The sequence below is a fragment of the Sandarakinorhabdus cyanobacteriorum genome (genome assembly GCF_002251755.1).
In the GTDB taxonomy this organism is placed as follows: domain Bacteria; phylum Pseudomonadota; class Alphaproteobacteria; order Sphingomonadales; family Sphingomonadaceae; genus Sandarakinorhabdus; species Sandarakinorhabdus cyanobacteriorum.
The window spans coordinates 57360-113131 of the sequence record NZ_NOXT01000121.1 but is presented as its reverse complement, the minus strand read 5'-3'; the positions used below and the strand labels follow the sequence as shown (position 1 = coordinate 113131).

The 55772-nt window shown below is 68.0% G+C and carries 54 protein-coding genes (2 of these 54 cut by a window edge); 20 read left to right on the top strand and 34 right to left on the bottom strand.

The annotated features are described in order from the left end of the window. Positions 1 to 1745, bottom strand: partial view of a TonB-dependent receptor gene (locus tag CHU93_RS13465; RefSeq protein ID WP_165768740.1) — the 5' portion only. The gene continues 640 nt to the left of window position 1, outside the view; the window shows 1745 of its 2385 coding nt (coding positions 1–1745); its start codon is at positions 1743 to 1745; its stop codon lies off the left edge, out of view. Positions 1746 to 1891: 146 nt separating this feature from the next. Here CHU93_RS13465 and CHU93_RS13460 point away from each other — a divergent pair, with 146 nt between their 5' ends. Further along, on the top strand, positions 1892 to 2719 hold the full coding sequence (locus CHU93_RS13460; RefSeq protein WP_165768739.1) for a TIGR00266 family protein: 828 nt from the start codon (positions 1892 to 1894) through the stop codon (positions 2717 to 2719). Positions 2720 to 2761: 42 nt separating this feature from the next. On the opposite strand, the gene CHU93_RS13455 is transcribed toward CHU93_RS13460, so the two are convergent. Further along, positions 2762 to 4933, bottom strand: a complete 2172-nt coding sequence (locus tag CHU93_RS13455) for a TonB-dependent receptor family protein (RefSeq protein ID WP_094474675.1) — start codon at positions 4931 to 4933, stop codon at positions 2762 to 2764. Between the two features lie 65 nt (positions 4934 to 4998). Further along, positions 4999 to 5331, bottom strand: a complete 333-nt coding sequence (locus CHU93_RS13450) for a GIY-YIG nuclease family protein (RefSeq protein ID WP_094474674.1) — start codon at positions 5329 to 5331, stop codon at positions 4999 to 5001. A gap of 68 nt (positions 5332 to 5399) precedes the next feature. Between CHU93_RS13450 and CHU93_RS13445 the strand changes: the two genes are divergently transcribed. From CHU93_RS13445 to CHU93_RS13400, 10 genes are all read left to right on the top strand, one after another. Continuing rightward, positions 5400 to 5939, top strand: coding sequence for a DUF2239 family protein (locus tag CHU93_RS13445; RefSeq protein WP_094474673.1), 540 nt, complete (start codon positions 5400 to 5402; stop codon positions 5937 to 5939). A gap of 46 nt (positions 5940 to 5985) precedes the next feature. Continuing rightward, a complete protein-coding gene (locus tag CHU93_RS13440; RefSeq protein WP_094474727.1) occupies positions 5986 to 6576 on the top strand; it encodes a thymidine kinase in 591 nt (196 codons plus the stop codon). A gap of 13 nt (positions 6577 to 6589) precedes the next feature. Next, positions 6590 to 7078: a glutathione peroxidase gene (locus CHU93_RS13435; RefSeq protein ID WP_094474726.1), complete on the top strand. Its 489-nt coding sequence runs from the start codon at positions 6590 to 6592 to the stop codon at positions 7076 to 7078. A 4-nt stretch (positions 7079 to 7082) separates the two neighbouring features. Beyond that, a complete protein-coding gene (aptA, locus tag CHU93_RS13430; protein ID WP_094474672.1) occupies positions 7083 to 8408 on the top strand; it encodes an omega-aminotransferase AptA in 1326 nt (441 codons plus the stop codon). Between the two features lie 132 nt (positions 8409 to 8540). Beyond that, positions 8541 to 10259, top strand: coding sequence for an ATP-binding cassette domain-containing protein (locus tag CHU93_RS13425; protein ID WP_094474671.1), 1719 nt, complete (start codon positions 8541 to 8543; stop codon positions 10257 to 10259). Continuing rightward, entirely contained in the window at positions 10249 to 11325 is a 1077-nt protein-coding gene (locus CHU93_RS13420) for an efflux RND transporter periplasmic adaptor subunit (RefSeq protein ID WP_086115875.1), read from the top strand. The genes CHU93_RS13425 and CHU93_RS13420 overlap by 11 nt, the downstream gene beginning before the upstream one ends. Next, positions 11309 to 12808, top strand: a complete 1500-nt coding sequence (locus tag CHU93_RS13415) for a TolC family protein (RefSeq protein WP_094474670.1) — start codon at positions 11309 to 11311, stop codon at positions 12806 to 12808. Before CHU93_RS13420 ends, CHU93_RS13415 begins: the two co-directional genes overlap by 17 nt. Positions 12809 to 12850: 42 nt before the next feature. Next, entirely contained in the window at positions 12851 to 13192 is a 342-nt protein-coding gene (locus tag CHU93_RS13410) for a hypothetical protein (RefSeq protein ID WP_094474669.1), read from the top strand. Positions 13193 to 13244: 52 nt separating this feature from the next. After that, positions 13245 to 13697, top strand: coding sequence for a copper chaperone PCu(A)C (locus tag CHU93_RS13405; protein WP_094474668.1), 453 nt, complete (start codon positions 13245 to 13247; stop codon positions 13695 to 13697). A gap of 31 nt (positions 13698 to 13728) precedes the next feature. After that, positions 13729 to 13998, top strand: a complete 270-nt coding sequence (locus CHU93_RS13400; RefSeq protein ID WP_243375685.1) for a c-type cytochrome — start codon at positions 13729 to 13731, stop codon at positions 13996 to 13998. A 109-nt stretch (positions 13999 to 14107) separates the two neighbouring features. On the opposite strand, the gene CHU93_RS13395 is transcribed toward CHU93_RS13400, so the two are convergent. The 5 genes from CHU93_RS13395 to CHU93_RS13375 are packed head-to-tail and all read right to left on the bottom strand — an operon-like array spanning position 14108 to position 20334. Continuing rightward, complete coding sequence (locus tag CHU93_RS13395) at positions 14108 to 14773, bottom strand: DUF2490 domain-containing protein (RefSeq protein WP_165768738.1); 666 nt, start codon at positions 14771 to 14773, stop codon at positions 14108 to 14110. A 47-nt stretch (positions 14774 to 14820) separates the two neighbouring features. After that, on the bottom strand, positions 14821 to 15489 hold the full coding sequence (locus CHU93_RS13390; RefSeq protein ID WP_094474666.1) for a DUF2490 domain-containing protein: 669 nt from the start codon (positions 15487 to 15489) through the stop codon (positions 14821 to 14823). Between the two features lie 3 nt (positions 15490 to 15492). Next, positions 15493 to 17655, bottom strand: coding sequence for a xanthine dehydrogenase family protein molybdopterin-binding subunit (locus CHU93_RS13385; protein ID WP_094474665.1), 2163 nt, complete (start codon positions 17653 to 17655; stop codon positions 15493 to 15495). 7 nt (positions 17656 to 17662) lie between these two features. Further along, on the bottom strand, positions 17663 to 19888 hold the full coding sequence (locus CHU93_RS13380) for a xanthine dehydrogenase family protein molybdopterin-binding subunit (RefSeq protein WP_094474664.1): 2226 nt from the start codon (positions 19886 to 19888) through the stop codon (positions 17663 to 17665). Further along, positions 19885 to 20334, bottom strand: a complete 450-nt coding sequence (locus CHU93_RS13375) for a (2Fe-2S)-binding protein (RefSeq protein WP_094474663.1) — start codon at positions 20332 to 20334, stop codon at positions 19885 to 19887. The genes CHU93_RS13380 and CHU93_RS13375 overlap by 4 nt, the downstream gene beginning before the upstream one ends. 109 nt (positions 20335 to 20443) lie before the next feature. Here CHU93_RS13375 and CHU93_RS13370 point away from each other — a divergent pair, with 109 nt between their 5' ends. The 3 genes from CHU93_RS13370 to CHU93_RS13360 all read left to right on the top strand — a co-directional run bounded on the left by CHU93_RS13370 (position 20444) and on the right by CHU93_RS13360 (position 23126). Continuing rightward, positions 20444 to 21157 (top strand): glycosyltransferase family protein, encoded by a 714-nt coding sequence (locus CHU93_RS13370; protein WP_094474662.1) that lies wholly within the window; start codon positions 20444 to 20446, stop codon positions 21155 to 21157. 96 nt (positions 21158 to 21253) lie between these two features. Next, complete coding sequence (locus CHU93_RS13365; RefSeq protein ID WP_094474725.1) at positions 21254 to 22222, top strand: sensor domain-containing diguanylate cyclase; 969 nt, start codon at positions 21254 to 21256, stop codon at positions 22220 to 22222. A 1-nt stretch (position 22223) separates the two neighbouring features. Then, positions 22224 to 23126 (top strand): alpha/beta hydrolase, encoded by a 903-nt coding sequence (locus CHU93_RS13360; RefSeq protein ID WP_243375683.1) that lies wholly within the window; start codon positions 22224 to 22226, stop codon positions 23124 to 23126. Here CHU93_RS13360 and CHU93_RS13355 read toward each other — a convergent pair. The 20 genes from CHU93_RS13355 to CHU93_RS13260 all read right to left on the bottom strand — a co-directional run bounded on the left by CHU93_RS13355 (position 23116) and on the right by CHU93_RS13260 (position 45693). Further along, positions 23116 to 24258 carry a DUF1501 domain-containing protein gene (locus CHU93_RS13355; protein ID WP_094474661.1) on the bottom strand — a complete coding sequence of 381 codons (1143 nt, stop codon included), beginning with the start codon at positions 24256 to 24258 and terminating at the stop codon, positions 23116 to 23118. The two genes, CHU93_RS13360 and CHU93_RS13355, sit on opposite strands and share 11 nt — an antisense overlap. Then, positions 24255 to 25688, bottom strand: coding sequence for a DUF1800 domain-containing protein (locus CHU93_RS13350; protein WP_094474660.1), 1434 nt, complete (start codon positions 25686 to 25688; stop codon positions 24255 to 24257). Before CHU93_RS13350 ends, CHU93_RS13355 begins: the two co-directional genes overlap by 4 nt. Before the next feature lie 103 nt (positions 25689 to 25791). Continuing rightward, positions 25792 to 27318 (bottom strand): cell division protein FtsZ, encoded by a 1527-nt coding sequence (ftsZ, locus tag CHU93_RS13345; protein ID WP_094474659.1) that lies wholly within the window; start codon positions 27316 to 27318, stop codon positions 25792 to 25794. 59 nt (positions 27319 to 27377) lie between these two features. Further along, positions 27378 to 28658: a cell division protein FtsA gene (gene ftsA, locus CHU93_RS13340; protein ID WP_094474658.1), complete on the bottom strand. Its 1281-nt coding sequence runs from the start codon at positions 28656 to 28658 to the stop codon at positions 27378 to 27380. A gap of 13 nt (positions 28659 to 28671) precedes the next feature. Next, on the bottom strand, positions 28672 to 29550 hold the full coding sequence (locus CHU93_RS13335; RefSeq protein WP_094474657.1) for a cell division protein FtsQ/DivIB: 879 nt from the start codon (positions 29548 to 29550) through the stop codon (positions 28672 to 28674). Then, the gene (locus tag CHU93_RS13330; protein WP_094474656.1) at positions 29547 to 30476 is read right to left on the bottom strand and encodes a D-alanine--D-alanine ligase; all 930 of its coding nucleotides are present in this window, start codon (positions 30474 to 30476) and stop codon (positions 29547 to 29549) included. The genes CHU93_RS13335 and CHU93_RS13330 overlap by 4 nt, the downstream gene beginning before the upstream one ends. Continuing rightward, complete coding sequence (gene murB, locus CHU93_RS13325; RefSeq protein WP_207759280.1) at positions 30473 to 31363, bottom strand: UDP-N-acetylmuramate dehydrogenase; 891 nt, start codon at positions 31361 to 31363, stop codon at positions 30473 to 30475. The genes CHU93_RS13330 and murB overlap by 4 nt, the downstream gene beginning before the upstream one ends. Beyond that, positions 31360 to 32811: a UDP-N-acetylmuramate--L-alanine ligase gene (gene murC / locus CHU93_RS13320; protein ID WP_094474655.1), complete on the bottom strand. Its 1452-nt coding sequence runs from the start codon at positions 32809 to 32811 to the stop codon at positions 31360 to 31362. Before murC ends, murB begins: the two co-directional genes overlap by 4 nt. Continuing rightward, positions 32808 to 33932, bottom strand: a complete 1125-nt coding sequence (gene murG / locus CHU93_RS13315) for an undecaprenyldiphospho-muramoylpentapeptide beta-N-acetylglucosaminyltransferase (protein WP_094474654.1) — start codon at positions 33930 to 33932, stop codon at positions 32808 to 32810. Before murG ends, murC begins: the two co-directional genes overlap by 4 nt. After that, entirely contained in the window at positions 33929 to 35140 is a 1212-nt protein-coding gene (locus tag CHU93_RS13310; protein ID WP_086115894.1) for a peptidoglycan glycosyltransferase FtsW, read from the bottom strand. The genes murG and CHU93_RS13310 overlap by 4 nt, the downstream gene beginning before the upstream one ends. 13 nt (positions 35141 to 35153) lie before the next feature. Next, positions 35154 to 36434, bottom strand: coding sequence for a UDP-N-acetylmuramoyl-L-alanine--D-glutamate ligase (murD, locus tag CHU93_RS13305; RefSeq protein ID WP_094474653.1), 1281 nt, complete (start codon positions 36432 to 36434; stop codon positions 35154 to 35156). A gap of 103 nt (positions 36435 to 36537) precedes the next feature. Then, complete coding sequence (gene mraY / locus CHU93_RS13300; protein ID WP_094474652.1) at positions 36538 to 37611, bottom strand: phospho-N-acetylmuramoyl-pentapeptide-transferase; 1074 nt, start codon at positions 37609 to 37611, stop codon at positions 36538 to 36540. Beyond that, positions 37608 to 38993, bottom strand: a complete 1386-nt coding sequence (locus CHU93_RS13295) for a UDP-N-acetylmuramoyl-tripeptide--D-alanyl-D-alanine ligase (RefSeq protein ID WP_094474651.1) — start codon at positions 38991 to 38993, stop codon at positions 37608 to 37610. The genes mraY and CHU93_RS13295 overlap by 4 nt, the downstream gene beginning before the upstream one ends. Then, positions 38990 to 40423 carry a UDP-N-acetylmuramoyl-L-alanyl-D-glutamate--2,6-diaminopimelate ligase gene (locus tag CHU93_RS13290; protein ID WP_094474650.1) on the bottom strand — a complete coding sequence of 478 codons (1434 nt, stop codon included), beginning with the start codon at positions 40421 to 40423 and terminating at the stop codon, positions 38990 to 38992. Before CHU93_RS13290 ends, CHU93_RS13295 begins: the two co-directional genes overlap by 4 nt. A gap of 3 nt (positions 40424 to 40426) precedes the next feature. After that, positions 40427 to 42166, bottom strand: coding sequence for a peptidoglycan D,D-transpeptidase FtsI family protein (locus CHU93_RS13285; RefSeq protein ID WP_094474649.1), 1740 nt, complete (start codon positions 42164 to 42166; stop codon positions 40427 to 40429). After that, positions 42166 to 42675 (bottom strand): hypothetical protein, encoded by a 510-nt coding sequence (locus tag CHU93_RS13280; RefSeq protein WP_094474648.1) that lies wholly within the window; start codon positions 42673 to 42675, stop codon positions 42166 to 42168. The genes CHU93_RS13285 and CHU93_RS13280 overlap by 1 nt, the downstream gene beginning before the upstream one ends. After that, positions 42672 to 43619, bottom strand: coding sequence for a 16S rRNA (cytosine(1402)-N(4))-methyltransferase RsmH (gene rsmH / locus CHU93_RS13275; RefSeq protein ID WP_094474647.1), 948 nt, complete (start codon positions 43617 to 43619; stop codon positions 42672 to 42674). Before rsmH ends, CHU93_RS13280 begins: the two co-directional genes overlap by 4 nt. Continuing rightward, positions 43616 to 44065, bottom strand: a complete 450-nt coding sequence (locus tag CHU93_RS13270; protein WP_133064404.1) for a division/cell wall cluster transcriptional repressor MraZ — start codon at positions 44063 to 44065, stop codon at positions 43616 to 43618. Before CHU93_RS13270 ends, rsmH begins: the two co-directional genes overlap by 4 nt. 409 nt (positions 44066 to 44474) lie before the next feature. Then, positions 44475 to 44696: a hypothetical protein gene (locus CHU93_RS13265; RefSeq protein WP_086115903.1), complete on the bottom strand. Its 222-nt coding sequence runs from the start codon at positions 44694 to 44696 to the stop codon at positions 44475 to 44477. A gap of 22 nt (positions 44697 to 44718) precedes the next feature. Next, positions 44719 to 45693: a cysteine synthase A gene (locus CHU93_RS13260; protein ID WP_086115904.1), complete on the bottom strand. Its 975-nt coding sequence runs from the start codon at positions 45691 to 45693 to the stop codon at positions 44719 to 44721. 80 nt (positions 45694 to 45773) lie between these two features. Between CHU93_RS13260 and CHU93_RS13255 the strand changes: the two genes are divergently transcribed. The 3 genes from CHU93_RS13255 to CHU93_RS13245 all read left to right on the top strand — a co-directional run bounded on the left by CHU93_RS13255 (position 45774) and on the right by CHU93_RS13245 (position 48435). Further along, the gene (locus tag CHU93_RS13255) at positions 45774 to 47183 is read left to right on the top strand and encodes an ABC transporter substrate-binding protein (RefSeq protein ID WP_165768737.1); all 1410 of its coding nucleotides are present in this window, start codon (positions 45774 to 45776) and stop codon (positions 47181 to 47183) included. Positions 47184 to 47248: 65 nt separating this feature from the next. Continuing rightward, positions 47249 to 47773 carry a sigma-70 family RNA polymerase sigma factor gene (locus tag CHU93_RS13250; RefSeq protein WP_094474644.1) on the top strand — a complete coding sequence of 175 codons (525 nt, stop codon included), beginning with the start codon at positions 47249 to 47251 and terminating at the stop codon, positions 47771 to 47773. Positions 47774 to 47775: 2 nt separating this feature from the next. Further along, complete coding sequence (locus CHU93_RS13245; protein ID WP_086115907.1) at positions 47776 to 48435, top strand: NrsF family protein; 660 nt, start codon at positions 47776 to 47778, stop codon at positions 48433 to 48435. Between the two features lie 13 nt (positions 48436 to 48448). On the opposite strand, the gene CHU93_RS13240 is transcribed toward CHU93_RS13245, so the two are convergent. After that, entirely contained in the window at positions 48449 to 48760 is a 312-nt protein-coding gene (locus CHU93_RS13240; protein ID WP_086115908.1) for a hypothetical protein, read from the bottom strand. Between the two features lie 101 nt (positions 48761 to 48861). On the opposite strand from CHU93_RS13240, the gene CHU93_RS13235 reads away from it, so the two are divergent. Further along, a complete protein-coding gene (locus CHU93_RS13235) occupies positions 48862 to 49377 on the top strand; it encodes a glycine zipper domain-containing protein (protein ID WP_165768736.1) in 516 nt (171 codons plus the stop codon). A gap of 17 nt (positions 49378 to 49394) precedes the next feature. Here CHU93_RS13235 and recQ read toward each other — a convergent pair whose 3' ends face one another. Next, positions 49395 to 51167 carry a DNA helicase RecQ gene (gene recQ / locus CHU93_RS13230; RefSeq protein ID WP_094474642.1) on the bottom strand — a complete coding sequence of 591 codons (1773 nt, stop codon included), beginning with the start codon at positions 51165 to 51167 and terminating at the stop codon, positions 49395 to 49397. Between the two features lie 269 nt (positions 51168 to 51436). On the opposite strand from recQ, the gene CHU93_RS13225 reads away from it, so the two are divergent. After that, complete coding sequence (locus CHU93_RS13225) at positions 51437 to 52462, top strand: esterase-like activity of phytase family protein (RefSeq protein ID WP_165768735.1); 1026 nt, start codon at positions 51437 to 51439, stop codon at positions 52460 to 52462. Here the strand turns inward: CHU93_RS13225 and CHU93_RS13220 are convergent. The 3 genes from CHU93_RS13220 to rpmB all read right to left on the bottom strand — a co-directional run bounded on the left by CHU93_RS13220 (position 52431) and on the right by rpmB (position 53877). Beyond that, a complete protein-coding gene (locus CHU93_RS13220) occupies positions 52431 to 52883 on the bottom strand; it encodes a RidA family protein (RefSeq protein WP_086115911.1) in 453 nt (150 codons plus the stop codon). The genes CHU93_RS13225 and CHU93_RS13220 overlap by 32 nt on opposite strands. Then, entirely contained in the window at positions 52880 to 53488 is a 609-nt protein-coding gene (locus CHU93_RS13215; RefSeq protein WP_094474640.1) for a GNAT family N-acetyltransferase, read from the bottom strand. Before CHU93_RS13215 ends, CHU93_RS13220 begins: the two co-directional genes overlap by 4 nt. Positions 53489 to 53586: 98 nt before the next feature. Next, positions 53587 to 53877, bottom strand: a complete 291-nt coding sequence (gene rpmB / locus CHU93_RS13210; protein WP_086115913.1) for a 50S ribosomal protein L28 — start codon at positions 53875 to 53877, stop codon at positions 53587 to 53589. 140 nt (positions 53878 to 54017) lie between these two features. On the opposite strand from rpmB, the gene CHU93_RS13205 reads away from it, so the two are divergent. Then, positions 54018 to 54344, top strand: a complete 327-nt coding sequence (locus tag CHU93_RS13205) for a YciI family protein (protein WP_243375681.1) — start codon at positions 54018 to 54020, stop codon at positions 54342 to 54344. Positions 54345 to 54751: 407 nt separating this feature from the next. Here the strand turns inward: CHU93_RS13205 and ptsP are convergent, their stop codons facing one another. After that, positions 54752 to 55772, bottom strand: partial view of a phosphoenolpyruvate--protein phosphotransferase gene (ptsP, locus tag CHU93_RS13200; RefSeq protein ID WP_094474639.1) — the 3' portion only. The gene runs 1241 nt beyond the window's last position; 1021 of the gene's 2262 nt are visible here — the last part of the coding sequence; the start codon falls outside the window, past its right edge; it ends in the stop codon at positions 54752 to 54754.

Sequence of the window (55772 nt, the reverse complement as noted above, 5' to 3'; positions counted from 1 at the left end):
GCGACGAACAAGATGTCGTCCAGCGCGGTGGTGCGGAACAGCCCGGCGCGCAGGAAGATCGATGTGGCCGGCTCCAGGCGCACGCCGGCTTCAATGGTGCGGGCGATCACCTGGTGCAGCGGCGGATCGCCGGCCAGCGCATTGGGCAGGCGGCAGGGGCTTTCCGGATCGGCGCAGCCCAGTTCGATGGCCGAAGGCGCCCGGCTGGTTTGCGCCACGGCTGCATCGATGCTGATGGCGCGGGCGGCCTGCCAGCGCAGCGACAGCGCCGGGTTCAATCGGTGATAGTCATGATTGCCGGTCAGGCTGCCGGTGGCCGGGCCGGGGTTGATGCGATCCAGATTGCGGATCTGGGTGGCGTCGAGCCGGGCCGAGGCGTTGACGGTGAGGCTGGGTGTGGCAGTGAGTTCGGCCAGCAGATAGGCCGATTGGCTCCGGGTGCGGGCGGACAGGTCAACCCGCGCGTCCGTATCCTCGCCCGGGTCGAAATCCTGGGTGCCATCGGCGAACACGCCGGTGCCGATGACGCCGCGCGCTGGCGTGAGATGGCCAAACTCGCTGGATTGGCCAAAGCTGGCGCGGCTGGTGGTGAAGGCTAGGCCGGCAGTGAGGCGCGCGGCCTTCAGTTCCAGCGCCAACTCCAGCGTTCCACCCCATTCGAACTGGCGGCTGGCGCTGCGGTTCAAGAGGCCGTTGCAGGCCTCCTGCGGCTCCTCGTTGTCCGCTGCCTCCGCGATGCAGGCGGCCGAAGGAAAGGGTGTGTTCGCCGGGGTTTCGCCGGGTTCATACACGTCGTCGCTGCCCAGCACCTCGTCATTTGCATCGCCGTTCAGCGTGCGGCTCGTCAGCCGCCGCCAGAAGGCATTGGCCTTGAGGCTGAGCCGGTCAGCCAGGCGATGTTCGGCCGCCGCATTGAGCAGCAGGGTGCGGTTCCAGACCGTGTCGGGGTGGGTGTAGACGCTGGCGCGGCGGGCGTTGAGCAGCCGTTCTTCCTGCAGGCCATTGCCATTCAGGCGCGTGTCGGCCGCCAGCGCCGACAGGCTGATGCGGCTGTTTCCCTGTTGCCAGCCCGCCTTGGCGAGGCCGCTCCACGCCCGGCTGGGGGAATGATCGCGCCAGCCGGTTTCGGCGAAATGATTGCCGGCCACATACCAGTCGATGGCGCCGCTGTGGCCGCCGGCCTCGGCCTCCAGCGTGCGGCGTTCAAAGCGGCCATAGCCGGCCTCGGCCCGGAAACCCGGATCGCTGCGGCCATCCTTGGTGCGGATGACCAGCGCGCCGCCCAGCGCGTTGCGGCCAAACAGCGGGTTGGAGCCGGGCACCAGGTTCAGCGCGCGGATGGCGGCCTTGGGGATGAGATCCCAGCTGACGACATCGCCGAACGGCTGGTTCACGCGCACCCCATCCACCCACACCACCAGCCCCTGCGGCGTGCCGAGCAGCGGCGAGGCGGTGAAGCCGCGGAAGTTCACATCGGCCTGCAGCGGGTTGCCGGTGATGTCGTTCAGATACACGCCAGCGCCGCGCCGGCGCAGCCAGTCGCTGGCATCGATGGCGCGGGCGGCGGCGATATCCTCATCCGTGGCGCCCACGGCGGGCGCGGCCAGCACGGCTTCGCCGACATCATGGAGCGGGGTGGCCACCACCACCAGTTCGGGATCGGCCGGGCCGGCGCCATCGGCCAGGGCCGGGGCAGCCAGCAGCGCGGCGCAGCCGATCAGCCAGCGAAATCGCCGGTGGCGCATGATTCCATCCCCACATATCCCATTGTTGGGGAAAGGATATTCGGGCGCGTGCGGCAGCGCGATTATACTTTCGGCCGATCCCCGTCTTGGCATTACAATACAGCGCACCCATAATGGCAGCAGCACGCACGCGAAGGAGAATGGGAATGGCCAATCCGTGGCAGCACAGCCGGTCGGGCAGCATCGCCGACGATATTGATTTCGAGATCAAGGGCCAGGAACTGCAGTTCGTGGAGATCGAGCTGGATCCGGGCGAAAGCGCCGTGGCCGAGGCCGGTGCCATGGTGTGGAAGGATGCCGCCGTGGGGATGACCACGGTGTTCGGCGATGGTTCGGGCGATCAGGGCGGCGGCTTCATGGGCAAGCTGCTGGGCGCCGGCAAGCGGCTGGTGACGGGGGAAAGCCTGTTCACCACCGTGTTCACCCACAATGGCGGCGGCAAGGCGCGCGTGGCCTTTGCCAGCCCGACGCCGGGCGCGATCCTGCCGATCAAGCTGGACAGCGTGGGCGGCACGCTGATCTGCCAGAAGGATGCGTTTCTGGCTGCCGCGCGCGGGGTGAGCATCGGCGTCGAATTCCAACGCCGCATCATGACCGGGCTGTTCGGCGGCGAAGGCTTCATCATGCAGCGGCTGGATGGCGATGGCTGGGTGTTCGTGCAGATGGGCGGCACCGTGGTGGAGCGCACCCTTGCGCCGGGTGAGCAGCTGCACGTCGATACCGGCTGCCTGGCGGCCTATACCCCCAGTGTCGATTTCGATCTGGTCGGTGCCGGCGGGGTAAAATCCATGTTGTTCGGCGGCGAAGGCGCGTTTTTCGCGCGATTGACTGGGCCGGGCAAGGTGTGGATCCAGTCGCTGCCGTTCAGCCGGCTCGCCGGCCGCATGATGCAGGCGGCCATGGGCCGCGGCCAGAGCCGGGGCGAAGGCAGTATCCTGGGCGAACTGGGCGATTTCATCGGCAACAACCGCTGATGCCGGGCGGGGGCGGCGCGCGCCGCCCCTGTTCAGGCCTGATCAGCCCTTCCAGCCGATCGAGACGAAGATGTTGCGGGGCAGGCCGGGATCAAAGCCGCCGCCGGCCCCCGGCCGCACGCGGGCGGCATAGCGTTCATCCAGCAGATTGTTGATGCCGGCGCCGACGGCAAAGCCGCCGCCGATCGGCCAATCGACGCTGGCATCGACCACCCGATAGGCGGGCAGGGCGAAATCGGCGACATTGTTGTCCGCCCCCTGCTGATCGCCGACCGATGTGAAGGTGAGGGCGGCGCGGCGGCCGCCCTTGCCGATATGGGCCAGGGTGGCGCGCAGCAGATGGCCCGGCGCATATTGCGGGGTGAAGCCCGATGCCGCCCCGCGCGTGAAACTGGCATCCAGAAGTTGCAGATTGGCCGACAGCCTGAGCGTGTCGCGCCCCTGGGCCAGGCCATCCGGCCCGATCAGATCCAGCCGCACCGCCAGATCAACGCCCTGGTTGCGCATGGCGCCCACATTCTGCCGCCGCGCGCCGCCCGCACCCACCGCGCCAAAGCGGCCGATGGCCGGCAGCGGCCCGGCCAGGAAGCCGACCTGATCCTCGAAGGTGACGCGGAACAGGCTGGCATCGATGCGCAGCGGCTTGGCCACCTGGGCCTGCACGCCGGCTTCCATGGTGAAGCTGTAGCTGGCCTCGAAGGTACCGGCGGCATCGATGCCGGCCTGGAAGGTGACGCCATCATTGTAGAGCAGCGGTTTGAAGCCGCGGCTGGCATTGGCGACAAGGCGCAGATCGGGGCTGGCATCCCAGGTGGCGCCGATGCCCCACAGCGCAATCGTGCTGATGTTGCGCAGATTGCCCAGCGTGCCGTTGGCGGTGCCGGGCCCGCCGCCCGTGGCGCTGCCGACGCCCAGATCGAGGGATTCGACCACGCGCTGGCGCAGCCGTTCCAGCCGGAAACCGGGTACGATCTGCACAGCGCCCAGGCCCAGTTTCAATTCGCCAAACAGGGCGGCGGCATCGCCGGTGCGGGTGGCGCGGGCCAGCGCGCCGGCGGTGCCGGCAAAATCGGCGTTGCTGGCGCCCTTGTCGACAAACACCGGCGCGCTGGACGTGTGGCCCAGTGCGCCGATGGTCAGGCTGTGCTGGGCCTGGCCGCCGAAATCATGGCGCAGGCGCACATCGATGCCAGCGGTGTCAAAGGCTTGCAGCTGGCGGATCAGCACGTTGGCGGTGGGGGTGACAGCGCCGAAGCCGCCACCGGCCTGACGCCAGCTTTCGCGCTCGAACCGGCTGTAGAAGGCGCGGGCCGTCAGCTGCGTCGTGTCATCCAGCTGCCAATCGAGGCCCAGCGATGGCGCGATGCGCTGCAGGCGGATGCGATCGAACGGGGTGGAGCCGTCGCGCCGGTCAGCGTCCATGCGGGCGCGGGAGAGGCCGCCGGGTTCGCCGAAATCGCCCTGATAATAATCCAGCGACAGGGTGAGGGTGAGATCATCGCCCAGCACATGCCCGCGCAGGCGGCCGGTCAGCTGCTCATGATCGCTGTTGACCCGGCGCGGGCCGTCACCGGCGGCATAATAGACCAGCGCATCGGCGGCGAGGCGGCCGTTGGAGATGTTCAGGCTGGCGGCGCCTTGCCGCCCCTCCCAACTGCCCAGGGTGAGGCGGGCGCTGCCTTCCACCCCGGCGGTGCGGCGCGGGCCCTTCATCACATAGTTGATCGCGCCGCCCGGCTGCGGGCCATAGAGCAGGCCGGCGGCACCCCGGATGAATTCCACCCGCTCCACCGCTTCGAGCGGTGGGATGAAATAGGCGGCCGGGTAGCTGTACATGTCGGGCACGGCCGGCACGGCATCCTGCAGGGTGAGGATGTTCCAGCTTTCGTGCGGCTCACCCAGGCCGCGATAGGACAGCGAGGCCCAGGAGCCGTTCGACACTTCAGAGACCAGGATGCCGGGGATATCGGCCAGCGCGACGCGCAGGTTGCGGCTGGCCACCGGCGGCAGATCGCCCAGCACGGCGACATCGCCCAGCTTGCCGGCAAAGATCAGCGTGCCGGCCAGATCGGGCAGGCGATCCGCATCGCGCCTTGCGGTGACGATGATGGTGGCCGCCGCACCGGCATCGCCATCGGGCGCCGCGGTTTCAGCCAGCGCCGGGGCGGCGGTGTACAACAGCAGACCGGCCAGCAGGCGGACGGGGCGGGACATGGCGACTCCTTCAAAGCTTGCGGAGCCGTAATGTTGCTATTGAGAATGATTGTCAACAGCGGAAATCAGATCGGCTTGGCGCCGTGCTGATCGGCCCAGTGGCGCACCCGGTCGCGCAAGGCGCTGTGGCTGGCAGGGGCGCTGTCAGGCTCGGCAAAGGTCTCGACAATCTCGAACCGGAAGGTGGCTTCGCCATGCCGGGCCCAGGCCTTTTGCAGGCTGGGCTGGGTGTGGCCGCCCTGGCGCAGGGAGAACCAGTGGCGATTCTGGATGGTGGCCAGATCGGGCGCGCTGCCCACCCAGGCCTCGCCACTGGCGGTGCAGCGGATCAGGTAGATGCCGGGCGTGGCCTTTCGTTCCTTGTACGCCGCGATCGCGGCCTTGCGATCCTGGGTCATTGCGCTGCTCCACGTTGCTCTTTGGCTGGGCCTTGACCCGTTTAATTTACCCGGATAAAAATAACGGCATGGCGCTCACCCTGTCAACCCGTTGTTCCGCCTTTGCCGATGGCCGCAGTGTGGCGCAGGGGGTGCTGGCCGATGTGTTGCCGGTGCTGGCGGCATGGCCGGCGGATCAGGCGGCGCCGCTGTTGTTTGACGATGCCAGCGGTGAGCAGCTGGATGTTGACCCGCGCCAACCGCCGCCCGCCGATCTGCCGCCTTCTCGTGGCCGCGGCCGGCCGAAGCTGGGGGTGACGGCGCGGGAGGTGACATTGCTGCCGCGCCAGTGGGACTGGCTGGCGCGCCAGCGTGGCGGCGCGTCGGCGGCGCTGCGCCGGCTGGTGGACGAGGCGCGCCGGCAGGATGCGGGCCGCGCCGCCCGCCGCGCCGCGCAGGAACGTTGCTATCGCTTCCTCACCGCCGTGGCCGGCGATCTGCCGGGCTATGAGGAGGTGATCCGCGCCCTGTTTGCCGGCGACACGGCGACCATGGCGGCGCGCCTGGCTGGCTGGCCGGCGGATGTCGCCGATCATGCGCTGGCCCTGGCCACTCCCGATCCGGATTGAGCGCCGGCGTTGACGCCGCCGCCGGCCCCGGCGCATGGAAGGCGCGATGGCCAAGCTCTATTTCTATTATGCGTCGATGAACGCCGGCAAATCGACGGTGTTGCTGCAATCCAGCTTCAACTATCGCGAGCGGGGCATGAACACGCTGCTGTTCACCGCCGCGCTGGATGACCGGGCCGGGGTGGGCACCATTGCCTCGCGCATCGGCTTGAGCGCGCCGGCGCAGCTGTTCGAGCCGGGGCTGGACCTGTTTGCCGCCATCGCTGCGGCCCATGCCACAGAGACGGTGCATTGCGTGTTGGTCGACGAGGCGCAGTTCCTGACGCAGACCCAGGTATGGCAGCTGGCGCGGGTGGCGGACGAACTGGGCATTCCGGTGCTGTGTTATGGCCTGCGCACCGATTTCCTGGGCCATTTGTTTGAAGGCAGCGCCAGCCTGCTGGCCATTGCCGATGTGCTCAGCGAGATGAAGGCGGTGTGCAGTTGTGGCCGCAAGGCGACGATGAATTTGCGCATTGACGGCCAGGGCCGTGCCGTCACCTCTGGCCAGCAGACCGAAATTGGTGGCAATGATCGTTATGTCGCCCTGTGCCGCCGGCATTTCACCGCCGCGCTGGGTGGGCAGTATCAGCCGTGAAGGGGGCGAAGCCATGACCAGCGTCTATGAATTCAGCGCGAAGACCATCGATGGCCGTGAGGTTTCGATGAAGGATTTCGAGGGCAAGGTGCTGCTGATCGTCAACACCGCGTCGAAATGCGGCTTCACCCCGCAATATGAGGGGTTGGAGGCGCTCCACAAGAAATACGGCCCCAAGGGCTTTGCCGTGCTGGGGTTCCCCTGCAACCAGTTCGGCGCGCAGGAGCCGGGCAATGCGGAGGAAATCGCCAATTTCTGCAAGCTGACCTATGACGTGGATTTCCCGCTGTTTGCCAAGGTGGATGTGAACGGCGACAAGGCGCACCCGCTGTTCCAGATGCTGAAGAAGGCGGCGCCGGGCCTGTTGGGCAGCGAGGCGATCAAGTGGAACTTCACCAAGTTCCTGGTGGACGCGCACGGCCAGGTGCAGGAGCGCTTTGCGCCGGCCACCAAGCCCGAGGCGCTGGGCAACCAGATCGAGAAGCTGCTGGCGAAAGCCTGACATCATGGCCGCCACCGCGCCCAATGATCTTTCGAACTGGTGGATGCCGTTCAGCGACAACCGCTATTTCAAGGCCAACCCGCGCCTGCTCGCAGCGGCGAAGGACATGCATTACACCACCGCCGATGGCCGCCGCGTGCTGGATGGCACTGCCGGCCTGTGGTGCGTGAATGCCGGCCATGGCCGCGAGCCGATCGTGCGGGCGATCCAGGAGCAGGCCGCGACGCTGGATTTCGCGCCGACCTTCCAGCTCGGCCATCCCCTGGCCTTCCAGCTGGCGGCGCGGGTGGCCGGGATCATGCCGGATGGGCTCGATCGGGTGTTCTTCACCAACTCCGGATCGGAAAGCGTTGATACCGCATTGAAGATCGCGCTGGCCTATTGGCGGGCGCGGGGGCAGGGCCAGCGCACACGGCTGATCGGGCGGGAGCGCGGTTATCACGGGGTGGGCTTTGGCGGCATTTCGGTGGGCGGCATCGTCACCAACCGCCGCGCCTTTGGGCCCGGCCTGACCGGCGTTGACCATCTGCCGCACACGCATGACCCGGCGCGCAACGCCTTCAGCCGCGGCCAGCCTGCCCATGGCGCCGATCTGGCGGATCGGCTGGAGGCGATCATTGCCCTGCACGGCGCCGACACGATCGCGGCGGTGATCGTCGAGCCGCTGGCCGGATCGACGGGCGTGCTGGTGCCGCCGGTTGGCTATCTGGAGCGGCTGCGGGCGATCACGGCGCACCACGGCATATTGCTGATCTTTGACGAGGTGATTTCCGGCTGTGGCCGGCTGGGCGCCGCCACCGCGGCGGAGCGGTTCGGGGTGACGCCCGATCTCATCTGCCTGGCCAAGGGGCTGACCAACGCCGCCGTGCCGATGGGTGCGGTGGCCGTGAGCCGCCACGTGCATGATGCCATTGTCGATGCGCCCGGTGATGCGCCGGGGATCGAACTGTTCCACGGTTATACCTATTCCGCCCATGCGCTGGCCTGTGCGGCCGGCATTGCCACGCTCGATCTTTATGCCAGCGAAGGCCTGTTTGCCCGGGCGCGCGGGCTGGAGGATGTGTGGGCGGATGCGCTGCACGGGCTGAAGGGCCTGCCGCACGTGATCGATATTCGCAATTTCGGCCTGGTGGCCGGGATCGAGCTCAGCCCTCGCCCCGATGCGCCGGGCGCGCGCGGGCAGGATATTTTCCGCAGCATGTTCGATGCCGGTCTGCTGATCCGGGTGACGGGCGACATCATCGCGCTGTCACCGCCGCTGATCATCAGCACGGACCAGATTGGCGAGATGGTTGACCGGCTGGCGCAGGGCTTGCGGCAGTTGGCCTGACCCGGCCGGTACAGCGCCGGTTCAGGCAGGCCTTGCATTACGGCGATGTAATCTTTTTCGCCGACAAGCCTTGGCAAACAGGGGCTCGCCCCCTAAATGCCGGCTGTGCCGCGCGGGTGCGACAGGAGTTTCATGGCCGCCAAGGACCTTACCCAGATGGATCTCAACCGGCTCGTGTGGCGCTGGTTGGGTGATATTGTCTGGCCGGAACGCAATTATTTCTGGCTGGCCATCATCTATGGCCTGGGCATTGCCCTGTTGGGCCTGGCGGTGCCGGTTTCGGTGCAGCTGTTGATCAACAGCATCGCCAGCACGGCGTTGCCGGTGCCGCTGTTCACCCTGTCGGCGCTGCTGTTCGGGCTGCTGATCGTGTCGGGCCTGTTGTCGGTGCTGCGCATCCATCTGATGGAATTGTATCGCCGCCGCTTCATGGCGCGGCTGGTGGCCGATCTGACCATGCGGGTGATCAATGCCGCCGATCCGTTTTTCCACGACACGCGCCGCTTTGACCTGTTCAACCGCTATTTCGAGCTGGTGAACATGCAGAAGGCGATCCCGTCGCTGCTGATCGGCGGGTTCACCATCATCTTGGGCATGATTGTCGGCTTTGTGGTGACCAGTTTCTATCACCCCTTCTTTCTGGCCTTCAATCTGGTGCTGATCGCGCTGCTCGCCGCCGTGTGGGCACTGTGGTCGAAGGGGGCGATGAAGACCTCCATCAACCTCAGCCACGAAAAGTACAACGCGGCGCATTTTCTGGAGACGATTGGCGCCTCCAACGGCTTCTACAAATCGGCCCGGCACATCGATTATGCCCTGAAGGGGGCGGAGGCGGTGACGGCCAATTATGTGAACGCCCACGCGGCCCACTTCCGCTACCAGTTCCCGCAGACCATCGCGCTCTATTTCCTCTATGCCGCCGCGAGTGCCGGGCTGCTGGCGCTGGGCGGCTGGCTGGTGATCCAGGAAGAACTGTCGATCGGCCAGCTGGTGGCCGCCGAGCTGATCCTGTCGGGCGTGTTTGCCGGCATGAACAGCCTCTATTCCTATCTCGACGATCTTTATGATGCCGTCGCCTCGGTGGAGGAATTGTCGCTGCTTTATGGGCTGCAGCAGGAACCGCCGGTGCCGGCCGGCGTGGCGCCGCCGCGTTCGGGCGCGCTGACCTTCACCCATGTCAAGACATCGGTGCTGTCGGGCGAGGCGGAGATCAACCTGGAAATCCCCGAGGCGAGCCGGCTGATCTGCCAGGGCGTGCCCGGCATGGAGCGGGCCTTTGCCGACCTGATGAAGCGGCTGAACCGCCCCAGCGCCGGCATGGTGACGATTAGCGGCGTCGATCTGGCGATGATGGACCCGCTGGCGCTGCGCAGCCAGGTGATGGTGCTGGACCGTGCGGCCATCGTCGAATCAACGATCAGCGATTATCTGACGCTGGCCAACCCCAATCGCAATGCCGCCGATCATCTGGAGGCGCTGCGGCTGGTGGGGCTGGAAGACCGGGTGGCCATGCTGCCCGACGGGATGCAGACCCGCCTGTCGTCCACGGGCGCGCCATTCACCGTGGCCAAGATGATGCAGCTGAAGCTGGCCGCATCCATCCTGTCGGAACCGCGCATCCTGGTGATGTCGCCGCTGTTCGACACGGTGCCGCTGGCGCGCCTGAACGCCGTGTTTGCCCGCTTGCGCAGCAGCCGCACCACCATGCTCTATTTCACCAACCGACCGGAAGCGGTGACGCTGGATGGCTGGATGTGGCTGGGCCTGACGCAGCAGCGGATCACCGACGTGCGGGCGGAGTTTGATGCGCTGCGCGATGCGGCCGGCCGGGAGATGACCGATGGCGATTGAGCCGCAGGCCACCGCCGCCGCATTCCAGACCCTGGCGCGGTTGCGCCCGCCGCGCATCATGCGGGTGGTGGGCTGGATGGTGATGATCGGCATCGCCCTGTTCCTGCTGTTCATCACGCTGGTGCCCTGGGTGCAGACGGCACAGGGCAACGGCAGCGTGATCGCCTTCGACCCGCGCGACCGGCAGCAGAACATCACCGCGCTGGTGCCCGGCCGGCTGGACCGCTGGTTTGTCACCGATGGCGCCCGCGTGAAGGCTGGCGAGCCGATTGCCCGGGTGATCGACATCGATCCCGATTATCTGCAGCGCCTGCAGGCCGAACGCGCGCAGAAGCTGGCGGAAATCGCCGCCACCGAAGCGGCCATGGCCACCGCGATGCGCGATGTGAAGCGCATGGCGACCCTGTATGGCGAAGGGCTGGCCGCCCGCCGCGACATGGAGCTGGCGCAAATCAAGGTGGCGGAATTCCGCGCCAAGATCGCCTCCTCCCGGGCGGAGATCAACAAGATCGACGTGAACCTGCGCCGCCAATCCGAACAGATGATCCGCGCGCCGCGCGATGGCCGCATCATGCGCGTGGCCAGCATCGATGTCGCCACCATCGTCAAGCAGGGTGATCTGCTGGCCACCTTCGTGCCCGAACAGTCGCGCCGGGTGGTGGAGCTGTATGTTGATGGCCGCGATGTGCCGTTGATCCATGTGGGCCGGCGTGTGCGCCTGGAGTTCGAAGGCTGGCCGGCGATCCAGTTTTCCGGCTGGCCGTCGGTGGCCAAGGGCTATTTCGATGGCCAGGTGGCGGCGGTGGATCTGAATGCATCGCCCAACGGCCTGTTTCGCCTGCTGGTGACGGAAAGCCCGGATCGCGATCCCTGGCCCGATGAACGTTCGGTGCGGCTGGGGGCCAAGGTGCGCGGCTGGGTGCAGATGAACACGGTGCCGATCTGGTTCGAACTGTGGCGCCTGCTGAATGATTTCCCGCTGCAGTTCACGCGCCCCGGTGCCAGCCCGGCCGAAACCGGCCAGTTGAAGGCCGACGCCAAGGCAGACGATGCCAAGGCCAAGTAAGTCCGCCCTGCTGCTGGCGCCGATGCTTGCCCTGGTGCTGGTGGTGCCGGCCGCCGGGCAGGCCCCGCGCGGCAAGCCGGGATCCAGCCCGGCGCTGGAGGCGGATGCACGCGATGCGGCGCGGCCGCTGCCAGAGGCGACAGCGCCGCTGGCCCTGCCCGAGTTGCTGGCCAACAGCCGTTTTCACGCGCCGCAGCTGCTGGAGGCGCTGGCCCGGGTGCGCGGTGCCGAGGGCCGGCTGCTGACCACCGAAGGCGCGTTCGACACGTTGTTCAGCGCCGAGATCGATGCCCGGCCGACCGGCTTTTTCGACGGGGCCGATGCCGGCGTGCGGCTGATGCAGCCGCTCGCCGCCAATGGCGGCAATATCTATGCCGGCTATGACATTGCCCGCGGGCGCTTTCCCAGCTCGCAAACCAGCAACAACACCGCGTTGTATGGCCGGGTGACGGTGGGCACGTTGTTTTCGCTGCTGCGCGACCGCGACATTGATGAGCGCCGCTTCAACCGCACGCTGGCGGCCGGCGAGGTGGAATTGGCCGACAATGACCGGTTGCTGGTGGCAATCGGCGTGCAGGCGCGCGCCGTGGCGGCATGGAACAACTGGGTGATCGCCGGACAACGCGTGGCGGTGTTCAAGGGCCTGTTGCAACTGGCGCTGGATCGCCAGGCCGGCTTCAAGCGCCAGGTGGCCGAAGGGCTGCGTCCCGCCATCCTGTTGACCGAGAATGAGCAGAATATCCTGCGCCGCCAGACCCTGGTGGTGCAGGCCGAACAGGCGTTGCAGCAGGCGGCGGTCAACCTGTCGCTGTTCTGGCGCGATGCGGACGGCAATCCGGTGGTGCCGACGGCCGATCGGCTGCCGCGCGCGCTGCCGCAGCCGTTGCCGGTGGCCGAGGATGTGATGGCGGCGCTGGAAAACCGGCCGGACCTGAAGGTGGTGGACGTGCGCATTGGCCTGGCTCGGCAGCGGCTGGCGCTGGATCGCAACAATTTCCTGCCCAGGCTGGATCTGAAGGCCGAGGTGAACCAGTATCTGGGCGAAGCCGGGCTGGCAGGCCGGGCCTATACCGGCACCGAATCGAAACTGGGCCTGAACCTGACCGTGCCGATCCAGCAGCGCGCGGCGCGCGGCCGCCTGAACCAGACCCAGGCCGATATCGAAGGCTTCCAGCAGCGCCGCCGCTTCATCGAGGATCAGATCCGTGTCGAGATCGGCAGTCTTTCGGTGGCAGCGCGGCAGGCGCGGCGGCTGTTGGGCATCGCCATCGATGAGCAGGACCGCGCGCTCGCCATGGCCAGTGCCGAGCGCCGCCGTTTCCAGGAAGGGGCATCGGATTTCTTCCTCGTCAATATTCGCGAGGAGGCGGCCGCCGATGCCCAGGTGCGCCGGCTGGATGCCGCCTTCCGGCAGATTGTCGCCCATGCCGATCTGGCTGCTGCCACGGCCGATCTGAAGGCCCTGGGCCTTGTCGGCGGCTGAACCGGGCTTGCGGGCGCCATGCCGTGGTGGCAGGACAGGGGCATGACGGCGCGACGGCCTGGCCTGTTCTTCGTCGCTGCCTGTGTGGCGGCGCTGGCCCTGCGCCTGATCCTGCCGGCCGGCTGGATGCCGGTGGCCAGCGGCGACGGCATGGTGATCAGCCTGTGCAGTGGCACGGCGGCGGCTGATCCGGCATCGCCGGCTGGCAGCCCCGACCAGCCTTGTGGTTTCGCCTTGGCCCTGGAGCCCCTGTTGCTGACGGCGGCGCTGTTGCTGCCTTTGCTGGCCCTGCCCGCGATGCCGGTGCGAGTTGTGCTGCGCCAGCGCATGCAGGCCCATCGGCACCGCCCGCGCCCGCCAGGCCAGGGGCCGCCCGCCCGCTGATTGCCGCTGCCGGCCCAGGCCGGTCCCATGTTGCAATCAGGAGCATGATTTCATGAAGACCCTGGCATTTGCGGCCCTGTTGGGCCTGCCAGCCATGGCCGCCGCCCATGATTATGGCGTTGGCCCCATCCACATCGATCATCCGGTGATCCGCGTGGCCAGCCCGGCATCGAAAACCGGTGCCGGCTATATGGTCATTCGCAACCGCGGCGGCGTGGCCGATCGGTTGGTGGCCGTGGTGACCGATGCCGCCAACCGTTCTGATCTGCATGGCACCGTGGCGCAGGGCCAGGTGATGCAGATGCGCAGCGCGGCGGGCGGGGTGGCACTGCCGCCGGGCGGCAGCGTGGCCTTTGCGCCCGGTGGCCTGCACGTGATGTTCATCGGCCTGAAGGCGCCGGTGCCGGCCGGCCGGATGATCAAGGCCCGGCTGACCTTTGCGCGTGCCGGCTCGGTGGACGTGATGTTCAAGGCCGAGACCGCCGCCAGCGTCCACCAGCATTGATGACCACAAGAGGAGAACCACGATGATGACGATGAGGATGCTTGCCACCCTGGCTGCCCTGGCTGCAGCCGCGCCAGCCGCCGCGCAGGATGCCAAAGCCGGCGAGAAGGCCTTTGTGCAGTGCAAGGCCTGCCACAGTGTGGTGGCCGGCCAGAACCGCATCGGCCCGTCGCTGGCGGGTGTGGCCGGCCGGCGTATAGCCAGCGTGCCGGGGTTCAACTATTCGGCGGCGCTGAAAAAGCGCACCGGCACCTGGACCGATGCCAACATGAACGCCTGGCTCACCCGGCCGTCGGCCTGAACGCCGGGCACCCGCATGGCCTTTGCCGGCATTGGCGACGCCAAGCGCCGGGCCGACATGATCGCCTATCTGAAAACGCTGAAGTGAGCCGGGCCGCCGGCTGGGCCGATCAGCCCAGCCGGCGGTTCAGCGTGATGCTGATCACATGGTTGCCGGGGTTGCGGCCCGGCCGGTTGGCATATTGGTGCATGTAGCCGGCCTCCAGATTGAGGTGCGGGCTGAGCGGTTGCAGCCAACCGACGAAACTGCGCTGCTGATCGAACCCGCGCCGCGCGCCCCAATCGGTGCTGTTGAAGGCAAGGAAGCTTTCGCTGATCAGCAAGGGCCCTGCCGTGCCCTTGCCGTTGAGTGGCAGTTGCAGCCGCCACATCATCCGCAGGCGCCAGCCCAGATCCTGGGCATTTTCAACCATGCGCTCTTCCAGCCGCCAGCGGGTGATGAGGGCGTGGCCGTTGCTGTTGCGGACCACCGGCGCCATGATCTGCTGCCACAGCCGATGTTCGTCACTGCTGATGCCGGGTGCCGGATTGTTGTGCTGGAAATGATAGCCGGCGTGCAGATCAATGTCGTGCTTCAGCCGCACGCCGACGGCGCCGCGCGCCACGAACTGGCCGAGCCGGCTCGCATCGCTGGTGAATCGCGGCTGGAGTTCGGCCCACAGCAGCAATTTGCCGTCCACCGGCCCCTGGAGCAGCAGGGTGTTCCAGCTTTGCACATCCTGCGCTGCGGCGGGCATGGCGAGCAGGGTGATGGCAAGCGAGGCGAGACGCGTCATGCCCGCGCCATGCCGGTGCGATATGACATGATTGTGACGGTGCCGCTTCATCCCAGGCGGCGGTTGAGCGTGAGGCTGAGCACGTGGTTGCCGGGGTTGCGGCCGGGGCGGTTGAGATAGACGTGCATGTAGCCGGCTTCCAGCGAGAGATGGGAGGAGAGGGGCTGCAGCCAGCCGACAAAGCTGCGGTGCTGGTCAAGCCCGGCGCGTTGGCCCCAGTCGGTGGTGTTCAGGTTGACGAAGTTTTCCGCCATCAGCAGCGGCCCGGCGCTGCCCTTGCCATTGAGCGGCAGTTGCAGCCGCAATTGCGCGCGCAGGCGCAGGCCGGTGTCGCGGCCATCATCGAACCAGCGCTGTTCCAGGCGCCAGCGGTTGATGAGCGTGACGCCATTGGCCCGGCGCAGGAGCGGTGCCTGCACCTGTTGCCAGAGGCGATGTTCGCCGCGTTCGATGCCGGGCGCCGGCAGGTTCAGCTGATATTGGTAGCCAACATAGAGATCGGCATCGCTTCGGGTGCGCAGACCGATGCCAACCCGGCCAAAGACCACGCTGGTACGCGACAGATCATCGGCAAAGCGGGTCGAGGCTTCGACCGACAGCAGCATGCGGCCGTGCACCAGCCCCTGCGCCTGCACGACGTTCCAGCTTTGCACATCCTGTGCCGCTGCCGGCAGCGCCAGCAAGGGCACTGCCAGGCAGGCCGCAATCAGGCGCACCGATCAGGCCTTGAGCACGGAAAAATCGAACGGCAATGTGCGCAGGCGCTTGCCGGTCGCCTGGAAGATGGCGTTGGCCAATGCCGGAGCGACGGCCGGATAGGCCGGCTCGCCCAGCCCTGTCACCGGATAATCCGGCGTGAGGAAGCTGACCTCGATCGGCGGTGCCTCGTCCATGCGCAGCAGCGGCAGATCGCCGAAATTGCGCTGTTCGATGGCGCCGTCGGCGAAGGTGACGGCATGGTTGCGGCAGGCGTTCAGCGCATCGAGCACGCTGCCCTGCACCTGGTTGATGGCGCCGACTGGGTTGACGATCTGGCGGCCAACATCGCCGGCCACCCAGATTTTCTTCACCGTCACCGCACCATCCTTCGACACGCTGGCTTCGATGACATTGGCGAAATAGCCAAGATGGCTGAAGTGGAAGCCGATGCCGAGGCCAGAGCGCGCCGGCAGTTTGCGGCCCCAGCCGGCCATGGCAGCGGCCTTGTCGAGCACGGCGCGCATGCGGCCGGTGTTGTAGCTGGCGCGGCTATTGGGATCGCCGATGATGCGGGCCGGGCCGAGAAAATCGCGGCGGAACTGCAGCGGATCGGCACCGGCGGCGTGGGCCAGTTCATCGATGAAGCCCTGGGTCACAAAGCCGAAGGCGTTGTTGCCGGGCGCGCGCAGGAAGCCGGTCGTGTGGATCAGCGGCAGGATGGTGGCCCCCAGCCGGAAATGATCGACCATACCGGCCGGAAAATCATTGGGCGCGATGCCGGCGGCGCGGGCGAACTTGCCGTCGCGGCCATAGCTGATGAAATGATTGTCCCAAGCGACCACGCGGCCGGCGGTGTCCAGTCCGGCTTCGAGATGGTGCCAGCCGCCGGGGCGCAGGAAATCCTGGGTGACGTCGTCCTCCCGCGTCCAGGTCAGCTTGACCGGGCGGCCGGCCATCCGGGCGATCATGGCGGCTTCGACCATATAATCATTCTGCAGCCGCCGGCCAAAGCCGCCGCCCACCCGCATCATGTGGATACTGATATTCTCCAGCGGCACACCCAATGTCTTGGCCACCGCCTGGCGGCCGGGCTCCGGGTTCTGGGTGGGGGCCCAGATCTCCACCCTGTCGCCGGTCACCCGCGCCGTGCAGTTGATCGGCTCCAGCGGCAGGTGCGGGATGAAGGGATATTCATAGGTGGCGCTGATCCGCTTGGCGGCGCCGGCCATGGCGGTGGTAACATCACCCGTGCTGTGGATGGGCAGGGCCGGCGGCTTGGCCTTGGCTTCGGCGGCCATTTTTGCCCAGGCGGCGCTGGACTGGAAGGCGGCGGGGCTTTCCTCCCACTCCACCTTCAGGGCGCTGCGGGCGCGGCTCGCATGCCAGGTCGTGTCCGCCAGGATGGCGACACCGCCCAATAGCCCTTCATATTCGGGGCTGGCCGGCACGATGAAGGCGTCGCGCACGCCCGGCATTGCCTTGATGGCATCGATATTGGCGGATTTCACCGCGGCGCGTTGCACGCCGGATTTGTGGAAGGCGGCGTGCAGCATGCCGGGCAGCACGGCATCAATGCCATAATCCTGTTTGCCGCTGACAATGGCGCGGTTGTTCACGCCGGGCTGGAAGCTGCCGATCAGGCGGAAATTCTTCGGATCCTTCACCGCCACCTTGGCCGCATCGGGGGCGGGCAGGGCGCTGGCGGCAGCGGCGAACTGGCCATAGGGGGCGCGGCGCTGGCCGTGGATCACCTGGCCCTTGTCGGTCTGCAACTCGGCCAGTGGCACGCCCCAGGCGGTGGCGGCCGCCTGCAGGATCATCGCCCGCGCCGCCGCCCCCACCCGGCGCATATTCTCATAATGGGTCGGCATGGCCTGGCTGCCACCGGCCACCTGCCGGCCATAGAGCTTGGCGTCGGCCATGGTGGGCACGATCTCCACGGCGGCCCAGTCGGCGTCCAGCTCCTCGGCGATCACCATCGGCAGGCTGGTGCGGATGCCCTGGCCCACTTCGGGATTGCTGGCCATGATGCGGATGCGGCCCGTGGGCGGGATCACCACCCAGGCGTTGAGCTGGCCGGCTTCGGCCGCACCGACAGGCTGTGGCGACAGGCCGAGATAGAGGCCGCCGCCGATGGCCGCGCTGGCAAACAGGAAGCTGCGGCGGGAAAGCTCGATGGTCATCGCGGCCTCATGCCTTCAATTGGCTGGTGTCGAATGGCAATTGGCGCAGGCGCTTGCCAGTGGCCTGGAAGATGGCGCCGGCCAGCGCCGGAGCGAGGCTGGGATAGGCCGGCTCGCCAAGGCCGGTGGTGGGGAAATCGGTCGAAATGAATTTCACCTCCACGGCCGGGGCATCGTTCATGCGCGCCAGGCTGTAATCGCCGAAATTCACCTGTTCCACCGCGCCATCGGCAAAGCTGATGCGCTGGCCCAGCGCTGCACCAAGCGCATCAATTACGCTGCCCTGCACCTGGTTCTCCGCACCCGACAGGTTGATGATCTGCTGGCCGACATCGGCCGCCACCCAGATCTTGTGCACCTTCACATCGCCGGCGTCGTTCACGCTGGCTTCCACCACATTGGCGAAATAGCCGAGGTGGCTGAAGTGGAAGGCGATGCCGAGGCCGGTGCGCGGGCCCAGCTTGCGGCCCCAGCGTGCCATCACGGCGGCTTCGTCCACCACCCGGCGCATGCGCCCGGTGTGATAGGGGGTGCCGCTGTTTTCGGCGCCTTCCGCCCCGCCTTCGGCAGCCATCGGGATGGCGCGCGGCGGCCCCAAGAGGGCACGGCGATATTCCAGCGTGTCGCGCCCGGCGGCATGGGCGCACTCATCGATGAAGCCCTGCGTCACAAAGGCAAAGGCGTTGTTGATCGGCGCGCGCAGCCAGCCCAGCGTGGAGGCGATGGGCAGCACCGAGACATCGGCGCGATAATCCTTGATGACGCCGGCCGGGAACAGCGACTGGTCGATGCTGGCCGGCGGATCGAAATTGCCGCCGCGGCCAAAGCTGATGAAATGATCATGCCAGGCGATGATGTCGCCCTTGGCGTCCAGCCCGGCCGCCAGCCGGTGCCAGCCGCCGGGGCGCAGCCAATCATGGGCGAAATCCTGGGCACGATCCCAGGTCAGCTTCACCGGCACGCCGGCGGCCTTGGCAATCACCGCCGCTTCCACCGCCACATCGTTCATCAGGCGCCGGCCAAAACCACCGCCGGAGCGCATCAGGTGCAGCGTGACATCGGCCGGCTTGATGCCCAGCGCCACCGCCACCATGCGGCGGGCGTCCTCAGGCGTCTGGGTGGAAAGCCACAGGGTGCATTTGCCGTCCGTCACCTGCGCGGTGCAGTTCATCGGCTCCAGCGCGGCATGGGCGATGAAGGGATAGGCATAATCGGCGGTCACCTGGCGGGCCGCGCCAGCCAATTTGGCCGGGGCATCGCCATGGTTGATGAAGCCGGGCTTTTGCGGGCCATCCTTGAGCGCCTTGGCCGCCGCCGCTTCCCAGGCAAGGGTGGACTGGAAGGCGGCATCCCCGCCTTCCCATTCGCAGGCCAGCGCATCGCGGCCGCGCAGTGCCGCCCAGGTGCTGGTGGCGATCACGGCGATGCCTTGCGGCAGCACCTCGATCCCCGGCAGCGGCACGTCAATCTCGGCCTTGAGGTCGCGGCGTTCGGCAATGTCGATCACCGCCTTCACGCCGGGCACGGCCAGCGCGGCGGCCTTGTTGGCGCGTTTGAGCTTGCCGCCGAACACCGGCGATTTGGCAAAGGCGGCATAGGCCATGCCGGGCACCCGGGCATCGATGCCGAACAGCGGCTGGCCGCTGACCAGCTTGCCATTGTCCACGCCGGGCACGCGGCGGCCGAGGATGCGGAACTGGCCTGGGTCTTTCAGCGTGACGGTCTTGGGATCGGGGGCCTTCAGCTGGGCGGCGGCGCTGGCCATGTCGGCATAGCGGGCGCTGCGCCCCGAGGGCTTGTGGCGCAGCATGGCGCTGCCGGTGCTGATCTCGGCAGCCGGCACGCCCCAGGCGGTGGCGGCAGCCTGAACCAGCATGGCCCGCGCCGCCGCGCCCAGCCGGCGCATGCGTTCAAACTGGGTGGGGGTGGCCATCGATCCGCCGGCAAGCTGCATGCCATAGACGGCGCGATCGCCGGGGGCCGGCACCACCGTCACCTGCGCCCAATCGACATCCAGTTCCTCGGCAATCATCATCGGGAAGCTGGTGCGCACGCCCTGGCCCACTTCGGGCTGGTGGGCGGTGATGCGGATGGCGCCATCAGCGGCGATCTGCACAAAGGCCGACAACTGGCCGGGAAGGGCGGCACGGGCGCTGCCCAGCTGCCAGCCCAGCGAGAGCCCGCCGCCGGCGACAACGCCGGCCTTGAGCACAGCGCGGCGCGACAGGCTCATGCCGCGGCCGCCTGTTTGATGGCGGCGCGGATGCGGGTGTAGGTGGCGCAGCGGCACAGATTGCCGCTCATCGCGGCATCAATGTCGGCGTCGGTCGGCTTGGGCGTGGACCGCAGCAGGGCTTCGGCTGCGAGCAATTGCCCGGCCTGGCAATAGCCGCATTGGGGCACATCCAGCGCCACCCAGGCATCCTGCAGCTTGCGGCCCCAGGCGCTGGCCGACAGGCCTTCGATGGTGGTGATCTTGGCCGTGCCCACGGCCGAAACCGGGGTCTGGCAGCCGCGCACCGGTTCGCCATCGAGCTGCACCGTGCAGGCGCCGCAGAAGCCGGCGCCACAGCCGAACTTGGTGCCGGTCAGGCCCAGAATATCGCGAAGTGCCCACAGCAGGGGCATGTCGGGATCGGCATTCACCTCGACCGCTTTGCCGTTGATGTTCAGCTTCATGGCTTGCCCCTCCTGCGATGCCCCAGCATAAACATGCCAAGCCGGCGCCGCAATGCGACGGGAGGGACGAATTGACCAACCTCCCAACGCTGGCCTTCCAGCCTCCATCATGATCGCCACGCCGATGTATGGCGGGCAATGTTCCGGCCTCTATGTGCAGGGCCTGCTCCTCATGCTGCAGCGTTGCCAGCAACTGGGCATCGGCGTGGGTTGGAGCCAGATCACCAACGAGGCGTTGATCACCCGCGCCCGCAACGAGCTGGTGCGATTGTTCCTGGCCAGCGATGCCGAGCTGCTGCTGTTCATCGATGCCGATCAGGGCTTTGATGGCGAGGCGATCATGGCGTTGCTGGCCGGTGGGCATGATGTTGTGTGCGGCGTGGTCCCCAGGAAGGAGATCAACTGGCCGGCAGTGGGCCGGGCGGCGGCAGCGGGTGAAATACTTGGCCTGGCCGATCATGCCGGCAGTTTTGCCTTGACCCCGGTAGCACCGGGGCCGGCGGTGCCGGATGCGCAGGGCTTTGTGGAGGTGCGCCATGGCGGCACCGGGGTGATGGCCATCCGCCGCCGGGTGTTTGAAACCCTGGCGCCGCATGTGCCGCGCTATCGCGCCTCGCCCCAGCCCGATGCGCCGCTGGTGCATGAATTTTTCGCCACCAGCATCGATGAGCAGGGCGTGTTGCTGCCCGAAGATTATCATTTCTGCGCGCTTTGGCGGCGGCATGGCGGCCAGGTGTTTGCTCAGACGCTGGCGCGCTTCGGCCATGTTGGAAGCCATGTCTATTCCGGCGATATCCGCAAGAGCGGAGCAAACCTGAGCTGAAGGCGGCAAGGCCGACATTTGGTTACAGTGGTTTGCGGCCATGCTATGTCGTTTTTCGCGCAGGCCGTTGCTGCGTCGTGTTGTTGGGAGCTTGGCGTGCTGGCACCACCCCTGCCTGAGGATGAACTGCTGCGGCTGCAGGTGCTGCATGCGCTATGTATCCTCGACAGCGGGCCGGAGGAGCGGTTTGACCGGTTGACCCGGATGGCGCGCCGGGTGTTTTCGGTGCCGATCGCGCTCGTCAGCCTGCTTGATCTCAACCGGCAATGGTTCAAATCCTGTCAGGGCCTGGGCGTCAACGAAACCGGGCGCGATGTTTCCTTCTGTGGCCATGCGATCCTAGGCGATGAGATTTTCGTGATCCCGGACGCAACGGGGGACAATCGCTTTGCCGACAATCCGCTGGTGACCGGCGATCCCCACATCCGCTTTTATGCCGGATGTCCGTTGCGCGTGTCGCGCGGCGCCAAGGTTGGCACCTTGTGCATCATCGACCAGCAGCCGCGCGGGTTCGGCAGCGAGGATGCGCAGGCCCTGCGCGATCTGGCGGCCATGGTGGAAGACGAGCTTTCGGCCTATCAGGCGGCGATGACCGATCCGCTGACCCGCATCTGGAACCGTCGCGGGTTTTTGACGATGGCGCGGGACAGCCTGGCGCTGTGCGAAGCGCAGGGGCAGGGCGGCACGCTGGTGTGCCTCGACCTGGATGGCTTCAAGCAGATCAACGACCGCCATGGCCATGCGGCCGGTGATGCCGTGCTGGAACGCATCGCGTTCGGCATGAGCAAGTGTTTCCGGTCAACCGATGTGTTTGCCCGCATCGGCGGCGATGAGTTTGTGGCCTGGATGCCTGGTAGCGACGCGGTGGAGGCCCGCGGGGCGACAGCGCGGCTGACCGACTGGCTGCAAGGGCAGGAACTGGCATTGGGGCTGCCGTACCGCTCCGGCTTCAGCGCCGGTTATGTTGATCATCCTGCCGGCAGTGGCGCCGATATCCAGGCGCTGTTGAGCGAGGCCGATGCCGCCATGTATGCCATGAAGTCAGCGCGCCGCAGCGCCGGTTGACATGTTGCTCGCTGGGCCGGCCATGGCCTATGCCCGGCCGATGATGTCGCGCCGCGCCCTGCTCTCGCTTTCTGCCCTCTCGGCCATGGCCGCGGCCTGTTCGCCGCTGGGGGCCTTGAATGGCCTCAACCGGCTGACGCCCGGCGATGGCGGTGTGAAGCAGATCGTTGATGGCGCCGCCTTTGGCCCCGATCCGCGCCAGACGCTGGAAATCTGGGCCCCCAAGGGTGCGACGGGGCCGCTGCCGGTGCTGGTGTTTTTCTATGGTGGCAGTTGGAACAGTGGTCTGCGCGATGGTTATGGCTTTGCCGCGCGGGCGCTGGCGGCCCGCGGATTCCTGGTGGTGGTGCCGGATTATCGGCTGGTGCCGCAGGTGCGTTGGCCGGGTTTTGTCGAAGATGGCGCGGCGGCGCTGAAATGGGTGGCGGCCAACATCGCGGCGCATGGCGGCGATCCGGCCCGCGTGGCGGTGATGGGCCATTCCGCCGGCGCCCATATCGCCCTGCTGCTGGCGCTTGACCGGCGCTGGGGCGTGGCTGATTGGATCAAGGCGGCGGTGGGCCTGGCTGGGCCTTATGATTTCCTGCCCTTTGTGGCCGGTGGGGCGGCCGATGCCGCGCTGGGCAATGCGCCCGATCTGAACGACACCCAGCCGATCCATTTTGCCCGCGGCGATGCCCCGCCGCTGTTGTTGCTGCATGGGCTTGAGGATACGACCGTCCTGCCGCGCAACAGCACGCGATTGGCCAATGCGGTCAATGATCTGGGCGGCCGGGCCGAGGTGAAACTCTATTCTGGCATCGGGCATGTCGGCATCTTGCTCGGGCTTTCAAAGCCGTTTCGCGGCAAGGCGCCGGTGCTCGCCGATGCCAGCAATTTCCTGCTGAAATATCTTACGCTCTGACGAGACCCGCCATCGCCGCTGCGGGTGCGGTGGCAAACACGCTGCGCACCACCCGATCGGGATCAAGGCCAAACAGCCCGGCGACGCTGCCGGCCAGCACGGCGTTGAGGCTGGTGATGGGCAACAGGTCGCGATCCTCGAACAGGCGGGTGAGGCCGGGCCAGTCGCCATGGACGCGGCCGCCGGCCACGCGCCCGCCGGCCAGCAGCACCGCCGATGCGGTGCCATGATCGGTGCCATTGGTGCCATTGACAGCAACGGTGCGGCCGAATTCCGTGGCGCAGATCACCAGCGTGTCGGCCCAGGCCGGGCCCAGGCCGGATTTCAGCGTGGCGATCATCGTGTCGAGCTGGCGCAGTTGTGCGGCCAGCCGCACGGCCTGGCCGGCATGCGTGTCCCACCCGCCGTGATCGAGCACGGCGATGCGTGGGCCGGCTGGCTGGGCGAGCAGGCGCGCGGCGGTGGCGGCCAGTGCGACCGGTCCGCCCGGCCCATCCTGGTTGCCGGCCATCATTTCGGTCGCCATCGCTTCGCCCCACAGGCGGTGGAGGAGAGGGTCACCTTCATACAGCGCTGCCACCCGCATCTTCAGACTGGCGCTGGCATCGGGCAGGCGGCTGGGGGCAAAGCTGGTGGTGGGGGCTGCGCCTTGCAGCAGGGTCGGCAGCGCGGCCGAGATCGCCACGGGCGGCGGCGCCGGCGGCAACAGCGGCAGCAGCCGGTTGAGCCAGCCATCCTTCAGGGCATAGGCAGCATTGCCACCGGTTTCGAGGATGTTCTGGGCATCGAAATGGCTGCGTTCGCGATAGGGGCTGGCGACCGCATGGACGACAGCGGCTTCCTTCGCGGCGAACAGGCCAGCGAATCCCGCCAGCGCCGGGTGGGCGGTGAAGTCGGCGGTGAGCGGCAGCGGTGCGCCAAGTTGTTCGGGCGGGCGGGCCAGCGCGCCGCGCAGCTGCAACAGGCGCGGTTCGTTGGCGGGGCTGATGGCGGCCAGCCCGTCCATGGCGCCGCGCAGGATGATGAACACCAACCGGGATTGTGTGGTGGCTGCCGCCAGCGCCAGGCCGGGATGCAGCGCCAGGCCACCGATCATGCCGGCGCGGGCGATGAGGGAACGGCGATCGATCATCGGCGCAGAAACTCCGGCGAGACCAGCAACAGCGCCATGCCTTCGGCCGGGCTTTCGGCGCGGGCGATGGCGGTGGCGGTGGTGGCGGACAGCACGCCGGGCAGCACGCGGGCGGCGAGGGCGCGCGGATCGGCCGCTGGGGCCAGACTGGCCAACCGGCCAGCCACCTCCACCCGGCGCAGCAGCGCATCGGGCGCGGCCCAGCGGCTGGCGGCATCGGGCCAGCCGGCCGGTGATCCCGGTCGCCAGATCGGCTGGCCCAACTCGTTGAGCATTGGCGCGATGCGGGCGTTGCCGGGGGCATCATTGAGGCCGAGCGCCCGCATGGCCGAAACCGTCCAGTCCCACGGGTTCTTGAACTTGGCGAGCGGCGTGGCCCAGGCTTCGGGCGCGGTGATCAGCGCCTGATAGACGGGCAGCAGCGCACCGCCATTGGCCAGATAGGTGGCAGCAAGCCGGCCCACGAGGTGCGGCGGGGGATCATCGTTGATGAAGTGGCGCGCCAGCTTGGTGGCAAGGTGACGGGCGGTCTGCGGGTGAAGCGCGAGATCGTCGAGGATGGCGCGGGCCTGGGCTTCGCCATCCTGGGCATAGGTCTTGCCGGCCACGGTCACCCGCCCCGGTTCGTGCCAGGCCGGCTGGAAGATGAATTGGCCGGGCGGCGCATCCAGCCCCAAGGGCCGCCGCACGAAGCCGCCGATTGACCAGCCGGTGAGGGCGCGCGCCAGACCGGCGACATCGGCCTGCGTATAATGGCCGGCGCCCAGCGTGTGCAGTTCCAGGATTTCCCGCGCCAGATTTTCGTTGAGCCCGGGCTGGCGGGGGGCGTTGCGGCGGCGCGCCACCTCGGCCAGCAGGCTGCCCGGGCCCACCGATTGCGCCTGATCCAGATAGAACATCATGGCCGGATGGCGGGTGACGGCCAGCAGCAGATCGCTGAACCGGCCAGCGATGTGGGGGCGGATGGCTTCGAATTCGTGCGGGCCGCCCATGGTGGCGGTGGCCAGCTTGTCGGTCGAAATGGCGAAATGGTTGGACCAGAAATGCACCAGCCGCTCGGCAAAGGGGGCGTGACTGGCCAGCGCCAGGGCCAGCCGGGCGCGCACCTGGCCGGCATAGGCGGCACGGAAGGCTTCGCGCCTGGCCTTCTGCTGGGCTTCGGCCAGCGCCTGGGCCTCGGCACCTTTGGGGGGTTCGGGATCGCCGGGCTGGCGCGGAATGCCGCCGATGCCAACCTGGCGCAGTTGGCGCAGATTGTCCCGATATTGCGCCGTCATCGCCGCGGCATCGGGCAGGGCGGCGATGATCGCCGGGCGCGGTTCAAAGGCGCTGAACTGGGCGATCAGCCAGGCCCGGGGATCAGCTGGCGCCGTCGCATCGGGGCGGGCGCCGAGGCCGAAGCGGTTGAGGGCGATGGCAGCGATGCTCATGCAGGCTCAACGTGCCAGTCTGGGCATTTCCCCCGTCCAGCGCCTCAAACGAAACGGGCCCGGCTGCTGCCAGCCGGGCCCGTGATCTTCGCCGGACGGCGTCTTAGCGGTTGACCTGACGGCGCATGAAGCCCGGCACGTCATCATCGCTGGCAGCAGGCGCGACCGGCGTCGGCGCCAGATTCTGCGGCGGCTCGGGCGTGCGCGGCTTGCGGCTCATGCCCATCATGCGTTCGAACAGGGTGAGCGGGCGTTCCGGCGCGGCTGCGACCGGTTCCGGCACCGGATCGGCGGCGGGGCCAGCCACCGGCGCGGGTGCGGCCGGCGGCACGACCGGGGTGAAGGTGAAATTGGCGGGAGCGGGCTCATCCACCTGCTCCGCATCGGCCAGATCGATGGCGTCATCCTCTTCGGCTTCGGCGACGGGCTCAGGCGTCTGTTCCACGGTGTCGAGCACGCGGGCGATGGCCGATTCCGCCACCGGCAGGTCGAGCGCCAGGGCAACCGGTGCCACCGGGGCGGCCGCCACGGCGGGTTCCGGCGTGGTTTCGACCGGTGCGGGTTCACCACCACCCGATGGCGGCGGGGCAGAGAAGATGCTGGGCTGGGCCAGGAAGGCGGCGCCGTTGGTCTTCTTGGCCGGCGCGGTGACCGGCATCGGTTTGGCGGCGGCGTCGATGCCGGTGGCCACCACGCTCACCCGCATCACGCCATCCAGATCGCGGTTGAAGGCGCTGCCAACGATGATGTTGGCATCGGTATCGACCATGTCGCGGATGTAGGAGGCGGCTTCGTCGACTTCCATCAGCTTCAGGTCGTCGCCGCCGGTGATGTTGATGATCACGCCCTTGGCGCCGCGCATGGAGACTTCGTCGAGCAGCGGGTTGGCGATGGCCTTTTGCGCCGCTTCGATGGCGCGGCCGTCGCCGGTGGCTTCGCCGGTGCCCATCATGGCCTTGCCCATCTCGCTCATCACGGTGCGGATGTCGGCAAAGTCGAGGTTGATCAGGCCGGGCATGATCATCAGATCGGTGATGCCACGCACGCCCTGGTGCAGCACCTGATCGGCCATCGCGAACGCATCCTTGAAGGTGGTGTTGGCGTTGGCGATCAGGAAGAGATTCTGGTTCGGGATGATGATCAGCGTGTCGACATGCTTCTGCAGCTCGGCAATGCCTTCCTCGGCCGCCTTCATGCGCTTGCTGCCTTCAAAGCTGAACGGCTTGGTGACGACACCAACGGTCAGGATGCCCTTTTCGCGGGCGGCGCGGGCCACGACCGGGGCGGCGCCGGTGCCGGTGCCGCCGCCCATGCCGGCGGCGATGAAGCACATGTGGGCGCCATCCAGCGCGGTTTCGAGCTGATCAAGCGTTTCCTCGGCAGCGGCGCGGCCGATCTCCGGACGGGCGCCGGCGCCCAGGCCTTGGGTGATTTTCATGCCGAGCTGGATGCGGGTGGCTGCCTTGCTCATCGCCAGCTGCTGGGCATCGGTGTTGGCGACGATGAACTCGACGCCCATCAATTCCGCCTCGATCATGTTGGCCACGGCATTGCAGCCGGCGCCGCCCACGCCCACCACGGCAATGCGCGGCTTGAGTTCGGTCAGTTCCGGCTTGGCGAATTCCAGCATGTCGTGTCTCCCGAGATTGTGGGCATACTAGATGATGCGCGAATCGGGGGAAAGAGTCTTCACAGACTTCCCCACAGTTTTTCGATGACGCCGGTCAAGCCCCGCTTTGGCGCAGCGCTCTCGCTCGACTGCGGCTGGTGCCAGACATCGCCATTGTCGGCCCCGGCAAACAGCACCAGGCCAGCGAGCGCGGCAAAGGCCGGGCCTTCCTGGGCCACCGGCAGGCCCGCCAGGCCGCGCGGCCGGCCGATGCGGACATTGCAGCGCAAATACGTGCCGGCATATTCGCCGATGGACCGCAGATCGGCACCGCCGCCGGTGAGGACAACCCGCCGCGCCTGCGGGCCGACAAAGCCCAGCGCCGACAGCGCGGCGGCGATTTCGCCGAACAGCATGTCGAGCCGGGTGCGGATGACGCCAACCAGCTGGGCGCGCGGCACCTTGATCGGCTCCACGCTGCCATCGTCCACCATCGGCGGGATGATCACCGGATCGGTCTGGTCGCGGGTGGTGGCGACGGCGGCACCGTCGAAGGTTTTCAGCCGTTCCGCATGGCTGCGGCGGGTGGCGAAGGCGGCGGCGATATCATCGGTGATGTCGGCACTGCCCATTGGCACGGTGGCGACACCCACCGGAATGCCGAAGCGATAGACGGCGATGCTGGTGATGCCGGCGCCAATGTCGATCAGGGCGACGCCGATGTCGCGTTCTTCGGCATCGAGCACGGCCAGGCCGGCGGCGAGCGGGGTTGCCACCAGGGACGAGACGCCCAGATGCGCCTGGCCGACGGCACGGCCGAAGTTGAGGATCGCCGGCGTGTCGGCGGCGACGACATGGATATCCATGCCCAGCCGATCGGCATGCAAGCCGAGCGGGCTTTCGACGCCGGGCAGGCCATCGAGGACATAGAGCGCCGGCAGCGCATGGATGATGCTGCGGCCCTTGGGATCAATGGCGGCGCGGCCGGCCTGGCGCAGGGTCACCATGTCGGTCGGGGTGATGCTGGCGCCGGCGATGTCGATCTCGGTCGAGGCCATGCTGCTTGACAGATTGCCCGCGGCAAAGCTGGCCACGACGCTTTCAACCTGGATGCCAGCGGCGCGTTCGGCCTGGTCCATGGCGCCGCGGATAGCCATTTCGGTCTTGTCGAAATCGGTGACGGTGGCGCGCCTGAGGCCGGTGCAGGGCTTTTGCCCGCTGCCGATCACGCGCGGCTCGCCTTCACCGCCAACCAGCGCAATCAGCGCCGCGACCTTCGACGTGCCAACGTCGAGCACGGCAACCGTGCGTTCCGCCTGGCTGCGGCCGAGCGCGGTGGGGAGTGGGATGCGGGGGGGCATGGCGGCGTGTCCCTCAGATGGCCTGGGCCTGGGCCGCGGCGCGGCGGGCCTTTTCGGCGGCGGCCAGGCTTTCCGCGACAGCCGGGCCGGCCACGATCATGCGGCCGGGCAGGCGCATGTCGAACCGGGTGAAACGGCCGCCGAGCAGCCGGTCGGGCCCCTTGGCATCAAGCCGGGCAAAGCTGGCCAACGCAGCGCGGGCCTGGCCCGGCTGATCGGGCAGGGCCAGCACCTCGCCGCTCTTGAAGCGCAGATCCCAGCGGCGACCACCGACCAGCGTGGCGGCGAACATGTCGCGGCCCAGCGGGGTGGCGGCAATCAGCTCCAGCGCGTCGCGCACGCGGGCATTGGCGCCGGGGCCGACCAGGATGGGCAGATCATTCCAGCGTTCCAGCCGGTCGCGGGCCAGCACCCGGCCGCTGATGTCGATGGCTGCCAGTTGGCCGTGCAGCTGCCAGAGCGCCACCGGCTTGCGTTCGGTCACCTCGATCACCAGCGTGTCGGGCAGGCGGCGTTGCACGCTGGCATCGGCAATCCACGGCAGGGCGCGCAGCCTGGTGCGCACATCATCAAGATCGGTGTCGAGCATGGCGTTGCTGGGGCCGTTGAGAACGGCATTGTAGATGGCGAGGCGGTTCTGCTCGCGCGCGCCGGTCAATTCAACGTGACGCACTTCCCAGCCGCGCGCCGCGGTCCATTCCACGAAACCGGCCCAGATGCGCTGGGGCACGCCCATCAGGATCATGACGGCGAGCGCCACCGCACACAGGCCGCCCAGGCCGAGCAGCAGCTGTCGGCGGGTGACGGGCGGGCGGGCATTGGCGGGGCTTGTCGCCTTGCTGCGCGCACGCTTGGGCGGCGGAGCGCCGCGCTTCAGCACCGCTGCGGTCATGCGGCCCTCCCATGATCGGCGATCGCCGTGTCGATCAGGCGCTGCACCAGCTGTTCATAGCTGATGCCGCGATATTTTGCCTGTTCCGGCACCAGGCTCAATGGCGTCATCCCCGGCTGGGTGTTCACCTCCAGCAGGAACAGCCCGGCCAGGCCCTGATCCGGATCCCAGCGGAAATCGCTGCGGCTGGTGCCGCGGCAACCCAGCGCCCGGTGCGCGGCCAGCGCATGGGCGAGGGCTGCGGCCTCCACGTCGGCGGGCAGTTGGGCGGGGCACTCGTGCACGGTCACCCCATCGGTGTATTTCGCATCATAGTCATAGAAACCCGAAACCGGTTTCAATTCCGTCACCGCCAGCGCCTCATCGCCCAGCACTGCGACAGTGAGTTCCTTACCGGCGATGAAGGGTTCGGCGAGCAGGGTCGGGAATTCGGCCCAGGGGCCCGGCACGTCACGGCGGATGGGCTGGCCATGGTTGCTGTTGTTCGTGACAATGGCGACGCCAACGCTGGAGCCTTCGTTGACCGGTTTGAGCACATAGGGGCGGGGCAGGGGATCGGCTTCGAAGAGGGTTTCGCTGGCGACGATGCGGCCCTGCGGCATCGGGATGCCGGCCGGCACCAGGATCTTCTTGGTCAATTCCTTGTCGATGGCGATGGCCGAGGTGGTGAGGCCGCTGTGGGTATAGGGGATGCCGAGCAGGTCCATAACGCCCTGCACGCTGCCATCTTCGCCGGGGGTGCCGTGCAGGGCATTGAACACCACGTCGGGCGCGGCGCTGAGCAGTTGCTGGGCAAGGTTGCGGCCCATGTCGATCTCGATCACGTCATGGCCAAGGCTGCGGCAGGCATCGGCAATACCGCGCCCGGAGGTGAGCGACACCTCGCGCTCGGCGGACCAGCCGCCCATGAGGACTGCGACCTTCATGGCTTCACCCGCCCCACCCGCTGGATCTCCCACTCGAGGCTCACGCCCTGCTCACGCAGCACATGGGCGCGCACCAGTTCGCCCAGCGCCTCGATGTCGGCGGCGCGGGCGCCGTGGCTGTTGATCAGGAAATTCGAATGCTTTTCGCTGACTTCCGCGCCACCGACGCGAAGGCCCCGGCAGCCGGCGTTGTGGACCAGTTCCCACGCCTTCAGGCCCGGCGGGTTCTTGAAGGTGGAGCCGCCGGTGCGGGTGCGCAGCGGCTGGCTGGCCTCGCGGGCGGCGGCGATGCGGTCCATCTCGGCCTGGATGGCCGCCTTGTCGCCGGGCTGGCCCTTCAGCCGCGCGGCGATGACGATCTCGCCATCGGCCAGGTTGGAATGGCGATAGCTGTAGCCGAGCGCCGCAGCGGGGCGCGTTTCGATGAAGCCAGCGCGGGTGACGATGGTCACGTCCACCAGCGCATCGGCCACCTCGCGGCCATAGGCGCCGCCGTTCATGCGCACAAAGCCGCCCACCGTGCCGGGAATGCCGCGCAGGAATTCCAGCCCGGCAATGCCGGCATCGCGCGCCGCGCTGCTGACGGCGATGCCGCTGGCGCCGCCGCCGCAGACAAGTGTCTCACCCTCGGCGCGGACCTTGCCGAACACCTTGCCCAGCCGCACCACCACGCCCGGCACGCCCCCATCGCGCACGATCAGATTGCTGCCCAGACCCAGCGCCATCACCGGCACGGCCGGATCGAGCGCGGCCAGAAAGGCGCACAGATCCTCCACGTCCGCCGGCTCGAACAGCCAGTCGGCCGCACCGCCGGCCTTGAACCAGACCAGCGGGGCCAGCGGCGCTGCTGCCGTCAGCTTGCCGCGCGGGGTGGGCAGCAGGCTCATCCCGCCTTCACCCGCGCAATCGCATCGGCCAGGCCGGCCGCCCATTTGGTGATATCGCCTGCGCCCAGGCAGATCACCTGGTCGCCGGGCTGCACCACGCCGGCCAGTTTCACGGCCAGATTGTCGGCGCCGGTGACCGTCTCGGCGCTGGGGTGGCCGGCGGCGACCAGGCCGGCGGCCAGCGCGGCGGCGTCAACGCCCGGGATCGGGGCTTCGCCGGCGGCATAGACCGGCGCGACATAGACCATGTCGGCATCGTTGAAGCCGGCGCAGAATTCGCCCATCAGATCGCGCAGGCGGGTGAAACGGTGTGGCTGGACGACGGCGATGACGCGGTCCTGGGCGCCTTCCCGCGCCGCAGCGAGCACGGCCTTGATCTCGACCGGGTGGTGACCATAATCGTCGATGATGGTGGCACCGGCCACCTCACCCACCTTGGTGAAGCGGCGCTTGACCCCGCCGAAGCGGGCGAGGCCGGCGCGCAGGCCATCATCGTCCACGCCCAGTTCCAGCGCGACGGCAATGGCGGCGAGCGCGTTCTGCACATTGTGGCGGCCGGGCATCGGCAGCACCAGATCATCGATGCGGCGTTGGCCATCCCGGGTGCGCACCAGCACGGCAAAGCGGTTGCCGCCCGGCACTGGTGTCACATCGGCCCCACGCACATCGGCGGTGGCGGCAAAGCCATAGGTGATGATGCGGCGATCCGACACGCGCGGGATCAGCGCCTGCACCTCCGGGTGATCGATGCACAGGATGGCAGCGCCATAGAAGGGCACGGCGTGCACGAACTGGCGAAAGCCTTCGCGCACCTTTTCGAAATCGCCCCAGTGATCGAGATGCTCGGGATCGATGTTGGTGACGATCCCGAACGTGCCGGTGAGGCGCAAGAAGCTGCCATCGCTTTCGTCGGCTTCCACCACCATCCAGTCTGACGCGCCGAGGCGGGCGTTGGAGCCGATCGAGTTGATGATGCCGCCGTTGATCACCGTGGGATCAAGCCCGCCGGCATCGAGCAGCGTGGCGACCATCGAGGTGGTGGTGGTCTTGCCGTGGGTGCCGGCGACCGCGACGCAGCTTTTCAGGCGCATCAGTTCGGCCAGCATTTCGGCGCGGCGGACCACCGGGATGCGCTTGGCCCGGGCGGCCATCACTTCCGGATTGTCGGCTTTGATCGCGGTGGAAATCACCAGCACGGCGGCGTTGGCGACATTTTCCGGCTTTTGGCCGATGAAGACGGTGATGCCCTTCTTGCGCAGGCCTTCCACCACATAGGATTCCGCCGCATCCGAACCCTGCACGGCAAAGCCCAGATTGGCCATCACCTCGGCAATGCCCGACATGCCGATGCCGCCGATGCCGACAAAATGGATGACGCCGATATCGGTGCGGAAACCGGGGCGGAAGGCGAGGGGGGCGGCGCCAAGGGCAGTGTTGGGTGGGCTCATGCGATCAATCCGGTGGCGATGACAAGATTGGCCAGGCGCTTGGCGGCCTCCGGATGGCCGGCGGCGCGCGCCGCGCTGGCGGCTGTGCCGAGCCCCTGCCGGTCGGCCAGCCACGCCGTCAAGGCCTGCGCCAATCGTTCCGGCGTGAAATCCGGTTGGCGGATCATCTGGGCGCCGCCGGCGGCGACCAGTGCGGCGGCATTGTCGGCCTGGTGATCATCGGTGGCAATCGGCAGCGGCACCAGGATGGAGGGGCGGCCCATCACCGCCAGTTCGGCCACGGTCGACGCGCCCGACCGGGCGATGACGATATGGCTGGAGGCCATTTCGGCGGGCAGATCGGGGAAATAGGCGGCGATCACCGGCTCGATCCCGGCGGCGCGATAGGCGGCCAGCATGGCATCGCGGTCTTCGTCGCGGCCCTGGTGGGTGATGTCCAGGAGCCCGCGCACCTCTGCCGGCAGCAGGGCAATGGCGGCCGGCACCACGCTGTTGAGGATGGCGGCGCCCTGGCTGCCGCCGGTGACCAGCAGCTTCAGGCGCGGGGCCTCGGCATCATAAGGCAGATCGGCGGCTGCCAGCACTTCGGGTCGGACGGGGTTGCCAATGAAATGCACGCGGCGCTCAAAGGATTTTTCGAGCCGGCGCACCCGGGGGAAGCTGGTGGCAATGGCCCGCACGCGGCCCGCCAGATAGCGGTTGGTGCGGCCGAGCACGGCGTTCTGTTCGTGGATCAGGCTGGGCAGATAAAGCGACAGGGCCGCCAACAGGCCGGGCAGGGCCGGATAGCCGCCAAAGCCGATCACCGCGCGCGGGCGGATCTGCTTGAACAGGGCGCGTGCCGTCTGGCGGCCGCGCCAGATGCTCAGGGTCACCTGCGGCAGCGCCTTCCAGCCGCTGCGCCCGGTGGAGGCGGCATCGACCTTGGTCACCGGGACGCCGGGAAACAGGCCGGGGAAGCGCAGGCCGCGCTCATCTGTCACCAGATGCACCTCGTGGCCACGCGCCATCAGTTCCAGCGCCAGGCAATGCGCCGGCACCATGTGGCCGCCGGTGCCGCCGGCGCACAGCACATAGGTGCCGCCGGGCTGTGGGGTGCGGGGGCGCGGGTTGTCGGTCATGCGGCCAGAGCGCCCTTGGCCCAGGGCCGCCCCTTCAGGAAGGGATTGCAGCGGGTGAGGGCGAGCAGCATGCCGGCGCCCAGCGAGATGGCGAGGAAGCTGGAACCGCCATGGCTGATGAAGGGCAGGGTCATGCCCTTGGAGGGCAGCAGCGCCAGATTGACCATCATGTTGATGGTGGCCTGCAGGCCGAACTGGATGGCCAGACCCGATGTGGCGAGGAAGATGAAGGGATCATCCTCCTCCATCGCCAGCAGCAGGGCACGCACCACCAGCGCCAGGAACAGCCCAGCAAGCAGGGCGCAGGCAATCAGGCCAAACTCCTCGCCGAGCACGCTGAAGATATAATCGGTCTGGGCTTCGGGCAGGCGGAACTTCATGCGGCCTTCGCCCGGCCCGGTGCCCATCAGGCCACCGGCGCGGAAACAATCCAGCGCCTTGTCGATCTGGAACGTGTCGCCGGAACCGGTGATGAACTTGTCGATGCGGGCGGCGAAGTGATCGAGGGTGAAATAGGCGGCAACCAACCCGATCACGCCGGTGACAGCCAGTGCGCCGATGATGGTGAGCGACAGGCCGGCCAGCGTGGCCTGGGACAGCCACACCACCGAGATCAGTGCCGATTGGCCGACATCGGGCTGGGCGATCAGGCAGATCAACGCCATGGCCAACACCGCCGCGCTGATCTGCATCGTGGGCAGGCTGCCGTCCTCCAGCTTCAGGCTGAGCAGCCAGGCGGTGGCGATGATGAAGCAGGGCTTGAAGAATTCCGATGGCTGGAACTGGAAGCCCGGCAGCTGGATCCAGCGTGCCGCGCCGTTGGCGCCGCCGCCGATGAACGGCACCAGGATGAGGGAGAGCAGACAGATCAATGTGCCCACCACCGCCAGCCGTTTCAGGTTGCGGATGCTGAGCATCGAGGTGCCGAGCATGACCGGCAGCCCCAGCGCCACCCACATCAGTTGGCGGTAGAGGAAATAAAGATCGTCCATCCGGAAATTGCCGCCCGAAAGCCGCCGGGCCGCCGCCGGTGAAGCAGCGGCCACCGCAGTGATGCCGGCCGCGATCAGCGCCAGGATCAGCAGCAGCAGGGTCTTGTCGATCGTCCAGAACCAGCGGCCGAAGCGGCTGCGGTCCCCGCGCGAGAAGGCGGCGCCAGCGCCGGCGGGATAGCTGCGCTTGTCGAGGCGGCGTGCTGCAAGGCCCATCAGTCCATCCCCCTCACAAGGCTGCCACGGCCTCGCGGAAGGCCGCGCCGCGCTGTTCGAAATCGCGATATTGATCAAAGCTGGCCGCAGCCGGGCTGAACAGCACGACATCTCCGGTCTGCGCCGTGGCCAGGATGCCCGTGATGGCGGCATCAAGCGTGCCGGCTTCGGTGACCGGCAAGTGCGGGCGCAACTGCGCGGCGAATTGCGGCGCCGCCTCGCCGATCAGCCATGCATCTACCACCTGGCCCAGATTGGGCAGCACCGCCGACAGATCGGCCTGGCCATTGGTGTCGAGCTTGGGCCGGCCGCCGGCAATCCAGTGGATGCGTTGGTAGGCCGCGAGCGCTGGGGCGGTGGAATCGGGGTTGGTCGCCTTGCTGTCGTTCACCCACAACAGGCCGCGCTTTTCGCCGACCGGTTCCATGCGATGGGCGAGGGCCTGATAGCTGGCGAGCCCGCGCGCGATGGTGGCATCGTCCAGCCCCAGCCGCCGCGCGGCGGCGACGGCGGCGCGGGCGTTTTCGAGATTGTGCGGCCCCTGCAGCGAGGGCCAGTCGGCCTGGGCGCCGGGCAGGGCGACGTCCTCGATCGTGATCAGGCCGGCTGGGCCCGTGGCAACATGATAATGCGCCTGGGCCGCGCGGCCGACGATGGCGGTGGCGCCGGGTGTCTGCATGGCAAAGAGCCGCGCCTTGGCTGCGGCATAGCCGGCCATGGTGCCGTGCCGTTCGAGATGATCGGGCGTGATGTTGGTGAGGATGGCCACATCGCAGGCGAGGCTGTGGGTGATGTCCAGCTGATAGCTCGACAGTTCCAGCACCCAGACGCCGCCGGCTGGCAACGGATCCTGCGCCAGGATCGGCAGGCCGATGTTGCCGCCCATCGCAGCGGGGATGCCGGCGGTGACGAGCAGATGGTGCAGCAGTGCGGTGGTGGTTGATTTGCCGTTGGTGCCGGTGATGCCCACCACCCGTGTGGGCGGCAGGTGCGGCAGGGCGCGCGCGAACAATTCGGTGTCACCCATCACCGGCACGCCGGCCCTGGCGGCAGCGGCGAAGATCGGGGCGCTGTGTGGCACGCCGGGCGAGACGATGATGCCAGCCAGGCCCGACAGGTCGGCATGCACAAGATCGACCAACGTGCCATCAAAGGCGGTGCGGGCCGCCTCGCCGTCATCCCAGGCCCAGACATCCCCGCCCGACGCCGTGATGGCAGCCGCAACCGCCCGGCCGGTGCGGGCGAGGCCCAGCACACCCCAGCGTTTTGCGGCAAAGGCGGGTGCGGTGATCAAGGCTGCGACGCTCCACCCCCCCGCACGCCACTGATACGCCGCGGCGCGCGCGGTGTGGGGTTTTGGAGGATGAGGGGTGGAGCGCCGCGTACGAGCATGGCCATCACCGCAGTTTCAGCGTGGCCAGGCCCGCAAGGGCGAGCAGGATGGCGATGATCCAGAAGCGGATCACCACGGTGGATTCTTTCCAGCCTTTCTTTTCATAATGATGGTGCAGCGGGGCCATGCGGAACACGCGGCGGCCGGTGGTCTTGAAGCTGACGACCTGGATGATGACGGACAGGGTTTCCAGCACGAACAGGCCGCCGATCACCAGCAGCACCAGCTCGTGATTGGTGATGACCGCGATGGTGCCGAGCGCGCCGCCGAGCGCAAGGCTGCCGGTGTCGCCCATGAACACCTGGGCCGGCGGCGCGTTGAACCACAGGAAGCCCAGACAGGCACCGATCAGCGCGGCGCAGAACACCGCCAGTTCGCCCGAACCGGCGACATGATGGATGCCGAGATAATCGGAAAAGCGGATATTCCCTACCAGATAGGCGATGATGGCAAAGGCCCCGGCGGCGATGATCACCGGCATGGTGGCAAGGCCATCCAGCCCGTCGGTCAGGTTCACCGCATTGCCAAACCCGGTCACGATGAAGGCGGCAAAGCCGATGTAGAACCAGCCCAGATCAAGTCCATAATCCTTGACCAGCGGCAGGTAGAGTTTGAAGCCGGTGTGGGTGGCGATATAGGTGCAGGCAAGGCCGGCGATCAGGAACTCGAGGCAAAGGCGGACCTTGCCGGAAACGCCCTTGTGGCTCTGCTTCGTCACCTTGTCATAATCGTCCATGAAGCCGATGGCGCCGAAACCAAGGGTGACGGCGAGGGCCGCCCACACGAAGCCGTTGGTGATGTCCATCCACAGCAGGGTGGAAATCGTGAAGCCGATCAGGATGAGCAGGCCGCCCATTGTTGGGGTGCCGCGCTTGGTGAGCAGGTGCCATTCCGGCCCGTCTTCCCGGATCGGCTGGCCCTTGCCCTGCTTCATGCGCAGCATGTCGATGAAGCGCGGGCCGATCAGCAGTGCGATGGCCAGGCTGGTCATCAGTGCCGCGATGGCGCGGAAGCTGATATAGCGGAACAGGTTGAACAGGCCTTCATAGCCCGCCAGATCAGCCAGCAGCTTGATCATGCCATATGCTCCCCGGCGGCCAGCGCGGCGACCACGCGGCCCAGCCCGATTGAATTGGATCCCTTGGCCAGCAGCACGTCGTCGGCCGCAAGGCTGCGGCCGATCTCGGCCATCGCCGCATCGGCCGTGGCGACATGGCGCACGTCGGTCTGGCGGCCCAGCGCCTCGGCCAATGGCTTCATTTCGGCGCCGACCAGCACGGCCAGCGCCACCTGCGCATCGATGATGTGCGGCGCGATGCCGGCGTGGAATTCTGCCGACAGCGTGCCCAGTTCCTTCATGCTGCCCAACAACGCGATGCGGCGGCCGGCGCGGGCCGGCACCACGTCGCGCAACACGGCAAGGCTGGCAGCCATGCTGGCAGGATTGGCGTTGTAGGCTTCGTCGATCACGATGGCCTGGCCGTTCCCGGCCGGCACCCGCAGCCGCCGGCCCCGGCCCGGCAGGCCGTTCAGTTCGGCCAGCGCCAGCCCGGCCAGCGCGAGATCGCCGCCGGCTGCCTGCACTCCGGCCAGCACGGCCAGCGCGTTGTTCACCCAATGGCGGCCAGCCATGCCGATCTTGAAGGTCAGGCGGTCATCCCCAATGCGGGCGGTCACGCACGAGCAATCGGGGTGGAGGGCCACCTGTTCGGCCATCACGTCGGCCCCGGCCGTCTGCCCGAAGCGGACCACGCGGGCCCCCGCTGCCACCGCCGCATCGGCCAGCAGGCCGGCATGGGGATTATCGTGCGGGATGATGGCAGTGCCGCCAGCCGGCAGGCCGGCAAAGATTTCGGCCTTGGCGCGGGCAATGTCGGCCTCGGTGGCGAAGAATTCGCGGTGGGCCGATGCCACCCAGGTGACGATGGCGATGTGCGGGCGCACCAGCTGGGTGAGGGCGGCCAGTTCGCCGCTGTGGTTCATGCCCATTTCGAACACGCCAAAGCGGCTGGCCGCCGGCATACGTGCGAGGGACAGCGGCACGCCGGTGTGGTTGTTGTAGCTCTTGACCGAGGCGTGCACGGCATCAGGCGCAAAACGGGTGAGCGCCGCCTTCAGCGCCTCCTTCACGCCGGTCTTGCCAACACTGCCGGTCACGCCAATGCGAAGCGCGTTGCTGCGGTCGCGCGCGGCGCCGCCCAGCGCGTTCAAGGCGGCCATCGTGTCCGCCACGCGCACGGCAGGGCCGTCAACGGCTTCGCTGACCAGCAGGCCGGCCGCGCCGCGTTCGCGCGCCATGCCGAGATAGCGATGCCCGTCGGTCGCCTCGCCCTTCAGCGCGATGAACAGGTCGCCGGGCTCCACCTCGCGGCTGTCGAAGGTGACGCCGGTGGCGGCGAACTCACCGATGGCGGTGCCGGCGCAGGCGGCGGCGATCTCGGCGCTGGTCCACAGGCTCATGCCGCGCACTCCCGCGCAACGGCGACATCATCGAACGGCAGGGTGCGGCCGGCGATGATCTGGCCTTGCTCATGGCCCTTGCCCGCGATGAGCACGATATCGCCCGCCCCGGCCGTGGCCATGGCGGCGGCAATCGCCTCGCGCCGGCCGGGCACGATGCTGGCGCCCGGCGCACCGGCGGCGACGGCAGCGCGGATGGCGGCCGGATCCTCGCTGCGCGGATTGTCATCGGTGATGAAAACCTGATCGGCGTGGGCGGTGGCGGCTTCTCCCATCAACGGGCGCTTGCCGGCGTCGCGGTCGCCGCCGGCGCCGATGACGATGATCAGCTTGCCCGTCACGTGCGGGCGCAGCGCCGCGCAGGCCGCGACGATGGCATCGGGCGTGTGGGCATAATCGACATAGACGGCGGCGCCGCTGCGGGTGATGACGGCGCGCTCCAGCCGGCCGCGCACGCCCGACACGCGGGCAAGGGCGGCAAGCGTGGCCGCAACCGCGCCGCCGGTGGCAATCACCAGGCCGGCCGCCACCAGGGCATTGGCCGCCTGATAGGCGCCGATCAGCGGCAGGGCGATCTTGTGGCGGCTGCCGGCCGCTTCCACCACCAGGTCCTGCCCCAGCGCGGTTGGGGTGCGGCTGATCAGCTTCAGCGTCTCGCCGGCGGTGCCAACGGTGAGCAGAGCGAGGCCACGGGCGCGGGCCAGCGCGATCATCCGGGCCGACCAGTCACCATCGTCGGCCCAGATCACCGCGCTGCCATTGGCGTCCAACACCTCGGTGATCAGCCGGGTTTTCGCGGTGAAATATGCCTCCATTGTGCCATGGTAATCGAGGTGATCGCGCGACAGGTTGGTGAAGGCCGCGGCCCGCACGGCCAGGCCTTCGGTGCGATACTGGTCAAGCCCGTGGCTGGAGGCTTCGAAGGCGGCATGGCTGATGCCTTCGCGCGCCAGGCCGGCCATGGTGGCGAGGAAGGTGACGACATCGGGCGTCGTCAGGCCGCCAGTGCCATCGGCCGGGGCAACACGCTCGTAACCGGTGGTCACGCCCAGCGTGCCGATGCTGGCCGAACGCTGGCCGGCGAGTTGCCACAGCTGGCGAGTCAGTTCGGCGGTGCTGGTCTTGCCGTTGGTGCCGGTGATGGCCACCGTTGTCGCCGGGAAGGGCGCGAAGAAGCGGGCGGCCAGGGCGGCAAAGGCACGGCGCGGATTGGCATCGGCAATGTGCAGCGCGCCGTCCACCACCGCTTCAGGGCGGGCAACCACGGCCACGGCCCCGGCGGCGATGGCAGCCGGAATATAATCCTCGCCATTCACCCGGGCGCCCTGGAAGGCCCCGAACACGGTGCCGGGGGCAACCTTGCGGTTGTCCAGCGCAAAGCCAGTGACCACCGCATCGCCACCACCTGGAATGAGCGCCCCCAGCCGCACGGCTTATTCCTTCACGTCGGCACCGCCGGGCAGCAGCCCGGCCAGATTCACGTCGCGGTTGTAATCGGGCAGCACGCCGAGCGGCGGGGCGATGCGTTCGATGATGCGGTGGATTGCCGGGGCCACCACCATGCCGGCGGTGCGGAAGCCATAGGTCGCCTTGCTGCCGCGCGGATCGTCGATCATCGCCACCACGACATAGCGCGGCGCGTCCACCGGGAAGACGGCGGCGAAGTTCACCACATTCTGGCCGCGGACATAGCGGCCGCCTTCGATCTTTTCGGCGGTGCCGGTCTTGCCGCCGACGCGATAGCCGGGAACATCGGCCTTGCGGCCGGTGCCATTGGTCACCACCAGACGCAGCAGGCGGCGCATTTCGGCGCTGGTCTTTTCCGAAAAGACGCGGGTGCCGGCCGGCACGGCAGCGGCGTCGCGCTTCAGGATGGTGGGCGGCCGGTAAAAGCCGCCATTGACCAGCGTGGCATAGCCATTGGCGAGATGCAGCGGCGACACGGTGAGGCCATGGCCATAGCTGATGGTCATTGTCGCCAACTGGCCCCAGTTTGAGAGTGGGGGGAATTGCGGCTTGGTCTTTTCCTTCAGCTCAAACTCGGCCGGTTTCAGGAAGCCCAGCTTGTCGAGATATTCGCGCTGGCGCTCGCGGCCCACCTCCAGCGCCATGCGGGCAGTGCCGATGTTGCTGGAATAGATGAAGATTTCCGGCACGGTGAGCCAGCGGTTCTTGGCGTGATCGTCACGGATGCGGAAACCGGCCACTTCCAGCGGGCGGGTGGCGTCATATTGCTTCTGCAGGTTGGTCAACACGCCGGTTTCCAGCGCGGTGGCAATGGTGAAGGCCTTGAAGGTGGAACCCAGCTCATAGCCGCCCAGCGTCACCCGGTTGAAGCGGCTGCCATCATCATTGGCGGTGGTGTACACGGTGCCATCGGCGCGCTTGCCCGGCACATTGGGGTTGAAATCCGGCAGGCTGACCATGGCCAGCACTTCGCCGCTGTTCACGTCCATCACCACGCCGGCAGCACCCTTGGCGTTCTGATCGGCCACCAGCGCAGCCAGCTCGTGGCTCATCGCCTGCTGGACCCGCACGTCGAGGCTGAGCATCAGCGGGGTGGCGCGTTTCACCGGATCGGCAAGATCGGCATCAAAGGCCTTTTCCACGCCAATGAGGCCATGGCCCTTGTCGTCGGTGTAGCCCAGTGCCTGGGCGGCAAGCGCGTAATTGGGGTAGAGCCGTTCGGCCTCGCGGGCCAGTTCGATGGCGGGTTCGCCCAGTTCGTTGATGCGGCGGGCCTGGCCGGGCAGCACGCGGCGGGCCAGATAGCGGAAGCTCTTGCCCGAGGTGAGATCAGCCAGGATCTCTTCGCGGGTGCGCTCGGGCAGGATGGTGGCCAACCGGGTTGCCAGCACCTCGGGGTCCGACGTCAGCCGGCGCGGCATCACGGTGATGGCATAGGCTTCAAAGGTGCGGGCCAGTTCGACGCCGTTGCGATCCAATATGTCGCCACGCGGCGGCGCCGCGCTGATCGTCGGGCCGCTGCTTTTGGGAATGCCCTGCACCACGGCCAGATCAATGAGCCGCACGAGGATGACCAGCGCCAGCACCGGAAACAGCATGATGATGAAGGCCAGGCGTTGCCGGGCCTGGCTGCGCGCCGTCACCCGCTCTCCGGCGGCGGCCGGAATGGCGCGGATCAACGGATCATTGCCGGGGATGGTTGCCATCAGTTGGCCCCTTCGTGCGGCTCGGTCGGATCAGCCGCTTCTTCCTGTGGCAGGGGTTCGGGCTGGGTCACCGCCGGCAGGGCGGCGCTGGCCGTCGCTGCCGGGGTGCCAAAGCTCGTCTTCAGCACGCGTGCGCCGGTTTCGCTGGCCGGCGGCGGTGCTTCGGCCGCCAGCGGCGCATCGACCGCCACTGCCATCTGCACGCGGGGCAGGGCATCCGGGCGTGCGGCAAAGGCCGCCAGCTGCACAGGCGATCGCAGGATCTGGCTGCTTTGCGGGGCGGCCATCTGGAACACGGCGTCGTTCCAGCGCTGCATCTCGGGCATGCCGGCGCGCGTGCGCAGTTCGGCTTCCAGCTCGCGGATGCGCACCTTGTTGTCCACCAGTTCGATGTTCAGCCGGGTGACGGCGCGGCGTTCGGCTGCGGCGCGGGTGGTGATCACCTGGGCAGACGCAACGATCACCGTGGTGGCGGTGATCCACAGCATGGCCGACAGATATTGCCTCATGCCCGTCCCTCCACGGTGGTTGGCCAGGCCGGCGCGGCGGTGCGCACGGCGCTGCGCAAGGTGGCGCTGCGCGCCCGCGGGTTGCGGGCGATTTCGGCATCCGATGGCCGCACGGCCTTGGCTGGTTTTTCAAAGCTGGGGGCCGGGCCGCGCGCGGCATAGGGCTGGTGGCGCGATGCGGCCGGCGCGCTGCCCGACCGGTCACGCAGGAAGGCCTTCACCCGCCGGTCTTCGGCCGAATGGAAACTCACAACGGCCAGCCGGCCGCCCGGCTTCAACAGGCGTTCGGCGGCGGCCAGCCCGGCATCCAGCTGGCCCAGTTCGTCGTTCACGTGAATGCGCAGGGCCTGGAAACTGCGGGTGGCCGGATCCTTGCCCGGCTCGCCGCGCCCCAGCACACGGCGGATCAGGCCGGCCAGTTCGCTGGTGCGGCTGAACGGCCGATCAGCAACGATGGCACGCGCAATGCGGCGCGAGGCGCGCTCATCACCCAGATGATAGAGGACATCGGCGATTTCAGTTTCGCTGGCGCTGTTGATGAAATCGGCCGCGCTCATGCCTTCCTGCGCCATCCGCATGTCGAGCGGGCCATCGGCCTGGAAGGAAAAGCCGCGTTCTGCCCGATCGATCTGCATCGACGACACGCCGATGTCAAAGGCGATGGCATCCACGGCGGCCACGCCATGATCGGCAAGGCCAGCTCCCAGCTCGGCAAAGGGCCGACGGATCAGGGTGACATCATCCAGCCCGGCCAGATCGGCATTGAGCGCATGGGCATCCGGGTCCCGGTCAAAGCCATAGGCATGGGCCAACCCAGCCGCCCGTGCCGCCCGCAGATAGCCGCCGGCGCCCAGCGTGGCATCGACATAGATGTCGCCGGCCGCCAGGTTCAGCGCGGCCATCACCTCATCGAGGAGGACGGGCACATGCGGCGCCGCGCTCATGCCGGGCGCTCCAGCGGCAGGCCGCGCGCTTCCAGATTGAGCAGGATTGCCTTGCGGTGCTGCGGTTTCAGGTTGGGCTGGGCCAGAAAGGTCCAAGGATCCCAAAGCTCGAAATAGTTGAAGCCGGCAATGAACCAGACATGGTTGCCCAGATCGCCATAGCTGCGCAGAAGCGGATTGAGCACGAAGCGGCCCGCTTCATCGATCGAGATTTCCTCCATATATCCGGCGAGCTCAGCGTTCTCGTCGTAGACGTCGTTGGAGGTATCCATGCCATGCTTGGCTTGGAACCTGTCCCGCATGCGCAGCGCTTCGCCCTTGTCATAGGCGATCAGGCACGGCCGGTTGTTGTGGCCGGGACCCATCAGCACCTCACGGGCACTGCCGCGTGCAGCGAGCGTTGAACGCAGGCTGGCCGGGATCGACAGCCGGGACTTGGAGTCCACGACATTCAATCCATGACCAAAGAACAAGGCTTCCGACACCGCATCCCCCCGCTCAGGGAAGCCGGTGGAAGTGGCATTGCGCAGGCTGGTCGCCGGGTCGTTCCGATCAACCTTTGCCCGCAAATGCCCCTGTTACCCGAATTCCGCTGTGGAAAACTGGTGTAACATGGGAATTCGTGGGTCTCAATGGGAACTCGTGGGACAGGATGCCCTTATATGGGGATATCCATGGGCAATTCGGGCCGATTTGGCCGATGTTCATGGCTTGTTCTGGCGAAAAAACCGCCTGTGGATAAGTCTGTGGGAGGAATTTGCCGGGATGGCCTGGGATTTTGCCCCACCAGGCCAGCCCAACGGGGGGTCAGCGTGGGAAAGCGTGGGCGCGCCGGCCTCGAGTCGCGGCGTCTGCTCACGGTTCGGCCGGGCGGCTGGCGGGGCCGGGTGCCACGCCGAGCACGGCCAGGGATTCACCGTTACCCGGGCCTTCATCCTTGCCGGCCGGGCGCAGGCCGGCGGCCGTCATCAGCACCACCAGAAACACCGCGGCAAGGCCGGTCAGCCCCCAGCGCAAGCGCTCGCCGCGCGGCGGCGCGGTGCGGCGTTCGGCCGGGTCTGACGAGGGATCAACCATCCCTTCATCATACGGCGCTGAGTCAGGCCGGAGCAAGGCCCTTGGCTGCCAACCAATCGGGATTGTAAATGGTTGAAAGATAACGCAAACCGCTGTCGCACAGGATGGTTGCGATGATATGGCCCGGCCCCATCAGCCGTGCCAGCCGCACCGCGCCCGCCACATTGATGCCGGATGACAGGCCCAGGCACAGGCCCTCTTCGGCGTTCAGGCGGCGCACCCAGTTGAGGCCCTCGGCGTCGGGCACGCGGAACTGGGCATCGACGCTCAGCCCATCCAGATTGCCGGTGATGCGGGACTGGCCGATGCCCTCCGACACGCTGGATCCTTCGGCGCGCAGTTCGCCACAGGCGAAATAATTGTACAGCGCCGCGCCTTCGGGATCGGTCAGCGCGATGGTGATGTCGGGCCGCTCGGCACGCAGGCCCAGCGCCACGCCGGCCAGCGTGCCGCCGGTGCCCACCGCACAGGTGAAACCATCGATGCGGCCACCCGTCTGCCGCCAGATCTCAGGCGCGGTGGTGCGGATATGGGCAAGCCGGTTGGCGACATTGTCGAACTGGTTGGCCCAGATGGCGCCGGGCGTTTCCTCGGCGATGCGCCGCGAGGTGTGCACATAATGGCCGGGGTTGGCATAGGGGGCGGCCGGCACCAGCACCAGTTCGGCGCCCAGAGCGCGCAGCGTGTCCTGCTTTTCGCGGCTCTGGGTTTCCGGCATCACGATGATCGTCTTGTATCCGCGGGCTGCGCCTACCACGGCAAGGCCGATACCGGTGTTGCCGGCGGTCCCTTCAACGATGATCCCGCCGGGCTTGAGCAGACCGCGGCTTTCGGCATCTTCGATGATGCCAAGGGCGGCGCGATCCTTCACGCTGCCACCGGGGTTGAGGAATTCGGCCTTGCCCAGGATGGTGCAGCCGGTTTCGGCACTGGGGCCTTTCAGGGTGACGAGCGGGGTGTTGCCAATCAGGCTGATGATGTCGCGGGCGGTGTCCATGCCGCTTCATACCCCGTCGCCATGGCCGCCCACAAGCAAGCTTGGTTGAACCTGCCCCAAGCCCCGTTACTATGTCGGCGATGTTGCGTGTTGCCGTTCCCCTGCTGTTGCTGCTGCTGGCCGGCTGCTCGTCCGGCCCGCCGGGCGGCACGCTGGCCGTCGCGGTGGCCGGCGATGGACCGGACGCCGCCGCGATGGCCGATCATCTGGCGGCCGAGGCCAGCGAAGCCACGCTGATCACCCGGGGAGCGGGCGGCGAACTGGCGCCAGGCCTCGCCACCAGCTGGCGTTTTCTTGATTCCGGCAGTGACCTCATCCTGCGGCTGGCCCCGGTGCGGTGGCCGGCCAAGAGCGGGCAGGGTCGTGAGCTGGCGGCCCGCGATGTCGTGCTCAGCCTGGCGCGCACACCGCGCCGGCATCGCCCGGCCCTGGCGGCCGCCGGCTTGTCGGCGCGTGGCACCACCCGGGCGCCGATTGCCCGTGTGGTGGAATTGTTGCCGCGACCGGCAACGCCGCACCTGCTGGATTGGCTGGCTGAACCGGCGCTGGCCGTGCGGGATCGCCGCGGTCGCCCGTTTCCCGGCCCCTATGCCGCCACCCGCAATGGCGCTGGCTGGCAGCTGGAGCGGCGCAGCGATGCCGAGCAACCGGCGGCGCGTGCGGCCCGCATCAGCCTAGCGCCCCTGCCGGTGGCGACGGCCGTTCGCGAGTTTGCCGAAGGGCGAAGGAAGCTGGTGCTGGGTGCCGGGCTGGCCGGCCTGGGTGCGGTGCGGGCCAGTGGCCAGGGGCGGGCCATCCGCATCGAGCCTGTGGACGGTGTGATCGGGCTGGCGTTGCGGCCGGGCGGCGTGCTGGCTGATGCGCGTCTGCGCCGGGCGATCTGGCTGGCGGCTGATGGTGGGCCGCTGGCCAACCGGGTTGCCCTGTCGGCGCTGGCGCCGCAAAGGCGGTTGTGGCCGCAACTGCCGCCCGCGGATGATGATCGGGCCCGCCCGATGGCGGCCAGACGGGCGCTGGCGCAAGCCCTGCTGGCCGAGGCCGGCCACGGCCTTGACCAGCCGCTGAAGCTGCGGCTGGCACTGCCACCGGGAGCGGACTGGCCGATATTGGCCGAAGCGTTGGCCACCAGCCTGGCGCCAATCGGCATCAGCCTGGCCATCGCCCCCGCTGACCGCGCCGATCTGCTGCTGGTGGAGCATGTCGCCCCGGTGCCTGATGTGCTGGCCCATCTGGCCCGTTGGCGTTGCGGGCAGGTGCGCCCCTGCAATCCGGCGGCTGACCGGTTGCTGGCGCAGGCAGCGGCGGCCGGCAATGATCCGGCCCGGCGCCTCGCGCTCGCCGCCGCCGCCGAAGCCCAACTACAGGTCGATCCGGCCTTTGTGCCGTTGCTGCGCCCGGTGCGCTGGGCGCTGGTGGCCGATCGGTTGAGCGGATTTCAGGCCAACCGGCTGGGCCGCCATCCGCTCGGTCGTGTCGCAATCGGGGAATGAGCCTGTAACATTGGCGGGGGCTGGTGCGGACAGGCAGGCGACCATGCCGATCAACCCGCCCGACCATGACCAGTGATGAACCCACGCTTGCCCGCATGATGCAGGCCAGCCAGGCGGGCGATGCCTTGGCCTATCGGCAGTTGCTGGGCGCGCTGGTGCCGTTGCTGCGGCGCTGGTTCCGGCAGAAGGTGGCGCCGGCCGATCTGGATGATCTGGTGCAGGATACGGTGATGGCGGTGCACCGGCGGCGGGCCAGTTGGGATCCGGCACGGCCGTTCCTGCCCTGGCTGGCGGCCATTGCGCGATACCGGTGGGTGGATGGGCTGCGGCGGGCCAGCGTGCGTGATCATGATGAATATGTGGATGATTTTGCCGTGGAATCGGGCGAATCGGTGCTGGGCGCCCGGCTTGGCTGTGATCGCCTGCTGGCCTTGATACCGTCTGGGCAAGCGGCGGCGATCCGCGCCGTGCGCATCGATGGGCTGAGTGTGGCCGAAGCGGCCGACCGGCTGGGCCAGAGCGAGGCGCTGATCAAGGTGAATGTGCATCGCGGCCTGAAGCGTCTGGCTGCGCTTGTGGAAGAGGGTTGAAGATGGCTGTCGGTTCTGCAGAGGATGCTGACCTGCCCTGGCTGGACCAGTTGGCTGCCGATCTGGCGCCGGTCCGGCCATTGGACGACGGCCCGGCCCGCTGGCAGTTGGCGGGCCTGGTTGGCGCTGCTGCGGTGCTGGTGGCTTTGGCGCTGGGGCTGCGCACGGATCTGGTGGCCGGCCAGCCCGATCTGATGTTCCTGTTGCGCTGTGGCAGCCTGGCCGTGCTGGCGCTGGTGTGCACGCTGGCAGCGCTTGACCATGCCCATCCAGGCGTTGGGCGCAGCAGCGACGGCTGGAAGGTCGCCATCCTGATGGCTGGCCTGTTGCCATTGGCAGGGCTGGCACAGGCGGTGATGCAGCCCGATCACGCCATTGCCATGGCCGCGCAGCCCAGCGGCTGGCAGTGCCTGATGGTCAGTCTGGGCATCGCCAGCCTGGCCGCGTTGCCGATCATCCGCCATTTGCGCCGCGGCGCGCCCGTGGCACCCGAACGTGCCGGTCTGCTGGTTGGCCTGTCAGCCGGCAGCCTTGGGGCATTGGCCTATAATGTGCACTGCCCGTTCAACAGCCTGGCCTATATCGGCCTCTGGTATGGCAGTGCGGTGGCCATCGCCACGGTTGCTGGCCGGCTGATCGTGCCGCGACTGGTGCGCTGGTAACCGCAGCGGCGGTTCAGCACTGCTTGTTCTTGGACGTGGCCTTGGCAATTTCCCGCCCGGCGAGGGCACCAGCGCCGGCGACCAGCGCGGTTTCGCCCAGATTGCCGCCCAGGGCCGCGGCACCGGCCCCGGCAATCACGGCGCCGGCGATGGTGGCGCGGGTCTTGGCGCGCTTCTTGGCGCGCTGGCATTCTTCCAGCGTGGCATAGGTCTTGCCGCCGGTTTCATACATCTGCGGCACCGGGCTGGTGGGGGCAGGCCGGGTCTGGGCCGCAGCAGGCCCGGCGATGGCCAACGCGGCGGCCAGGCTGATCAGGTGGCGCATGTCTCTCTCCCTCGATGATCCGGTCGACAGTCTGCCCCGGCTTGCCGGAGGGCACAATCGGGTTCAGACTGGGTTCAATTTCACCCAGGCAGGCTGTCGCCATGATGAACCGCATTCCCTCCCTGTCCGCCGCGCTGATCGCGCTTGCTGCCACGCCCGTGCTGGCCCAGCCGGCGGCCCTGATGCGGCCAGGCCAGCCGGTGGTGCTCGGCTCGGGCCATGCCGCGCCGGCGCCGATGATGGCCGATGGTGGTGGCCCGCCGGTGGGTGGTGGTGCGCTCTACCAGATTTATGAACGGGCCGCGGCGCAAGGGCGGGCCCAGGCGCCGGCCTATGCGCCGCCACCGCCGCCCTATGGCTATGCGCCAATGGGCTATGGCGATGGCCCGGCGCCGGTGGGCGCCAATGGCTGGCGCAGCGGTGCCTATGGCGATCCGGCCGATGGCTATTGCCGGCCTTCGTCGGGCCGGGGTGCCACCATCGGCGCGCTGTCGGGCGCGGCGCTGGGCTTTGGCCTGTCCAACCGGCGCGAGCGCGGGGTTGGCACGCTGATTGGCGGCCTGGTTGGCGGTCTCACGGGTGCGGCCATTGAACGGGGCAGCAACCGCTGCCGCTGATCTGGCCCTGCCGCTGATCAGTCGCCGTTGATCGCCGCGAGGAACACCGCGCCCCAGCTTTCCAGTTTCACCGCGCCCACACCGGGGATGCGGGCCATGCCGGCCATGTCGCGTGGGCGGCTGGCGGCCATCGACCGCAGCGTTGCATCGGAAAACACGATATAGGGCGGCACCCCGGCTTCGGCCGCCAGCTGCCGGCGCAGGGCGCGCAGCCGTTCGAACAGCGGCTGGTCGCTGGCGGCCAGATCGGCGCTGGCGCTGGCCCGGGCAGCGGCGCGGCGCGGCGCCACCTGTTTCATGGTGATCGGCACCTCTCCCTTCAGGATGGCGCGGGCGGCGGGGCCCAGCACCAGGCCGCCGCCTTCTGGGTCGCGCTCCAGCGCGTCGATCGCCTCCAGCTGGCGGCCGAGGTTGCGCCACTGATCGGCCGGCCAGTCGCAGCCGATGCCGAAGACGCTGCTGCGGTCGTGGCCGAACTTCGTCACCTTCTCGTTGGTCTTGCCGGCCAGCACGTCGATCAGATGGGCGATGCCAAAGCGCTGGCCGGTGCGATAGACGGCCGAGAGCAGCTTGCGCGCCGCCCCCGTCGCATCGACCAGATTGGGCGGGTTCAGGCAGTTGTCGCAATTGCCGCAGCGTTCGGGCGGGGCTTCGCCGAAATAGCGCAGCAGCGCATGGCGCCGGCAGGCCGCGGTTTCCAGAAAGCCGATCAGCGCGTTCATCCGCCGGGTTTCGCTGGCCTTATGGGCATCACTGCCTTCGCCCGCTGCGATGAAGCCGCGCAACCGCGCCACATCCTCCCCGCCCCAGATCAGATGCGCCACCGCCGGATCGCCATCGCGGCCGGCGCGGCCGGTTTCCTGATAATAGGCCTCGATCGATTTGGGCAGGCCGGCGTGGGCGACAAAGCGCACATCCGGTTTGTTGATGCCCATGCCAAAGGCGATGGTCGCCACCATCACCATATCCTCGGCCGCGACAAAATCGGCCTGGTGGCGGCTGCGGGTGATGGCATCCAGCCCGGCGTGATAGGGGCGGGCGCGCAATCCCGCTTCGGTGAGCCAGCCGCAGATGGTTTCGGTGGCGGCGCGGGTGGGGGCATAGATGATGCCGGCCTGCCCGCCCTGCCCGGCCAGAAAGGCCAGCAGCTGGCGCCTGAGATTGTCTTTCCCGGCCACTTCATAGCGGATGTTGGGCCGGTCAAAGCCCGACAGGGTGATGCGGTCGGGCGCGATCCCCAGCTGCACGGCGATATCGGCGCGGGTTTCGCGATCGGCGGTGGCGGTGAGCGCGATGCGCGGCACGCCGGGCAGGGCATCGCACAAGGAGCGCAGGCGGCGATATTCCGGGCGGAAATCATGGCCCCACTGGCTGACGCAATGGGCTTCATCGATGGCGATCAGGGCGATTTCGGTGCGGCTGAGCAGGGCGCCAAACCCCTCCATCAACGCCCGTTCGGGGGAAACATAGAGGAGATCGAGCTGGCCATCGGCCATGTCGCGCCACACCTGGCCGCTGTCAGCCGACTGGCTGTTCAACGTGGCGGCGCGCACCCCCACGGCTTTGAGCGCCTGCACCTGATCTTCCATCAGGGCGATCAGCGGCGAGATGACGATGCCTGTGCCCGGCCGGATCAGCGCCGGCAGCTGATAGCAGATGGATTTGCCGGCCCCGGTGGGCATGATGGTCAGCACGTCGCGCCCGGCCAGCACATCGGCGATGATGGCTTCCTGGTCCCCACGAAAATCATCGTGGCCAAACACCTGTTTCAACAACTGCCGGGGGGTCATGGCGGTGCGATAGCCCGGTGCTGGCGGGACGGCCAGTGCCGATTGCGCGGGACACCGGCAGGGCATGGTCGGTTCGAATGAGAAAGAGCGGCAGCGTGCGCGGCGACAGCGCGGCCGATTTGACACTTTTGACGGAATCGCCGGGATTCAGATTTGATTTTGCGTCATATTTTTCAATTGTCAGCCGTCCTGCACATCATGACGGGCTTTGCCCGTGTAGGACAGCGCCGCGGTTCCGTGTTGCCGCAACTGCCGCTATGGTGGCGCGCATGACCATGGCCAACCGCCTGAAAGCCCGCGCGCCCTGGGCCTTGCCCGCGCTGCTGATCCCGCTGGCGCTGTGGATCCTGTGGAGCGAGCTGGGCCCCATCGCCCGCGCCGCGCCGCCAGCGCCGGACCGGGCCGTGACGATCAGTGCCACGGCGCTTGACGGCGTGGGCAGCCAGATCGGCCCGTTCCGCCTCACCGGTGCGCTGGCGCTGCGCAGCGAAGACGCCGGCTTTGGTGGCCTGTCGGGCCTGGCGGCCGCGGGCGAAGGCCGGCTGGTGGCGGTGACCGATGCCGGCCAGTGGCTGACGCTGACGCCGCAGGATGTGGCCGGCCGGCTGGCGGGGGTGGGCGCGGCGCGCATGGCCGGCGTTGCCAGCGGCGCGGAGAAGAGCGACCTTGATTCCGAAGCCATTGTGCTGACGCCGGATGGCCGCACCCTGATCAGCATGGAGCAGCGCCATCGCATCCTGGTGCTGAAGGGCCAGGCGCCGCCGTTCCAGCCCGAAGGCCTGATCTTTCACACGGCGGCGGCGAGCTGGCCGCCCAATGGCGGCGGCGAATCGCTGGCGCTGCTGCCAGGAGGGGAGACGCTCTGGATTTCGGAGGATGCGCGACTGGCCCCCGGTGTCGCCATGGCGTTGCTGACCGCCGCCGATGGCACCACCCGCCAGATCGGCATTCCGGTGCCCGAGCATTTTGCCCCCACTGATGTGACCGTGCTGGATGGCCAGCGCCTGCTGCTGCTGCACCGCAAATTTGATGGCGTGTCGGTGGAAGCCGCCATCACCCTGGTTGATCTGGCGCCGGTGCTGGCCGGCGGCGACAGCGCCACCATGCGGCCGCTGGTGCGCTGGGGCCGCGACGCCCCGTGGCCCATCGACAATATGGAAGGGCTGACGCTGGTGCGTGCCGGCGGCCGGACGATGTTGTTCCTGGTGTCGGACGACAATTTCAACCCGGCCCAGCGCACGCTGTTGTTGCGGCTGGAGCTGGTCAACCCGCTGGACGGCGCGCAATCACCTTGATTTCGGTGATGCCGGTATCGGGCAGCAGGCGCGACACGCTGATCGCCGTCCACGCCGGGAAGGGCGGCTTGATATAGCGGTTCTTCACCGCCGCCATCGGATCAAGCTGCGCCTTCACATCGGTGTGGAAGCTGGTGATCTCCACCACATCGGCCCAGCCGACACCGGCGCGCGCCAGGATGGCGCCAATGCGCTTGAAGGCGCGTTCATAGGCGGCGCTGGGGTCCACCTCGCCGGGTGCGAGGCCGACGACAACGCCCGACAGATAGACGGTGTCGCCCGCGATCACCGCATCGGCATAGCCATATTTTTCCTGAAAGGCGCGTTCGGCGGGGTTTTCCGACATCAGCACGCTGCCGGCCGGCAGGGCGGCGGCGGGGCCGGCGGCCAGCATCGCCAGCGCCATCAACGGGGATTTCATCCTGTCTCTCCTTCATGCCACATCGACCAGAAGGGCGGTGCTTCGCCGTGCTGCCACTGGTTGCGCACTGCAAAGCCATGGGCCTGGTACAGGCCGACGTTGGAGGGCGTTGCGGTTTCCAGATAGGCCGGCGCGCCGTCCGCCTGCGCCCGCCCGGCGCGCAGCAGGGCGCCGCCGATGCCCTGCCCCTGCGCAGCGGATGCCACCCCGATGAACTGCAGATAATGGTGCGGGCGGCGATCATGCTGATGATCCATGGCGCCCATCAGGCCCAGTGTGCGCGGCAGCGCGCGGCCGAAGCAATGGACGAGGCGCGGCAGATTGGCGATCAGCGTGGGCAGCGGCAGCGCCCAATCGCCCGGCGGCCGCCACAGCGCCACGCCGGCAATGCTGCCATCAGCGGCAAGCGCCAGCTGCGCCCGGTCGAGCCGGGGCGCGGCGTGGAGGATCAGATCGAAGAAGCGCCGCAGCCGCGCCGGCCGGCTGGCGGGATCGGGGAAAATCCAGGCCAGCGCCGGATCGTCGCCAAAGGCATCGGCGAGCACGGCGGCCATGGCCGGCCGGTCTGCCGGGGTGGCGGCGCGAATCGGGGGCGGGGTGCGCATGGCGGCAGGATAGCGCCGCTGGCACCGGAACGCACGAAAGCGGCCGGAGCCTGGGCCCCGGCCGCCTGCATCAGCCCGAAGCGAGCGTCGCGCTGCCCTCAGGCAGCGGCGGCCTGCTTCTTGGCGATTTCCTTCTTCAGCTTGACGCAGCGATCCGACAGCAGGCTGTCGCTGGTCTTCATCAGCCAGTTGTCGAGGCCGCCGACATGTTCCACCGAACGCAGGCCGTTCATGGAAACGCGCAGGCGCACGCCGCGGCCCAGCGTATCCGAAATCAGCGTCACATTCTGCAGGTTGGGCAGAAAGGTGCGCTTGGTCTTGTTGTTGGCGTGGGACACGTTGTGGCCGATCTGGCGGCCCTTGGCGGTCAGTTCGCAAACGCGCGACATGGCAGACGTCCTTGGTCGAAATCGTGAATCGAATCTGTGCACGCAAACCCGCCCGGAACAGGCAGGTTCGCAACAGGGGGCGGCGCATAACCCAGCAGGGCACAGGCGTCAACCATGCACGGCCGCAATCGCCGCTTGCCGTGGTGTGGGGGCTGGACGCGCCCGCGCTGCCGGTGCAGAACATCGCCATGCCCTGGTTTGCCATCCACTGCATCGACAAGCCCGATTCGGCCGATCTGCGCGCCGAAACGCGTGCCGATCACCTGGCGCACATCAACGCCCACAAGGACAAGGTGCTGGTCGCAGGGCCGCTGCTGCGCCCCGATGGCCGGGCGATGGGCAGCCTGCTGATCATGGAATTTGATGATCGCGATGCCGCCATCGCCTTTGCAAATGCCGATCCCTATCATCTGGCTGGCCTGTTCGAGAGCCGGTCGGTGACGAACTGGCATAAGGTGTTGCCGTAGCGCGGCCAGTGGCGATCGCGCAGCGATGGCACGGACTCGCGCAAGGCCAGCCGGCGACCAAAAAACCCGGCTCTCCAGCCGGATTTTTCGGGTGTCGTCCGACGGCGTGGCTCCGCCGCGCCCTTCCTGGTTTCTTGTCCTTGCACCCTGAAACGGACTCGGCGGCTCTGCCGCCGGCCGTGTGTTGCTGCACCTGGATTCGGCGGATGGGTGAAGCATTCCCACCCCCAACCCCTCCCGCAAGCGGGAGGGGAGCCGGAGCGCCCTGGGCTCGATTGCAGTTTGATTGAACCCCTCATCCTGAGCCCGCCGAAGGGCGAGCTTGTCGAGGCACGCTCAAAGCGCGGTCGGTGCCTCGACAAGCTCGGCATGAGCGGGTTTGGGATTCCAGCAAAACGCAATCGGGTCTAGATCAGCAACCCCTGGCGCTTGGCGGCGCTTGACAGTTCGGCGCGGATGTTGACGCCGGGTTTGGCCAGCCATTCCTGCATGGCGTCGAACAGCGGCTCCAGCGTGGCGCCGCGCACCATGGCCTTGATCGGGCCGATGCCGGCCGGCGTGATCGACAGGCGCTCCACGCCCAGCGCCATCAGCGCCAGGGCCTCCAGCGGGCGGCCGCCCATCTCGCCGCAGACGGTGACCGGCACATCGTGCAGGGCGGCGGCGCAGACGACGCGGCGGATGACGCGCAGGATGGCGGGAGACAGCCAGTCATACCGGTCGGCGAGGCGCGGATTGGCGCGGTCGGCCGCGAACAGGAACTGGGTGAGATCATTGGTGCCGATGGAGACGAAATCGGTCATCGGCAGCAGCAGGTCGAGCTGTTCGATGAGGGCCGGCACCTCGATCATCGCGCCATATTGGATGTCGGAGGGCACCGGGCGGCCCAGGCTGGCCAGCCGGTCCTTCTGGGCTTCGACCAGGGCACGGGCTTCGGCGAATTCCCAGGGTTCGGAAACCATGGGGAACATCACGGCCAGCGTGCGGCCGGCGGCGGCCTCGAGCAGGGCGCGGGCCTGCACCTTCATCAGGCCATCGCGGCCGAGCGCCAGGCGCAGGGCGCGCCAGCCCATGGCGGGGTTCTCGTCCTCCTCGCCGCCACCCAGATAGGGCACGGCCTTGTCCCCGCCGATGTCGACGGTGCGGAACACCACCGGCTTGTCGCCGGCGGCATCGAGCACGGTCTTGTACAGCGCCTGCTGGCGCTCCCGGCGCGGCAGCGTGGCGGAAACGAGGAACTGGAATTCGGTGCGGAACAGGCCGATGCCATCGGCGCCGGCCAGCGCGATGCCGGCGGCATCATCGGCAAGGCCGGCGTTCATGTAGAGGCTGATCTGCTTGCCATCGCGGGAGATGGCGGCCAGATCGCGCACCTTGGCCCATTCCTCGGCCTGGCGGGCCTTGAGCGCGCGCATCGCCTGATAGGAT

Coding starts and splice junctions, on each gene's coding strand:
- CHU93_RS13460 (WP_165768739.1), top strand. CDS start 1,892: ATGGCCAATCCGTGGCAGCACAGCCGGTCGGGCAGCATCGCCGACGAT.
- CHU93_RS13455 (WP_094474675.1), bottom strand. CDS start 4,933: ATGTCCCGCCCCGTCCGCCTGCTGGCCGGTCTGCTGTTGTACACCGCC.
- CHU93_RS13450 (WP_094474674.1), bottom strand. CDS start 5,331: ATGACCCAGGATCGCAAGGCCGCGATCGCGGCGTACAAGGAACGAAAG.
- CHU93_RS13445 (WP_094474673.1), top strand. CDS start 5,400: ATGGCGCTCACCCTGTCAACCCGTTGTTCCGCCTTTGCCGATGGCCGC.
- CHU93_RS13440 (WP_094474727.1), top strand. CDS start 5,986: ATGGCCAAGCTCTATTTCTATTATGCGTCGATGAACGCCGGCAAATCG.
- CHU93_RS13435 (WP_094474726.1), top strand. CDS start 6,590: ATGACCAGCGTCTATGAATTCAGCGCGAAGACCATCGATGGCCGTGAG.
- aptA (WP_094474672.1), top strand. CDS start 7,083: ATGGCCGCCACCGCGCCCAATGATCTTTCGAACTGGTGGATGCCGTTC.
- CHU93_RS13425 (WP_094474671.1), top strand. CDS start 8,541: ATGGCCGCCAAGGACCTTACCCAGATGGATCTCAACCGGCTCGTGTGG.
- CHU93_RS13420 (WP_086115875.1), top strand. CDS start 10,249: ATGGCGATTGAGCCGCAGGCCACCGCCGCCGCATTCCAGACCCTGGCG.
- CHU93_RS13415 (WP_094474670.1), top strand. CDS start 11,309: ATGCCAAGGCCAAGTAAGTCCGCCCTGCTGCTGGCGCCGATGCTTGCC.
- CHU93_RS13410 (WP_094474669.1), top strand. CDS start 12,851: ATGACGGCGCGACGGCCTGGCCTGTTCTTCGTCGCTGCCTGTGTGGCG.
- CHU93_RS13405 (WP_094474668.1), top strand. CDS start 13,245: ATGAAGACCCTGGCATTTGCGGCCCTGTTGGGCCTGCCAGCCATGGCC.
- CHU93_RS13400 (WP_243375685.1), top strand. CDS start 13,729: ATGAGGATGCTTGCCACCCTGGCTGCCCTGGCTGCAGCCGCGCCAGCC.
- CHU93_RS13395 (WP_165768738.1), bottom strand. CDS start 14,773: ATGACGCGTCTCGCCTCGCTTGCCATCACCCTGCTCGCCATGCCCGCC.
- CHU93_RS13385 (WP_094474665.1), bottom strand. CDS start 17,655: ATGACCATCGAGCTTTCCCGCCGCAGCTTCCTGTTTGCCAGCGCGGCC.
- CHU93_RS13380 (WP_094474664.1), bottom strand. CDS start 19,888: ATGAGCCTGTCGCGCCGCGCTGTGCTCAAGGCCGGCGTTGTCGCCGGC.
- CHU93_RS13375 (WP_094474663.1), bottom strand. CDS start 20,334: ATGAAGCTGAACATCAACGGCAAAGCGGTCGAGGTGAATGCCGATCCC.
- CHU93_RS13370 (WP_094474662.1), top strand. CDS start 20,444: ATGATCGCCACGCCGATGTATGGCGGGCAATGTTCCGGCCTCTATGTG.
- CHU93_RS13360 (WP_243375683.1), top strand. CDS start 22,224: ATGTTGCTCGCTGGGCCGGCCATGGCCTATGCCCGGCCGATGATGTCG.
- CHU93_RS13355 (WP_094474661.1), bottom strand. CDS start 24,258: ATGATCGATCGCCGTTCCCTCATCGCCCGCGCCGGCATGATCGGTGGC.
- CHU93_RS13350 (WP_094474660.1), bottom strand. CDS start 25,688: ATGAGCATCGCTGCCATCGCCCTCAACCGCTTCGGCCTCGGCGCCCGC.
- ftsZ (WP_094474659.1), bottom strand. CDS start 27,318: ATGCTGGAATTCGCCAAGCCGGAACTGACCGAACTCAAGCCGCGCATT.
- ftsA (WP_094474658.1), bottom strand. CDS start 28,658: ATGCCCCCCCGCATCCCACTCCCCACCGCGCTCGGCCGCAGCCAGGCG.
- CHU93_RS13335 (WP_094474657.1), bottom strand. CDS start 29,550: ATGACCGCAGCGGTGCTGAAGCGCGGCGCTCCGCCGCCCAAGCGTGCG.
- CHU93_RS13330 (WP_094474656.1), bottom strand. CDS start 30,476: ATGAAGGTCGCAGTCCTCATGGGCGGCTGGTCCGCCGAGCGCGAGGTG.
- murB (WP_207759280.1), bottom strand. CDS start 31,363: ATGAGCCTGCTGCCCACCCCGCGCGGCAAGCTGACGGCAGCAGCGCCG.
- murC (WP_094474655.1), bottom strand. CDS start 32,811: ATGAGCCCACCCAACACTGCCCTTGGCGCCGCCCCCCTCGCCTTCCGC.
- murG (WP_094474654.1), bottom strand. CDS start 33,932: ATGACCGACAACCCGCGCCCCCGCACCCCACAGCCCGGCGGCACCTAT.
- CHU93_RS13310 (WP_086115894.1), bottom strand. CDS start 35,140: ATGGGCCTTGCAGCACGCCGCCTCGACAAGCGCAGCTATCCCGCCGGC.
- mraY (WP_094474652.1), bottom strand. CDS start 37,611: ATGATCAAGCTGCTGGCTGATCTGGCGGGCTATGAAGGCCTGTTCAAC.
- CHU93_RS13295 (WP_094474651.1), bottom strand. CDS start 38,993: ATGAGCCTGTGGACCAGCGCCGAGATCGCCGCCGCCTGCGCCGGCACC.
- CHU93_RS13285 (WP_094474649.1), bottom strand. CDS start 42,166: ATGGCAACCATCCCCGGCAATGATCCGTTGATCCGCGCCATTCCGGCC.
- CHU93_RS13280 (WP_094474648.1), bottom strand. CDS start 42,675: ATGAGGCAATATCTGTCGGCCATGCTGTGGATCACCGCCACCACGGTG.
- rsmH (WP_094474647.1), bottom strand. CDS start 43,619: ATGAGCGCGGCGCCGCATGTGCCCGTCCTCCTCGATGAGGTGATGGCC.
- CHU93_RS13265 (WP_086115903.1), bottom strand. CDS start 44,696: ATGGTTGATCCCTCGTCAGACCCGGCCGAACGCCGCACCGCGCCGCCG.
- CHU93_RS13260 (WP_086115904.1), bottom strand. CDS start 45,693: ATGGACACCGCCCGCGACATCATCAGCCTGATTGGCAACACCCCGCTC.
- CHU93_RS13255 (WP_165768737.1), top strand. CDS start 45,774: ATGTTGCGTGTTGCCGTTCCCCTGCTGTTGCTGCTGCTGGCCGGCTGC.
- CHU93_RS13250 (WP_094474644.1), top strand. CDS start 47,249: ATGACCAGTGATGAACCCACGCTTGCCCGCATGATGCAGGCCAGCCAG.
- CHU93_RS13245 (WP_086115907.1), top strand. CDS start 47,776: ATGGCTGTCGGTTCTGCAGAGGATGCTGACCTGCCCTGGCTGGACCAG.
- CHU93_RS13240 (WP_086115908.1), bottom strand. CDS start 48,760: ATGCGCCACCTGATCAGCCTGGCCGCCGCGTTGGCCATCGCCGGGCCT.
- CHU93_RS13235 (WP_165768736.1), top strand. CDS start 48,862: ATGATGAACCGCATTCCCTCCCTGTCCGCCGCGCTGATCGCGCTTGCT.
- recQ (WP_094474642.1), bottom strand. CDS start 51,167: ATGACCCCCCGGCAGTTGTTGAAACAGGTGTTTGGCCACGATGATTTT.
- CHU93_RS13225 (WP_165768735.1), top strand. CDS start 51,437: ATGACCATGGCCAACCGCCTGAAAGCCCGCGCGCCCTGGGCCTTGCCC.
- CHU93_RS13220 (WP_086115911.1), bottom strand. CDS start 52,883: ATGAAATCCCCGTTGATGGCGCTGGCGATGCTGGCCGCCGGCCCCGCC.
- CHU93_RS13215 (WP_094474640.1), bottom strand. CDS start 53,488: ATGCGCACCCCGCCCCCGATTCGCGCCGCCACCCCGGCAGACCGGCCG.
- rpmB (WP_086115913.1), bottom strand. CDS start 53,877: ATGTCGCGCGTTTGCGAACTGACCGCCAAGGGCCGCCAGATCGGCCAC.